This is a genomic window from Streptomyces sp. NPDC046261, from assembly GCF_040646235.1.
GTDB lineage: Bacteria > Actinomycetota > Actinomycetes > Streptomycetales > Streptomycetaceae > Streptomyces.
The window spans coordinates 55,383-113,053 of the sequence record NZ_JBEYZU010000016.1 but is presented as its reverse complement, the minus strand read 5'-3'; the positions used below and the strand labels follow the sequence as shown (position 1 = coordinate 113,053).

General features: G+C 72.1%; 44 protein-coding genes and 1 pseudogene (1 of these 45 only partly in view). 13 read left to right on the top strand and 32 right to left on the bottom strand.

Features of this window, described 5'->3' with window-relative positions; all coding sequences use genetic code 11:
- Both abc-f and ABZ956_RS24340 read left to right on the top strand, forming a co-directional pair.
- Positions 1-803 carry the end of a ribosomal protection-like ABC-F family protein gene (abc-f, locus tag ABZ956_RS24345; RefSeq protein ID WP_361897433.1) on the top strand. Its footprint begins 832 nt before the window's first position, so 803 of the gene's 1,635 nt are visible here — the last part of the coding sequence; its start codon lies off the left edge, out of view; it ends in the stop codon at positions 801-803.
- A gap of 110 nt (positions 804-913) precedes the next feature.
- Positions 914-1,474, top strand: a complete 561-nt coding sequence (locus ABZ956_RS24340) for a CGNR zinc finger domain-containing protein (RefSeq protein ID WP_361897430.1) — start codon at positions 914-916, stop codon at positions 1,472-1,474.
- Between the two features lie 55 nt (positions 1,475-1,529).
- Here the strand turns inward: ABZ956_RS24340 and ABZ956_RS24335 are convergent, their stop codons facing one another.
- The 8 genes and pseudogenes from ABZ956_RS24335 to ABZ956_RS24300 form a co-directional block, all read right to left on the bottom strand.
- On the bottom strand, positions 1,530-3,113 hold the full coding sequence (locus ABZ956_RS24335) for an alpha/beta hydrolase (protein ID WP_361897427.1): 1,584 nt from the start codon (positions 3,111-3,113) through the stop codon (positions 1,530-1,532).
- Positions 3,110-4,399, bottom strand: coding sequence for a serine hydrolase domain-containing protein (locus ABZ956_RS24330; RefSeq protein ID WP_361897425.1), 1,290 nt, complete (start codon positions 4,397-4,399; stop codon positions 3,110-3,112). The genes ABZ956_RS24335 and ABZ956_RS24330 overlap by 4 nt, the downstream gene beginning before the upstream one ends.
- A gap of 111 nt (positions 4,400-4,510) precedes the next feature.
- Positions 4,511-6,049: an alkaline phosphatase D family protein gene (locus ABZ956_RS24325; RefSeq protein WP_361897422.1), complete on the bottom strand. Its 1,539-nt coding sequence runs from the start codon at positions 6,047-6,049 to the stop codon at positions 4,511-4,513.
- Between the two features lie 300 nt (positions 6,050-6,349).
- Positions 6,350-7,636: a HEAT repeat domain-containing protein gene (locus ABZ956_RS24320; protein WP_361897419.1), complete on the bottom strand. Its 1,287-nt coding sequence runs from the start codon at positions 7,634-7,636 to the stop codon at positions 6,350-6,352.
- Positions 7,637-7,889: 253 nt separating this feature from the next.
- Positions 7,890-8,833, bottom strand: a pseudogene (locus ABZ956_RS24315) (barstar family protein).
- A gap of 70 nt (positions 8,834-8,903) precedes the next feature.
- Entirely contained in the window at positions 8,904-10,415 is a 1,512-nt protein-coding gene (locus tag ABZ956_RS24310) for a glycoside hydrolase family 6 protein (RefSeq protein WP_361897416.1), read from the bottom strand.
- 636 nt (positions 10,416-11,051) lie between these two features.
- A complete protein-coding gene (locus tag ABZ956_RS24305) occupies positions 11,052-12,599 on the bottom strand; it encodes an FAD-binding oxidoreductase (protein ID WP_361897502.1) in 1,548 nt (515 codons plus the stop codon).
- Between the two features lie 393 nt (positions 12,600-12,992).
- Complete coding sequence (locus ABZ956_RS24300) at positions 12,993-14,033, bottom strand: vWA domain-containing protein (RefSeq protein WP_361897413.1); 1,041 nt, start codon at positions 14,031-14,033, stop codon at positions 12,993-12,995.
- 266 nt (positions 14,034-14,299) lie between these two features.
- Here ABZ956_RS24300 and ABZ956_RS24295 point away from each other — a divergent pair, with 266 nt between their 5' ends.
- From ABZ956_RS24295 to ABZ956_RS24280, 4 genes are all read left to right on the top strand, one after another.
- Entirely contained in the window at positions 14,300-14,683 is a 384-nt protein-coding gene (locus tag ABZ956_RS24295; RefSeq protein WP_361897410.1) for a VOC family protein, read from the top strand.
- A gap of 346 nt (positions 14,684-15,029) precedes the next feature.
- The gene (locus ABZ956_RS24290) at positions 15,030-15,479 is read left to right on the top strand and encodes a spore-associated protein A (RefSeq protein ID WP_361897407.1); all 450 of its coding nucleotides are present in this window, start codon (positions 15,030-15,032) and stop codon (positions 15,477-15,479) included.
- Positions 15,480-16,270: 791 nt separating this feature from the next.
- Positions 16,271-16,948, top strand: a complete 678-nt coding sequence (locus ABZ956_RS24285; RefSeq protein WP_361897404.1) for a hypothetical protein — start codon at positions 16,271-16,273, stop codon at positions 16,946-16,948.
- Positions 16,945-18,129 (top strand): glutamate dehydrogenase, encoded by a 1,185-nt coding sequence (locus ABZ956_RS24280; RefSeq protein ID WP_361897402.1) that lies wholly within the window; start codon positions 16,945-16,947, stop codon positions 18,127-18,129. Before ABZ956_RS24285 ends, ABZ956_RS24280 begins: the two co-directional genes overlap by 4 nt.
- Positions 18,130-18,143: 14 nt before the next feature.
- On the opposite strand, the gene ABZ956_RS24275 is transcribed toward ABZ956_RS24280, so the two are convergent.
- Entirely contained in the window at positions 18,144-19,490 is a 1,347-nt protein-coding gene (locus tag ABZ956_RS24275; RefSeq protein WP_361897400.1) for a cytochrome P450, read from the bottom strand.
- 223 nt (positions 19,491-19,713) lie between these two features.
- Between ABZ956_RS24275 and ABZ956_RS24270 the strand changes: the two genes are divergently transcribed.
- Both ABZ956_RS24270 and ABZ956_RS24265 read left to right on the top strand, forming a co-directional pair.
- Positions 19,714-20,319 carry a GNAT family N-acetyltransferase gene (locus tag ABZ956_RS24270; protein WP_361897397.1) on the top strand — a complete coding sequence of 202 codons (606 nt, stop codon included), beginning with the start codon at positions 19,714-19,716 and terminating at the stop codon, positions 20,317-20,319.
- A gap of 192 nt (positions 20,320-20,511) precedes the next feature.
- Entirely contained in the window at positions 20,512-21,381 is an 870-nt protein-coding gene (locus tag ABZ956_RS24265; protein ID WP_361897394.1) for a hypothetical protein, read from the top strand.
- 39 nt (positions 21,382-21,420) lie between these two features.
- Here ABZ956_RS24265 and ABZ956_RS24260 read toward each other — a convergent pair whose 3' ends face one another.
- Positions 21,421-21,873 carry a VOC family protein gene (locus ABZ956_RS24260; RefSeq protein ID WP_361897391.1) on the bottom strand — a complete coding sequence of 151 codons (453 nt, stop codon included), beginning with the start codon at positions 21,871-21,873 and terminating at the stop codon, positions 21,421-21,423.
- A 21-nt stretch (positions 21,874-21,894) separates the two neighbouring features.
- Between ABZ956_RS24260 and ABZ956_RS24255 the strand changes: the two genes are divergently transcribed.
- From ABZ956_RS24255 to ABZ956_RS24240, 4 genes are all read left to right on the top strand, one after another.
- Complete coding sequence (locus ABZ956_RS24255) at positions 21,895-22,497, top strand: CGNR zinc finger domain-containing protein (protein WP_361897388.1); 603 nt, start codon at positions 21,895-21,897, stop codon at positions 22,495-22,497.
- A 5-nt stretch (positions 22,498-22,502) separates the two neighbouring features.
- Complete coding sequence (locus ABZ956_RS24250; RefSeq protein ID WP_361897385.1) at positions 22,503-22,898, top strand: SRPBCC domain-containing protein; 396 nt, start codon at positions 22,503-22,505, stop codon at positions 22,896-22,898.
- A gap of 285 nt (positions 22,899-23,183) precedes the next feature.
- Positions 23,184-23,804 (top strand): hypothetical protein, encoded by a 621-nt coding sequence (locus ABZ956_RS24245; RefSeq protein WP_361897382.1) that lies wholly within the window; start codon positions 23,184-23,186, stop codon positions 23,802-23,804.
- Positions 23,805-24,015: 211 nt separating this feature from the next.
- Positions 24,016-25,512 (top strand): FAD-binding oxidoreductase, encoded by a 1,497-nt coding sequence (locus ABZ956_RS24240; RefSeq protein ID WP_361897380.1) that lies wholly within the window; start codon positions 24,016-24,018, stop codon positions 25,510-25,512.
- A 204-nt stretch (positions 25,513-25,716) separates the two neighbouring features.
- Here ABZ956_RS24240 and ABZ956_RS24235 read toward each other — a convergent pair whose 3' ends face one another.
- The 18 genes from ABZ956_RS24235 to ABZ956_RS24150 all read right to left on the bottom strand — a co-directional run bounded on the left by ABZ956_RS24235 (position 25,717) and on the right by ABZ956_RS24150 (position 49,492).
- Positions 25,717-26,988 carry a phosphatase PAP2 family protein gene (locus ABZ956_RS24235; protein WP_361897377.1) on the bottom strand — a complete coding sequence of 424 codons (1,272 nt, stop codon included), beginning with the start codon at positions 26,986-26,988 and terminating at the stop codon, positions 25,717-25,719.
- Between the two features lie 359 nt (positions 26,989-27,347).
- The gene (locus ABZ956_RS24230) at positions 27,348-28,178 is read right to left on the bottom strand and encodes a glycerophosphodiester phosphodiesterase family protein (RefSeq protein ID WP_361897374.1); all 831 of its coding nucleotides are present in this window, start codon (positions 28,176-28,178) and stop codon (positions 27,348-27,350) included.
- A gap of 237 nt (positions 28,179-28,415) precedes the next feature.
- Entirely contained in the window at positions 28,416-29,270 is an 855-nt protein-coding gene (locus ABZ956_RS24225; protein ID WP_361897371.1) for a hypothetical protein, read from the bottom strand.
- A gap of 11 nt (positions 29,271-29,281) precedes the next feature.
- Complete coding sequence (locus ABZ956_RS24220; RefSeq protein WP_361897368.1) at positions 29,282-29,854, bottom strand: papain-like cysteine protease family protein; 573 nt, start codon at positions 29,852-29,854, stop codon at positions 29,282-29,284.
- Between the two features lie 139 nt (positions 29,855-29,993).
- Complete coding sequence (locus tag ABZ956_RS24215; RefSeq protein WP_361897365.1) at positions 29,994-30,263, bottom strand: acyl carrier protein; 270 nt, start codon at positions 30,261-30,263, stop codon at positions 29,994-29,996.
- The gene (locus ABZ956_RS24210) at positions 30,260-31,258 is read right to left on the bottom strand and encodes a beta-ketoacyl synthase N-terminal-like domain-containing protein (RefSeq protein ID WP_361897362.1); all 999 of its coding nucleotides are present in this window, start codon (positions 31,256-31,258) and stop codon (positions 30,260-30,262) included. Before ABZ956_RS24210 ends, ABZ956_RS24215 begins: the two co-directional genes overlap by 4 nt.
- Positions 31,255-32,406, bottom strand: coding sequence for a beta-ketoacyl-[acyl-carrier-protein] synthase family protein (locus ABZ956_RS24205; RefSeq protein ID WP_361897359.1), 1,152 nt, complete (start codon positions 32,404-32,406; stop codon positions 31,255-31,257). The genes ABZ956_RS24210 and ABZ956_RS24205 overlap by 4 nt, the downstream gene beginning before the upstream one ends.
- Positions 32,403-33,413, bottom strand: a complete 1,011-nt coding sequence (locus tag ABZ956_RS24200; RefSeq protein ID WP_361897356.1) for a beta-ketoacyl synthase N-terminal-like domain-containing protein — start codon at positions 33,411-33,413, stop codon at positions 32,403-32,405. Before ABZ956_RS24200 ends, ABZ956_RS24205 begins: the two co-directional genes overlap by 4 nt.
- On the bottom strand, positions 33,410-34,549 hold the full coding sequence (locus ABZ956_RS24195; protein WP_361897353.1) for a beta-ketoacyl synthase N-terminal-like domain-containing protein: 1,140 nt from the start codon (positions 34,547-34,549) through the stop codon (positions 33,410-33,412). Before ABZ956_RS24195 ends, ABZ956_RS24200 begins: the two co-directional genes overlap by 4 nt.
- Complete coding sequence (locus ABZ956_RS24190) at positions 34,546-37,083, bottom strand: beta-ketoacyl synthase N-terminal-like domain-containing protein (RefSeq protein ID WP_361897350.1); 2,538 nt, start codon at positions 37,081-37,083, stop codon at positions 34,546-34,548. Before ABZ956_RS24190 ends, ABZ956_RS24195 begins: the two co-directional genes overlap by 4 nt.
- Complete coding sequence (locus tag ABZ956_RS24185) at positions 37,080-38,231, bottom strand: OzmP (protein ID WP_361897348.1); 1,152 nt, start codon at positions 38,229-38,231, stop codon at positions 37,080-37,082. The genes ABZ956_RS24190 and ABZ956_RS24185 overlap by 4 nt, the downstream gene beginning before the upstream one ends.
- A gap of 43 nt (positions 38,232-38,274) precedes the next feature.
- A complete protein-coding gene (locus ABZ956_RS24180; protein WP_361897346.1) occupies positions 38,275-41,757 on the bottom strand; it encodes an amino acid adenylation domain-containing protein in 3,483 nt (1,160 codons plus the stop codon).
- Positions 41,754-43,301, bottom strand: a complete 1,548-nt coding sequence (locus tag ABZ956_RS24175) for a succinic semialdehyde dehydrogenase (RefSeq protein ID WP_361897343.1) — start codon at positions 43,299-43,301, stop codon at positions 41,754-41,756. Before ABZ956_RS24175 ends, ABZ956_RS24180 begins: the two co-directional genes overlap by 4 nt.
- Positions 43,298-45,082, bottom strand: a complete 1,785-nt coding sequence (locus ABZ956_RS24170; protein WP_361897341.1) for an AMP-binding protein — start codon at positions 45,080-45,082, stop codon at positions 43,298-43,300. Before ABZ956_RS24170 ends, ABZ956_RS24175 begins: the two co-directional genes overlap by 4 nt.
- Positions 45,082-45,957: an SDR family NAD(P)-dependent oxidoreductase gene (locus ABZ956_RS24165; protein WP_361897338.1), complete on the bottom strand. Its 876-nt coding sequence runs from the start codon at positions 45,955-45,957 to the stop codon at positions 45,082-45,084. Before ABZ956_RS24165 ends, ABZ956_RS24170 begins: the two co-directional genes overlap by 1 nt.
- A complete protein-coding gene (locus tag ABZ956_RS24160) occupies positions 45,954-47,531 on the bottom strand; it encodes an aldehyde dehydrogenase (RefSeq protein WP_361897336.1) in 1,578 nt (525 codons plus the stop codon). The genes ABZ956_RS24165 and ABZ956_RS24160 overlap by 4 nt, the downstream gene beginning before the upstream one ends.
- Positions 47,532-47,536: 5 nt before the next feature.
- Positions 47,537-48,931 (bottom strand): TrpB-like pyridoxal phosphate-dependent enzyme, encoded by a 1,395-nt coding sequence (locus tag ABZ956_RS24155; protein ID WP_361897333.1) that lies wholly within the window; start codon positions 48,929-48,931, stop codon positions 47,537-47,539.
- Positions 48,932-48,970: 39 nt separating this feature from the next.
- Positions 48,971-49,492, bottom strand: a complete 522-nt coding sequence (locus tag ABZ956_RS24150) for a YiiD C-terminal domain-containing protein (RefSeq protein WP_361897330.1) — start codon at positions 49,490-49,492, stop codon at positions 48,971-48,973.
- Positions 49,493-49,802: 310 nt separating this feature from the next.
- Between ABZ956_RS24150 and ABZ956_RS24145 the strand changes: the two genes are divergently transcribed.
- Entirely contained in the window at positions 49,803-51,359 is a 1,557-nt protein-coding gene (locus tag ABZ956_RS24145; protein ID WP_361897328.1) for a DHA2 family efflux MFS transporter permease subunit, read from the top strand.
- Positions 51,360-51,376: 17 nt separating this feature from the next.
- Here ABZ956_RS24145 and ABZ956_RS24140 read toward each other — a convergent pair whose 3' ends face one another.
- The 4 genes from ABZ956_RS24140 to ABZ956_RS24125 form a co-directional block, all read right to left on the bottom strand.
- Positions 51,377-52,603, bottom strand: coding sequence for a cytochrome P450 (locus tag ABZ956_RS24140; protein WP_361897326.1), 1,227 nt, complete (start codon positions 52,601-52,603; stop codon positions 51,377-51,379).
- Positions 52,604-52,658: 55 nt separating this feature from the next.
- Positions 52,659-53,870 (bottom strand): cytochrome P450, encoded by a 1,212-nt coding sequence (locus tag ABZ956_RS24135; protein WP_361897323.1) that lies wholly within the window; start codon positions 53,868-53,870, stop codon positions 52,659-52,661.
- Positions 53,867-56,992, bottom strand: a complete 3,126-nt coding sequence (locus tag ABZ956_RS24130; protein ID WP_361897321.1) for an amino acid adenylation domain-containing protein — start codon at positions 56,990-56,992, stop codon at positions 53,867-53,869. Before ABZ956_RS24130 ends, ABZ956_RS24135 begins: the two co-directional genes overlap by 4 nt.
- Positions 56,993-57,131: 139 nt before the next feature.
- Positions 57,132-57,620 (bottom strand): pyridoxamine 5'-phosphate oxidase family protein, encoded by a 489-nt coding sequence (locus ABZ956_RS24125; RefSeq protein WP_361897319.1) that lies wholly within the window; start codon positions 57,618-57,620, stop codon positions 57,132-57,134.
- Between the last annotated feature and the right edge of the window lie 51 nt (positions 57,621-57,671).

Below are 57,671 nucleotides of genomic sequence, written 5' to 3'. Positions count from 1 at the left end.
TGCCGCGCATCTTCGCCGGGAACATGAAGCGCGGCGCCCAGGAATCCGCCGGCCGGGCGGGCCAGACGCACGCCACCCGCGTCCACGAGGCGCAGGCCCGGCTGGACGAGGCGGGACGCGCCCTGCGGGACGAGCAGCGGCTCACCCTGGAACTGCCCGACACCGACGTTCCCGCCGGACGCACCGTCTTCCTGGGCGAGCGGATGCGGGTCGGCCACGGCGAGCGAAACCTGTTCGCGGGGGACGGCGTCGACCTGACGATCCGCGGACCCGAACGCATCGCGCTCACCGGCCCCAACGGCGCGGGCAAGACCACTCTGCTTCGGCTGATCACCGGTGAACTCGCCCTGGACAGCGGAGACATCAAGCGTGCCGACGGGCGGATCACCTCCCTCTCGCAGCGCCTGGATCTGCTCGACCCCGACCGCACCGTGGCCGAGAACTTCGCGGTGTTCGCCCCGCACCGGCCGGAGGCGGAGCGGATGAACCTGCTCGCGCGCTTCCTGTTCCGCGGCCCCCGAGCGCACCTGCCCGTGCGCGTACTCTCCGGCGGCGAACGCCTGCGCGCCACCCTGGCCTGCGTCCTGTGCGCCGAACCGGCCCCGCAACTGCTGCTGCTGGACGAGCCGACGAACAACCTCGACCTGGTCGGCGCGGGCCAGCTGGAGAGCGCCCTGCAGTGCTACCGCGGCGCGTTCGTGGTGGTCAGCCACGACGAGCGCTTCCTCGAACGGATCGGCGTCGACCGGTGGCTGCGGGTCGCCGACGGCGAACTGACGGAGACGGGAGCACCGCACGCATGAGGCGCTGACGGGCCCCGGGCCGCGAGATCCGGCTGAGCGCCACGGAGGAGGGCCCCGCTTAGCGGCTGACGATCCTTGCGGGCGTCATGGTCACCCGTCAGGATGGTGACGTGAACATGGATCATGTCTTTGTGTGCGGAAACCCGGCGCTGGACTTCGCGGCCACGCTCCGGGCACGTCGCACGGCGCGATTCGAGATGTTCGCGACACCGGACCGCCTGGACGCGTGGTACGTGGAGTCCGGCATGGTCGACTCCGTCTCGCCCGCCCGGCAGGCCGACGTGGTGCGGGCGACGACCGTACGGGAGGCCGTCTACCAGCTGATCACGGCCCGGCGCCTCGGCGATGACTTCGACGACGAGGCGCTGGCCGTGCTCAACGACGCGGCCCGCAGGGCTCCCGCCGCACCCCAGCTGACCCACTCCGGCCGCTGGACGGCGGCCACACAGCGAGAAGCGCTGTCCACCGTCGCCCGGCACGCTGTGGAACTGCTGAGCAACCCGGACATACCCCCGCTCAAGGAGTGCGGCAACCCCGAGTGCACCCGCGTCTACATCGACCGCTCGCGCGCCGGACGGCGCCAGTGGTGCGGCATGGAGTCCTGCGGCAACAAGATCAAGGCCGCCGCGTACCGCGCCCGCAGGAGGACCGCCGTCACCTCGGCGGCGTGAGCGCGGTACCGGCCGTCATGCCTGCGGTCGGCCTCGGACAATCGCCGCGTTTCCCCTACCCGGCGGCCCGCTTCACGCAGGTCCGGTCGGTCGCCGGGAGCCGGCCCGTGGCCAGGTAGGCGTTGACCTGGTCGTCGACACAGGCGTTGCCGTACTCGCCGTAGATCCCGTGACGGTTGGCACCCTTGAGGGTGATGAGCTTGGAGCTGGGCAGCATCCCGTGCAGGGCGACGGTGCCCTCGTAATCGGTGCGCGGATCCCCGGTCGCGCCCACCATGAGGACGGGGGCGTCCTGCCGGACCCGGGTGGGTTCCTCGCTCGGCCGGTCCCAGAAGGCGCAGGGCGTGATGTTGTTGGTCACCGGGCCGAACAGCGGGTGCGCGGCGCGGCTGCGCTCGATGTCGCGCCAGTAGCGCTCGGGGCCGCGCGGCGCGCCTTTGTCCCCGCAGATGATCGCCATCTGCGCGCTGCCGTAGTGCGAGCCCTTGTCGGTCAGGAACAACCGCAGTCCCTCGACGGTCTTCGACGACAGCTCGGTCGCCCTGCCGTCCGCCGCCTTGGCCATCGCGGACACCAGCTCACCGAGTCCCGCCCGCGCCTCGTCGGTGTCGTCCGCGATCCCGGCGAAGATCAGGACCGGTATCCGGGTGTCGTCGACCCGGAAGGTGTCGGGGGCCGTGCCAAGGGTCAGCGTCCGGCGGGCCGACGCCGCCACGACGCGGTCGATGGTGGCGAGCACCTGTGCACGCGTGCGACCGAGACCGTAGGTGGCGTCGCGCTCCGCCGCCCAGGCGGCCCAGTCGCCGAGTGCCCGTTCGTTCTCCTCCTCGGTGCCCTGCAGCAGCCGGGGTCCGTAGCGGCGCGGATCGACCGCGCCGTCGAGCACCACCCGGTCGTAGCGTCCGGGGAACATCTGGGTGTAGACCGTGCCCAGGTAGGTGCCGTACGAGTAGCCCAGGTAGGAGATCTTCCGCTCGCCCAGGGCACCTCTGATGACGTCCATGTCGCGAGCGGTGTTGCGGGTGGTGACGTGCGGGAGCAGTGCGGCGTTCGTGGCACGGCACTTGGCGGCCAGATCCTTGTGGAGGGCGACCTGCCGGTCGAAGCCCGCCCGGCCCGTCCCGGACGACATGATGGCGGAGCCGACGGGCCAGCCGCAGTCGAGCGGGGTGCTGCGGCCGATGAAGCGCGGGTCCATGCCGATGACGTCGTAGCGGGCGCCGGTCTCCTTCATCGCCTCGCGGGTGTGCGGGGCGAAGTCGATGCCGGTTCCGCCGGGACCACCGGTGTTGAGCAGCATCGAGCCGATCCGGTGGCGCGTGTCGGTTGCCTTGATCCGGGATATCGCGACGGTGATGGTGCGGCCCGTGGGGGCGGCGTAGTCGAGCGGCACGGTCACGTCCGCGCACTGCGCGCCGGCCTTCTCCAGTGCGCGCCCCGTCTCGTCGTCCGGGCCCAGGACGCAGCTGCGCCAGTCGAGGCTCTGGTGGTAGTAGCGGTCGAGCCCGGTGCCGGGGACTGCCGCGGTGTCGTCGCGGCCCGGTGCGGCCGCGGCCGTGGCGGGGACCGCGGCGAGACAGGCGGTGAGGGCGATGCCCGCGGCCGAGGCGCGGCGCACGGTGGTGCCGAAGGGGTTCACGAGGTCTCCTTGGGGTGGCCGGTGCCGTGGTCCGCGCTGCACAGGGCGGTGCTCACGGCTGTGCGGAAGTCCTGCTCCGCGCGGTCGGTGGCGGGAACGGCGGTGAGGGCGAGGGCGACGCCGCGGCCGCCGGGGCCCACCGCGACCAGCGCCCGGTGCCCGCCAGGCACCGACCCCGCGTGCCCCCACCACCAACCGCCGCACTCCAGCGGGGAGGCGATCAGCCCGAGCCCGTACCGGGCACCGGGCCAGAGCCGGTCGGGGTCGGCGGGGACGGTGCGCCGCATCTCGGCGACGAAGCGCGGGGGCAGCAGTTCGCCGCCGAACAGCGCGCCGAGGAACCGGTTCAGGTCGGACGGCGTGGACACCAGCGCCCCGCCCGCGCCGCCGAAGGTCATGTTCCACTCGGTGCCGTCGCTCTGCGGGGGCGTGCCCTCCGGTGCGTCGGGGCCGGTGAAGTAGCTGCGCGAGTGCGGGCCCCGGATGCGGGTGCCGTCGCCGGGCCAGTAGGTGTCGCGCAGGCCGAGCGGCCGGAGGATCCGCCGGGTGACCTCCTCCTCGACGCCGCGTCCGGTGACCTTCTCGACGACGAGCCCGGCGACGAGCGTGTTGGTGGTCGAGTAGTGCCAGGGCTTGTCCGGCCGCGGCATCGCGAGCGCCGTCGCGATCAGTTCGCGGGGCTCGAAGTGCCGGTACCGCCAGGAATCCACGGGCAGACCGGCGACGGACTCCACGTGGTCGGGGAGCCCGCTGGTGTGCTGGAGGAGCTGCCGGACGGTGACCGTGCGGCCGTCATGGCCGCCGCCGCGCAGCAGCCCCGGCAGGTAGCGCTCGACGGGGGCGTCCAGCCCGATCCGGCCCTCCGCGGCGAGCTGCACGACGACGGTGGCGGTGAACGTCTTGCTCACGCTGCCGATCCGGAACCGGTCCTCCACGCGCATCGGCCGACGGTTCGTCAGGTCGGCGACGCCACGGGTGGCGCTCCACCGGCCGCGGCGCGGGTCGCTCACCTCGGCGGCCACGCCCGGGATGCCGTGCCGGGAGACGAGCGTGTCCAGGGCGCGGGTGAGCGCGGCGCGCGCCGCGTCGGAGCCGGGGAGTGCGGCCGGGACGGGCGCCCGGGACGGTGCCGGTCTCGGGGACGGTGCCGGGCGCGGTGCCGCGGCCGCCACGGGGGCGGCGGCGACCGCCAGCGCCGCCGAGACGAGGGCCAACGCCGCGGTGCGCCGCGTCGGTCGGGGACCGCCGGGAGCGGGTCCCTGCTCACGGTGCCGTAAGTGTGTCATGCGTCCGACGCTAGGGGCGCGACCGCTCCCGGATCACTGGGGCATGCCCCCCGATGGGCACGGGGGCCAACTCCACCTCGCCCTGCCCCCGGTGGTCACTGCCTCGGGCCTTTATGCCGGTGTGAATCCGGGGTGGCTGGCCGGGCAGATCAGGCTGGCGGTGGTGGTGATGGGTGCTCCCGGCCGTGTGACATAGGGCAGGGTGCGGAAGTCGGCCCGCGCCTCGGTCGGTGTGAGGGTGATGACGACATGGCCTCGGCGTTTGGCGTAGTACTTCATGTGCGGGTTGACGCGCAGCAGCGCTTCCCAGTCTTCCGGCTTCTCGAGCCCGTCGGCTCCGCTCGAGGTGGAGGTACCGAGGATTTCGACGCCTCGAGTGGCCGAGGCCGGATTGTCGAAGTCGTCCTTGATGTCCATGGCCAGATTGATGTGAGAATCGCCGGAGAGAACCATGAGGTTGGTGATCCCCGCGGTCCGGGCCGCCTGGAGAAGCCGAGTACGGTTCGCGGGATAGCCGTCCCAGGCGTCCATCGACAGAGGGGAGCCCTGAGCGGACAGCCGACGCCGGCAGAAGGCGACCTGCTGCGGAATGACGTTCCAGGTGGCGGTGGACGATCCGAAGCCCGCGTAGAGCCAGCCTTCCTGTTGGGCACCGAGCAGGGTGCGGGACGGGTTCTCGGACTCGGGGCCGGGCTGCCGCCAACCGTCGCCGTAAGCCTGGTCGTCCCGGTACTGCCGCGTGTCGAGGATGTCGAACTGGGCCAGACGGCCGAAGTGGAACCGCCGGTAGAGCGGCAGGGCGGAGCCGTTCGGGCGCCGGTCCGGGCGCAGGGGCATGTTCTCCCAGTACGCCTGGTAGGCGGCGGCACGGCGCTGCAGGAACTGCGCGGGCGGGACGGCGTCCTGCGAGACGGCTCCCGCGTAGTTGTTCTCGACCTCGTGGTCGTCCCAGGTGACATACCAGGGGTGAGCGGCGTGGGCGGCCTGGAGGTCGGGGTCGCTCTTGTGGAGCGCGTACCGCAGGCGGTAGTCGTCCAAGGTCACGCACTCGTGGCCGAAGACCTCGGGCAGCCGACGGTCGCCGGTATACACACGGCTGCCCGCCTGCGGACCGATCGCGTTCTCGTAGATGTAGTCGCCGACGAAGAAGACCGCGTCGAGGTCTTCGCCGGCCAGGTGCTGGTGGGCGGTGTAGTAGCCCTCGTCGTACTGCTGGCAGGAAGTGAGGCCCAGACGCATCCGCGCGACCGTCGCGGTCGTGGCGGGGGTGGTGCGAGTGCGGCCGGTGGGGCTGGTCCAGCCGCCCGTGCGGAAGCGGTACCAGTAGGTGCGGGCGGGACTGAGGCCCCTGGCATCGACATGGACGCTGTAGTTGTCGCGGGCGTCGGCCTGCACCGTACCCCGGCCGACGACGCGGCTGTACTTCTCGTCCTCGGCGACCTCCCAGTCGACCGGCACGGAGCCCGTCTGCGGGAGCCCCTGTCCGGGCTCGTAGGGCCGGGGAGCGAGGCGGGTCCACAGGACGACCGAGTCCGGCAGCGCGTCTCCGGACGCCACCCCAAGGGTGAAGGGGTTGTCCTTGATGTCCTCCGCCCGCCAGGGCCGTCCGGCGCGGGCACGAGCGGGATACGGAACCAACGCGACGACCATGGCAGCCGCGCCCACGGTGAGAAACCGGCGCCTGCCGGTACCGGCCCCTGGCAGGAACCGTCCCTGTACGCGCTGGTACTCCATTGCACCCCTATGTCCGGTAAGTGATGAGATGGGAAACGATGCTAGGGGCGCACCAGCCCGTTCGTCCCCGCCCGCCACCAGCGCGTCGGAGGGAAGCGGGAGGAGCCGGCGCACTTGAGTGCCTGATGGTGCATCATCAGGCGACTGCCGGCGCAAGGTCTGCGTGCGGCCAAGAGGGGGATGGGCCGGCACGGTCGGGGGCTGCGGGCGACGGGCTCAGCGACCTTCGCGGCGGCCTTCGCGGCGGCGGTCGCGGCAGCGGTCGCGGTGGCGCCGGGCCTCGTAGAACTGCCAGTAGTAGGGCGAGTCGGCGCCGACGGCACCGAGGGCATCGAGGGCGTCGATCAGTTCGTCGCCGCGCGGGTCGTCGCGCAGGACCAGCCGGGTGGCGGCCGTGACGCGGACGGCCTCCGCCTCGTCGTCCAGACACGCGGCGAGGGCGTCCGATGCGGCGGAGGAGTCCAGGGGCGGTTGGCTCAGGACCCAGCACGCCGATTCCCGGACGCCGGCGTCCGGGTCCTGGGTGCACGCGACGGCGGTGGCCAGGGCCTCGGCGTCGCCCCGCCGAAGCGGGGCGTCCAGGCCGGCGACCGCGCTGCGCCGGACCCTCCGGTCGGGGTGCCGGGTGAGCCCGACGAGCGGCTGCTCGGCCCGCGGGTCCAGGGCGTTGGTGAGGCCGACGGTGAGACCCCACGTCACGAGTGGGTTCTCCTCCTGTTCCAGCCAGGGGAGGAAGAGGTCCACGAGCGGCCCGTCGAAGGGCGAATCCTCTGACTCGTCGAGGAGATTGATGACGTAGAGCATGTCCGTGCCGAAGTACCGCGCCAAGGGGTCGGGCCGGTCCCGCAGGGCGGCGGCCTCGTCCCAGACGGCGTGCGGGTCGCGCTCCAGGAGCAGGGACCTCGACGCGCTCCACACCGCGTGCTCGATGTCCGGTGCGGCCAGGGCGCGGTCCAGCAACTCGGCGAAAGGCGCGGTGATTCCGTACACCGGCTCCAGCTGCGTGAGGATCGCGGTGTGGCAGTCACGGACGGTCAGGCCACCGAGTGACAGTTCCCGGCACGTGTTCGTGGCGATGTCCTGGGTGGTCCTGCTCCGGACCGGCTCCGCGGAACGAGTACGGCGCCGCAGCTCGGCCTCGGTGCCCGTGGCGTGCCAGTGCCGGGCCAGGGCGAGCGCGTCACGCCCGTCGGCGCCCTTGATCCGTGGATCCGCGCCGGCGCGCAGGAGGCGGGAGACGATGTCGCCGGCGCCGCGGTCGACGGCGCGCAGCAGCGGAGTCCGGCCGTCCTCGGCACCGATGCGGTCGATATCCCACCCGGTGGGCTCGGCCCATACGAGGAGTCCTTCGACGAGCGGCTCGTCGAAGGACTCCACGGCCAGGTCGAGAGCCGCCGTGAGCTGCGCGTGACCGTTGTCGGCAGCCTCGCTCAGCAACGCACGCTGCGCCGCGAGGTCCCCGTTCCGTACGGACCCGACCAAGGGATGCTCATGTTCCTGCATGTCAGCCATGATCTCAGCCACTTCCGGGCACAGTACGGCCGTTCCTGCGGCAGCAGGTCACGGGCAGCGACGGGTCCTCGTCGCGGACGAGTTGGGCGATGGCGTGGACACAAGGCTGCCCGGTACGGGCGGGGGCGCTCCCGCGCCGAGCTCGCCCGCCTGCTTCCGGCCCGCGCTTTCCCGTATCCGCCTGACCCCGCCCGTTCCGTACCCCGGCCGGAACCCGGCCCGAGGACCGCTCGCGGATTCAGGGTCATGTCGGGGTGACGCGCATCCCGCCTTCGGTCAGGACATCGAGGACCTCGGCGAACAGGTCGTACGGGCGGCCGTCGGGCGCGAGGACATGCGACAGATGCTTGCGCGCGACTTCCGTGTTCCACCAGAGGAGAGGCGCGGGGGCGGTGTACCCGAAGCCACCGCGCAGGCAGTCGGCGAGGGCGTCCAGGCAGCCGCCGAAGTAGCCGCCCGGTCCGTTGACGGCCTCGCCGAGTGCCAGGTAGAGGCCCGGTACGTCGGTGATGTGCCGGCCGTCGAGCTCGTACGCGTGACCGGCCGGCCGGTCCTCGTGCCCGCGCCGGCAGGCCCGCTCCCGGACGAGGCCGAGCCAGGCCCCGCGTCGCCGGGTGTCGAGGGCCGCCCAGGCGCCGGACGCGGCCGGGCGGCCGGCGAGCCACCGCTCCCAGACCGGCCGGGCGTATTCCGCGACGGGCGTGAGGAACCTCGCGTCGAGCTCCAGATCGATCAGCTCCGCCCCGAGAGCGGAAGGACGCGGGGCGCCACCCGCTCGAGCGGCAGCACGCGGGTGAACTCCCGGCAGGAGCCCAGCCACCGGTACTCGTCGTGCAGCCGGACAGAACCCCGATAGCCCTCTGGCGGACCCTCATAGTCGTCCAGGCCAGTGAGCACGAGACCGTCCGTCCCGGGGTGCCGAGCGAGACTCTCCGCGTCCTCCAGGAGCCAGGGCCCGAGAGCTTCCCCGTCCGGGATCAGCCACACCCGGCTGCCGGCCCAGCCGCTCGCCTCGGTTCCTTCCGGAAGCCAGTCGAACAGTTCGTACGTCCCGCGCCGGGGCTCCCCGAACAGTCCCTCCACCTCGGCGCAGACACCCCAGACCTGGTCGTCCTCTGTCCTGGTCAGCGTGTATCGCGCCCGCCCGCAGGGCTCCTCGTCCTTGCTCACCGGCCAATCATGGGCCATAGCCGGCACCGGCCGCCCACGCTGCCGCAACCCGGACGCGACGCTGGGGATCCGGGTAGGGCGGTGAGATTCAGCGGCCGTCTATCAGTGCCTCCGCCAGCGTCGGCGAGAACGTGCCCGCCGGGGGCGAGCCGGCCGGGCACTGGGCGGAGTCGCCGTCGGAGTCGCCCGGATTCTTGATCCACAGCAGGTACTCGGCGCCCGTGGTGCCCGCCCGGGAGGTGACGCCGAGCTTGCGCTTGGGAGGGTTGCAGAAGCCGACGTGACCGCTGGCCGGCGAGCCGGGGACGACGTAGGCGCCGTTGCCGTTGCGCGCGGTGTCGACCACCCACCGGGCGGTGACGCCGAAGTCGGCCTTCAGCTGGGCGGCCAGCCGGGTTCCGTAGTCGTCGGAGACGGCGGTGGCGTCGAAGTTGGAGACACCGATCGAGACCCCGCGGGCCGCCGCGACACCGGCACGCTCGAGCAGGCCGGCCATCCTCTTCAGGCCGATGCCCTGTGCTCCGCTGCCGTCCTGTCCGAGCGTCCAGGTGGCGTTGCCCGCGTCCAGGTAGGTCTGTACGAACCCGCCCTGCTGCTGGAGTTGCCGGGTGGCGTGGCGGAGCATGTCGAGGCGCTGTGGGGCACCGCCCTTCATGCAGGCGTCGTCGGCCGCCTGGGCCACGGCGTCCGGCTCCAGGACGACGACCGCCGGGCGGCCCGCCAGGCCCTGGGCGAACTTCGTGATCCACTCCTTGTACTTCTCCGGGGACCCGGCGCCGCCCGAGGAGGCGCCGCCGCAGTCGCGGCCGGGGATGTTGTAGGCGACCACGACCGGCAGGCGGCCCTTGGCGGCGGCCGCGCCGACGTAGTTGCCGACCTCGGCCTGGATGTCGGTCGCCGGGTTCCCGTCGGCGTCCCAGTCGCCGAACCATTTGACCGTATTGTGGTCGGCTATCGCCGACTTGATCCTCGCGGCGCGGGGGTCGCCAGGGTTGCCGTTCACCCACTTGGCCGCGGTGTTGGCCGGGTCGGTGTAGAAGCCCTCGCGAGCGGTGGAGGTGGTCAGGGAGACGTTGTCGATCACGATGTCGGTCGCGGCGCGCCGGCCGCCGAGCTGGAAGGTGACCTGACCGGTGGCCGTGTCCACGGTGGAGGTGAACGTCCAGGTGAAACGCTTGGACGTGGTGCCGAGGTCGATCGTCCTGTCCAGCGGCGCCGTGTAGGGCGCGGCGCCGAGCTGCGCGGTCGCCCGTATCTTCGCCGCCACCGACGACTTGGCGTCGAAGGAGAGCGTGTACGTGGCGTTCTTGCGCAGCCGGATGCCGTCCTGGCCGATCACCGCGTCCCACGGGTTGGCCGTCCCGGCGGCGACGGTGGCCTTGAGCGCACCGCCGGTCGCGGCTGCGGAGACGTTCGTTCCGGCCCACCAGCCGGTGGTGCCGGCGGCGAAGGTACCGTTCACGGCCAGCTCACCGTAGGTGGCGGGGGCGGGGTCGGCCGCGACAGGAGCCGCCCCCGCTGCCGGTACGGTCCCGGCCAGCAGCGCGGTGGCCAGGGCGGGAACGGCGGCGGCCCGGAGGAGCCGGGGTATCGCATTCACGGTTCAGAAGGTCCATTCCGTCGGTTCGCTCGAACTGGCCGAACACGGCGGAGGGGCATGCACAGTGATCCCCCTCCGTGCACCTGGTCGTCAGGCGCACGCACTCACCCTTGTGAGCTTCGAAAAGTTGTTCAAGGTGTGAATGTGAACGCGAGTTATGAGGTGTGCCACAAGCCATGGCAGCCCGACTGAAGCGGAATGAGTCATGCCGACCCGACGGCATGCCGTCATGCCGTCATGCCGTCGGGTCGGCCTGCGCCGGTCGGACGGGCGGCTGAGCGGCCTCGCGGGCGGTGACTACGCCTGTCCTGCCTGTCAGACTTCCCAACGGCCTTGTCAAGCCGTAGCCGTGGCGGGCCTTGCGTCTGGGCGCCAGGCCGGCGGAGGCCGCGAGCCCGCCCGCGCTGCCGAACAGCTCCACAGCGAGCGCCTGGACCAGCCCTGCGACAGCCTGCTCGCCGGGGACCGGTCTTCCACGTCGGGGCAGGGGTAGTTGGACCTACGCCCGGACTCACCGCTTAGGCCAAGTTCGCCGCCGGCACCACCCGGGCGGCCGGCACCCGCCCCTTCTCCCTCGCCGACGGATGGTTCACGCCATGACCAGCCGGACCGTGTGCTCCTCCCCGTCGCGAGGCGTCACAGCGCTTGGGGGAAGTCGAAGACGCGCCGGGGGTCGTACTGCCGCTTCAGTTTCGTCAGCCGTTCCGCCGCGTCCCCGTAGTACGCCGCGCGCCAGTCCTTCAGACCCGCATCCGTGTAGTTCTGGTACGCGGCGCCCGAGGCGTGGCGGCGCATCGCCGCATGCATCCCGTCGAGCCAGGTGGCCTGGGCCGTGCCCGCGCCGCCCGCCGCCCACGAGGTGAGGTACTGCGCCAGCACGCGCGAGCCCCGGTGCACGAAGGCCGTCGCCATCGGCTGTACGCGGTTGACCGCGCCGCCCAGGGCCGTCAGCTGCACCGAGGCGCCGCCGCCCTTGACCCCGCGACCGAAACGTTCCAGCTGGTCGAGCAGGGTCTGGGTGCCCGTGGCGTCGAGCGGGCGGTCGAAGAAGTCCGAGCGCGCCGCGTACGTCTCGCGTTGCAGCTTTCCGGAGGCATGGCGGCCGGGCGTGGCACCCGGCACGCGACACTCTTCGGTGGACTTGTCGCCGCAGCCGGCGTAGGCCCGGACGGTGTCGAGATAGGGGCGGCGCCGTAGCCGGACGGTCCCGATGCCGCCGCTTCCGCCGCTCGCCTTGGCCACCTTGCCGATCAGCTCGTCATAGGCGTTCTCCAGGTCCTGCTGCGAGCCGACAGAGAACGCGGCGACGGATATCCGGGGGGTGCCGCCCGCCGCGACCGACAGATCGCAGGCGGACCAGATCTCGTCCGGCCGGCTCGGCCCCCATTCCTGCCACGCCCGCACGACGGCCGCGGCCTTGGACCAGGGGAACGAGACGTACCCGGTCACCCCTTCACCCACGGCGCGGGTACGGAAGCGGAGTTCGGTGACGACGCCGAAGTTGCCGTTGCCGGCTCCGCGCAGGGCCCAGAACAGGTCAGCGTTGCGGGTGGCGTCGCAGTCGACGGCCTTGCCGTCGGCGGTGACGAGGGTCGCGCCGGTGAGGCTGTCGCAGGTGAGGCCGTAGGCACGGGAGAGGACACCGTGCCCGCCGCCCAGGGTGAGGCCGGAGACGCCGACGGTGGGGCAGGAGCCCGCCGGGATGGTCACACCATGCGCGGCCAGACTGGTGTAGACGTCGATGAGCTTGGCGCCGGCGCCTATGACCGCGGTGGACGCGGACGGCGTGCGGATCGTCTTCAGCCGTGAGACGTCGATGACGAGCCGGTCGTTGCCGCTGGACCAGCCGGCATAGCTGTGACCGCCGTTGCGTATGGACACGGGTATGGAGAAGCGGCGCGCGAAGGCCAGGGACGCGGCAATGTCCGGTGTACCGGCGACGTAGGCGATGGCGGCGGGGCGCAGCGCATCGAAACGCGTGTTGTAGAGCTGCCGGGCGGCGGTGTAATCGGCGTCGTCGGGACGCACGAGACCGCCGGCGAGCCCCTTGCCGAGGGCCACCCAGTCACTCTTGCCGGCCTTCTGGACGGTTGCCCCCGCCGTGCCCGTCCCCACCGCGCTGCCCCAGGCAGCGGTCGCCGCCAGTCCGGTGCCGCCCGCTGCCAGTAGTGTGCGCCTGCTGATGGCCATGCAGATCCCTGCCCCCTTGGTGCCCTTGCGGTGTGCGCTGGTGCGCTGGTGCGCCTTGCCGAATCCCCGTTGATCACACAGATGACTCGGCGGAGTGGGAGGTTCCAGTGTCAGTTCGTTGGACTGGCGGGATTGTGAGTGCGGAGGGGGAGCGGTGGACGGGGATGGCTACCGGGCCGGCGGCCCTACCAACCAGGCCCCCTGGGGGCCTGGCCCTGGCGTCACGCCAGCAAACCGTCATCCGACCGTTCGTCATAGCTGCCTGGTTCGAGGACACGGCACGGTCGACGACCCGCTACGGCCAACGAAGCACGAAGTCGTGAGGCGGTTGTTGAATACGAACAGGGAGCCCCGCCAGTCGGGCGGGCGGGGCTCGGCTCCAAGGCGTCAGTTCATGAGGAGCAGCCGCGTGTTCGGTACCAGCTTCCGGTTCACGCTGGTGCTCTGAACGAAGATCGTGAAGTCGTCGTTGTGGTCCGGCTTGACGCGGACTTCCATGTCCGGCAGGCCGAGCAGGGCCCGGGCCTGGGGCCCCGTGTACACCCGGTCCGTTTTCTTCTCCAGCACCGCGATCTGCTTCTTCGCCTGGATCTTCTCCGACTTACTCAACTGATAGAACGCACAGCCCGTACGGTAGGTGTATCCGCATTCGATGACCCAGTCCCGGATGGCCGCTGCGCGGGCCACCGGGATCAGCTGGTATTCCGACGGATTCGCCGGGGTGAGACCGGCTGCCTTGATGGTGTCCTTGTTGACCGCCTCAGCAGTCGTGGAGAACACCGCCCGCGATCCTCGAATGCCCTGGGCGCGGCCCACCATGAATTTCTCGGTGGCCTGCTGGATGACCTGCCCTGCTTCCTCCAGACCCTGTGTGCTCGTGGCGTCCCAGACGGCGATGTTGTCCTTCGGGAAACCGCACTGCATGGCCTCGCGCTTGCCCATCTGGTCCGGCACAAGGACGGCCAGCGTCCAGTTGTCCTCCTGCGTTTCGATCACCTTGGCCACGGCCTGCACCAGTTCACGCGGATCCTTGGCAGGGGCATCCGGGCAGCGATGACTCGCGTTCTCCTGTCCGTCGGTCAGTACGAACGTCAGGAAGCTATGGTCGCCGTACAGTTGAGCTGTCTGCGCCAACTCGCGCTGCGACTTCAGCGTGGCCGCCAGTAGAGCCGTCATTCCACCGACCCTGTACATCTGCTTCAGGGACGGCATCCGCAGCACGTCCTTGTCGTAAATGACGCACTCCACCTTGTTCGAGAAGACGTAGACCGTGACGCGGGTTTCCTGGTCCAGTTCCTGCGACCGGCGGGCCAGATAGGCAATCTGCTGGTCGGCGACTTCGACGACCTTGTTGCTCAGGCGTGACATGGACGAACTGGCATCCAACACAAGAGCAACGTGGTTGATGTAGTTCTGGTTTCCGGACATGGCCGCTCCCCCTTTTCCGACTTGATGCTCCGATCCTCTCACCCACCACTGACAATCGATCTTGGATCCAGGCGGGATGCGGACCGTGGAGAGCCCTGACCCGCGACGCGGCGCGGGGCGGCCATTGTGGCGCTCTCAGACATATCGATCCAAGAGGGCGGACTTCGGTCGCCCGGGCGGACCGCTTCTCGTGGGCGTGTGTCCGCGACGTTGCCCTCCGGCGCGCGGACGACTATCAACTGTCGGGTCTACGTACACTCACGGGCATGGCATGCCGCATCAGTGAGCTGGTCATCGACGCCGCCGACCCCGACCGGCTCGCCGCGTTCTGGAGCGAGGTCCTCGGCTACGTCGAACTCGGCCGGGAGGACGACGGAAGCATCGAGATCGGGCCGCCCGACGCCGGCTTCGGCGGCCCACAGCCCACCCTCATCCTCAGCCCCAGCAGCGACCCGCGGCCCGCGAAGCTCCGACTGCACATCGACGTCAACCCCACCGACCGCGACCAGGACGCCGAGCTGGAGCGGCTGCTCGCTCTCGGCGCCAGGCCCGTCGACGTCGGCCAGACCGGCACCGAGAACTGGCACGTCCTGGCCGACCCGGAAGGCAACGAATTCTGCCTCCTGCACAACCGGCTCCAGCCCCTTTGACCACGTGCGTTCCTGGCGCCAAGCCGCTCGACCGGTCGAGTGCGGGGGAGGGGGCGTCGGTATCCCGGGCGGGCCGAGCGTGCCCAAGGGTCGCGCAGCGGCGCTCGGGGACCATGCATGATCCCGCGGACAGTGTGAATTCACACGGTCGGCGGCACTCGGCTGAAAACGCGGGGACAGTGGGGCACGCGTTGCCGTGTGCCGTGTGGCCGGTTCTGCATTGTGGGGGTGAGGGGGCGTACAACCTCTTTGGGGTGTGGAGTGTCTGTGTGGGCACGGAGACGGCCGTCCCGCGTACGTCCATCAACCAAGCACCATGCGCCTTGCGACTCCTACGGAGGACACAGTGAAGTGTGCTGTAAGTGCCCGCGTTGCGGGAGCCACGCTGCTCGCCGCCGCCACGACCGTCACCGCGCTGGTGGCGGGCGCCGGGACGTCCGTCGCCGCTCCGGCCGACGCCGCCGCCACGTACAACCGTGAGTGCGGTACCGGGTACGCGCAGGTCAACCAGATCCCGATCCCGGGCCGCGGGACGGTCTTCCTGGCCTACAACTCCGCCACCGGCAAGAACTGCGTGGTCACCAAGCGGAACAGTTCGACCGGCTCACGGCTGTGGGTGGGCTCCTGGATCCAGCGCGACAAGGATCTGAAGTCGAAGCAGGAACAGTACGGCTTCTACACCTCGTACGCGGGGCCGGTCTACCTGGACGCCAAGGGCAAGTGCGTCGACTGGGGCGGCGAGATCGACGGCTATGTCGTGGCCCGCTACAAGACAAACTGCGGCACTCTGGCCTAGACCGGGCCGCAGGCCCGCTGACCCTGGAGCGAGGCGGTGAGCGGAGCGGCGTGGGCGGCGGGACGTACAGCGCCGCCTGCCGCTCCGCTCACCGCCGCCTGCGCATGGCCCTGGGGGAAGTGGTCCAACGGGTTGCCGCCCTTGCGAAGGGAGCGGCGGCCGCGGGTACGGAGGTGACGCCCCATCAGCGGCGGAAGTCGACGAGTGGGTGGAGCACGCGCGGAATCTGCGGACCCGGTCCGGCGCCGCACCCGCCAACAAGCGCGAGCCCGAGCCCGGGAACTGCTGACCGTTGCCCTGGCCGACCCGGAAAATGTCGGTGCGTTGGGGGTACGGATCCGGCCTGACATGCGGCCAACGGATACGCCGCTGTTCGGAGCGGGCAATGAGGACGCGGCCGGGTAGGGGCGAGGGCGTTGCGGCCCACCTCACCCGTGAGCTGTCGGAACTCGCACCGCAGCGCCTCGGGACCGCATGCTCCACTCGACGACGTGCCCGGGCGCGACATCCAGTTCTTCGATCGGGCTCCCCTGCCATCTGGGGGGATGGCTACCCAATATGGCCTAACGCCACAGGACGGCGCGCTGTGTTCACCCGCTCCAGTCCGGCAGGCCGCTCAACCTCGCCTCGGTGTTCCTGTTCACCCGGCCGGCCCGCCTGGGGTAGTCCCCGGTCCGGCGGCGTGGTCGCGTGGAGGAGGGCCGGCCCGTGCAGGACGGAGGGCCGGAGTCGGTGGAGTCGATGTGCCGGCACTCCATGTGTACGTCATGTGTACGTCGACAGGAGTCGTCATGTCCTTGTACCGGAGCCGTGTCGTGGCCCTGGGCTGTGCGGTCGCCGCTGTGGGCTGGGCTCTGTCCTGGGTCGGGGCGGCTACGGGGGTCACTCCTAGCGTGCTGCCCGCTCCACAGGTGAAGGTCGGCAAGGCGGAGACGGATCTGTGTCCTACGGCAGCCGTCGCCAAGGCGCTGGCCGACCAGGGGGTGACGCTCGGCGCCAGGAGCCCGGCGGTGATGGCCTACGTCGGCGGTCGCCCGTGCGTGCGCCTGCCGATAACGCGGGGCCAGTTCGCGCTGGACATCAGCGCGGGATCGGTACCGGCCGACGGCGGCGTCACCTTCACGAAGTCCACGGGCCGGACCCTGTCCTTCACGGAACTGGTGTTTGACTTCGGCACGCGTAAGACCGTCGGAAGGGCCACCATCGAGGGCCCCAGGGCCGGCGGGGCGCGGCAGCAGCCGGTCGAACTGTTCACCCTGGACTTTCAGCTGGACAAGACCAAGGTCGACCTCGTCAACGGCACGGCGGAGGGCGCTGCGGCCCTGGGCCTGAGCCCGGGCGGGGACAACGCGCTCAAGGACGCCTTCGGTACCAGCCCGCTGCCTGCCCAGGGCACGGTGTTCGACGCCACCGCCGGCGGTGACGTGACCCAGGTGGCGCAGGCGCTGTCCCTAGCCCTGCTGTCATGACCGGCATGGGTGGCGGCGTCCTGGCCCCGGCGGTCGGCGGCATCCCGCAAGGGCCCGTCGTGGACGGCATCCGTGTGGAGATCCCGCCGCGGTACTGTCCACTGCCCTCCGCCGAGCACCCGGACGCCGACCGGCTGAACGCGCGGGCGGCGGCCTGGGTCAACGGGTACGGACTGTGCCGGGGCGGGGCGCAACGCGTGCGGATGACCGGCAACGACTGTGCGGGCTTCTACGGGCGGATCATGCCCCGGGCGCCGGCCGGTCGGCTCCAGGTCGCCGTGGACTGGTGCGTGCTGATGTTCGCCTTCGACGACCTGCACTGCGACGAGGGACCCGCGAGCGTGCGTGCCGGCGACTTCAGCGGCTTCGCCACGCGTCTGCTGCGCGTGCTGGAAGCACCGGGAACGGCGCCGGGAATGGCACCGGGTACGGCACCGGGTACGGCACCGGGCGGATCCGTGGCCCCGTTCCTCGCCGCAACGGGCGACCTGGCGGCGCGCTGCCGCGCGGAGGGCACGCCGGTGCAGGTCCGACGCGTGGTGGAGGGGCACCGCGCCTGGTTCCTCGGCGTGTTGTGGGAGTTCGGCTGCCGCCTGCGGGACCGTACGCCGTCGCTCGACGACTACGCCCACATGCGGCAGCACAGCGCGGCCGGCACCGCGACCACCAGTTGGATGGAGATCATCGACAGGGCGGAGATCCCCGGCTGGGTGATGGACTCGCCCGCGGTGCGCGCCCTGGACGAGCTGGCCCTCACCATCGCTGCCTTCGACGACGACCTGTTCTCCTACGGCAAGGAACGCTGGCTGGCCGCCCGCGACCCGCGGCCCTCGCGGTGCCGGCTGAACCTCATCGACGTCCTGGCCGCCGAACGCGGCCTCGGCTTCGAAGAGGCCATGGCCGAGGCTGTGGACCTGTGCAACCGCCTGACCCTGCGCTTCGTCCGGCTGCGGGACCAGGTGCTGTCCCGGGCTTGTGAGCCGCTGCGGTTGCACCTCGATCATCTCTCCCACCTGATCCGGGGGAACATCGAATGGGGGTTGCGAGCCGGCCGCTACACCAATCCTGACGGCCGGCACGCCGGAGCGGTCGTCACCACCGGCTCCTTCACCGAGGACGCACCAGACGCCGACACACCACCACCGATCCCCTCGGTGGCCTGGTGGTGGGACCGGTTCTGACGGCGTCGGCGTTGTCATCGGCGCGGTGTGAGCACCAGGTCGACCCGGTCCCGGGGCCGCAGTGCGACCGCCGCCCTGGGCACGGCTCGGCCCGGCACGGCGAACCGCAGACGACTCAGCATCGTGGCCACGACCAGCGCCGCCTCCTGAAGGAAGAACGACTGGCCGACGCACTGGTGGGGACCGTCGCCGAAGGGCAGGTATGCCAGCGGATGCCGGTCGCGTACGCGCTCCTCGGTGAACCGGTCGGGGTCGAACCGCAGCGGCTGTTCCCAGAATTCGGGCAGCCGGTGGGTCAGGTAGGGGGAGAGGACCAGCGTGGCCCCGGCCGGGACGCTCACCCCGTCGATGACGTCATCGGCGGCGGCGGTCCGTGGCACCGCCCACGCCACCGCGTGCAGGCGGCAGACCTCGGCCAGAACGCGCCGGGTGAGTACCAGTTCCCGTACGTGTTCGCGCCGGGGCGGTCCGCCACGCAGCACCTCGTCGGCCTCTCGGCGGAGCTCCGCCACGATCCCGGGTTCGGACTCCAGCGCGACCCAGAGCCAGGTCAGGGTCAGCGCGCTGGACTCCGAACCCGCCACGAACAGGGCCACGATGTCCTGGGCGATGTGCTCGTCGCTCAGCGGCCGGCCGTCCGTGCGCCCGCCCTCGAGCAGCAGGCTCATCAGGTCCGGACCGCTTCGGGGAGTGTGCCGTGCCCGGCGGATCAGCGGCAGCAGGATCTCGTCGACCGTACGGGTGGCGCGCCCGAACGCGCGGTCACCCGGCAGCGGCACCGCGAGCGGTACGAAGGGCAGCGCCATCCGCCACAACAGCGAGCCGAAGGCGACGGTGACCGCCGCGGCGAGCCGGTCGCACTGCGCCTGGGGGATGCGCGAGCCGAAGAACACCGGGTTGATGATCCGCAGCACGATGCGGGTCATCTCGACCAGCGCGTCCACTGTCGCGCCGGCCGCCACGCGCTTCTCCAGATCCGCCACAGCACCGGCGATCGAGGGGGCCGTCGTGTCGGCGGCAGTGTGTGCGGAACGGCCCGACAGCGCCTTGCACCAGAGGCGACGGCTCGCCTGCCACTGGGGTCCCTCGCCGGCGATGCCCAGCCCCGTCAGCCGGCTCATCGGCTTCCACATCATCGCGCCCCGCCGGTAGTTCTCGCCGCGGTCGCGCAGTACGTGCCGCAGATGGTCGGGATGGATGACCAGGAAGGGTCGGAAGGCACCCAGGTCCACTCGGGTCAGCGTGCCCTGCGCCTGCCGGCCGGTACGTTCCATCAGCCCCAGCGGACCGCCCTCGCGCAGTCCGCCGAGAACCCTCCACAGGGAAACGGTGTGCAGCCGACTGTCGGCACGAATCGGCATGGCATCGCTCTTTCACGTCGTGGCGTGGCGTGGCGTGGCCTGGCGTGGGGTAACACGGCCACCTCAAGGGCCAGACAGTGAGCCTATGTACCTTCATGGTCTTTGTTCGGCCCGACACCCTGACGACGTCGCAGCCGGCGGCCGGTCGTCCGGCTCAACGCCGTCCGGGGAATCGGCAGAACGACCGATGGGCCGGAAGGATCTTGGATCTTACGTTGGGCGCATGCAGTCACCGAACACACCCATGCCGATCGAGATCGGCGACACTCCTGAGGTCACACGCCTCCTCGCCCGCGCCTTCGGGGACGATCCGATGATGCTGTGGCTCTTCCCCGACGAGGACGGGCGTGAGGACCGACTCGGCCAGTGGTTCGAGGTCATGCTCGCGCACAAGTACGGCCCGCTTGGTCACTGTGAACGCACCGACGGGGCAGCGGCCTTCTGGACACCGCCCGGCACGGCCGAGCAGCACCCGGACGAGGGGACGCTGGCCCGCATCAACGGGCTGCTGGGCGAGCACGCGGCCCGGCTGGGAGAAATGCTGGAACTGGTCGGCGGGGCAGCCCCTCAGGAACCGCACTGGTACCTGGCGGTGCTCGGCGCCGACCCGGCGGCCCAGGGCAACGGCCACGGCGCTGCCCTGCTGCGTTCGGGCCTGGCCAAGGCGGACGCGGCCGGACTGCCGACGCACCTCGAATCGTCGAAGCAGGCCAACATCGGTTTCTACGAGCGATTCGGGTTCACCGTCCGGGGCGAGATCCACGTACCCGGGGGCGGCCCGACCCTCTGGTCGATGTGGCGGGAGGCGCGCGGAGACGTTCGCCGGTAGGACCGGACCTGGCCGTGCGCGGGCGCGTAGTCGCCTCGTACGGGGCTGGACAGACCCGCGCCCGTAGCCGCTGGCCCGGGCCGGGGCCGGCCCTGGGGCCTGTAGGCGCGCGTCACAGTTGGCGTGTTTTGGGGACGCCACGTGCGGTTCGTCTCCCCCACCATGGGGCCCTTCCGATACTTGGGGTGGGCCATGACAGCGCACCAGTCGATATCCCGTCGTACGGCGCTCAAGAGAGCCGCCGGCGCCGCGCTCGCCGCCGGGGTGGCGTCGACGGTAGGCGGGGCAGTCACACCCGCCGCAGCCGCGGGCACGCTCCGGCTCCAGGACGTACGGGCGTATCACGGCACGTGGCTGGGGTCGTACGACGGCCGGCATGCCAAGCTGGAGATCGTGGTCCAGCAACAACCGCCCAGCAGCTACTACACGCTGTTCCTCAAGTTCAGCGAGCTGGAACGGAACGAGACCTATTCGGGGTACATCCAGAACGTTCCCCTGGGCGCACACGAGATCCGCCACATCACGCTCACCGGCCCCAGCACTCTCAGCTGGTCGAGCCTGCTCCTGCACACATGGAACTCCGACTACCTCTCCGGCACGAGCACGTGGAACGGTACGGGCTTCCCGATGTCCTTCTCCCGTTCCACCGTCGCGCCGCCCTTCGCGGCGGGCCGGCCGTTCCGGGGCTACGGGGACTGGTACTCGCCGCCCTACGGCCACTCCGAGTACGCGGGCAACATCGACGGCCGACGGGCGAAACTGGAAGTCTCGAAGTACTGGGTCAACGGCAAACCCCAGACCCAGTTCACCCTGACCGACCTGGACCGCAACACGGCCTACGCGACCACGTTCCTGGACGTGGACTTCGGCAGCTGGAGCATGGACCGCCAGCGCAATCCGCTCGCCGGGGTCACGATGAAGCCGGCCTTCCCCGGCCCCGAACCGAAAGTCATCGAGTCCCTGTACTGGCACTCCTGGAACCCCATGTACGTGAGCGGCGCGGACATCTGGCAGGGCGGCCGGTACGGCATGTCCTTCCTCCGCCAGACACCCCTGCCATAGCGCTCGTTCGCCCAAAATCCGCGACCCGTCGGACAGGCCCTAGGCCGCGCAGAACTCGTTGCCTTCGGGATCCCGCATGACCCACCAGTGCCCGGCCGGCCCTTTGTCGACCTCGCGGACGCGGGTCGCCCCCAGGTCTTCCAGGCGGGTCACCAGCTCGTCGAGGCCGCCGGGCTCGCTGTGGACGTCCAGGTGCAGACGGTTCTTGCCCGCCTTGGCCTCGGGTACGTCCTGGAAGAGCAGCCGTCGGCCGCGGCCGACGCCGCTGGTCTCGTCGAACGGGTCCTCGGGGTGGCGGATCGCGGCATAGCCGCGGAAGGTCTTGCGGCCGTGATGCTCGGTGACCGCCGCCTCGTCGATGTGGCCGGCGGCCAGCAGCTGCTCGATGAGAGCGCTGGGGTCCTCCACCTCGTACTCCAGGGCCGCCGCCCAGAAGTCCGCGAGGGCGGGGGCGTTCGTGCTGTCGATGACCAGCTTCCAACTCAGTGCCATGTAACCAGTTATATTGGTTACATGGACTCCTCCGCAAGCAAGGGACTGACGCTGCACTCGCACACCGGAGTCGCCTACCGGTTCGACCCCGGCTCGCTGTGCCTGGAACTGCTGACCACCGGCGGTCCCGGCCCCTACCGCAGGTACGAGGTCCTGCACGAGCCCGCCGACCTGGCCGCCTGGGCGGACAGATCGCGACTGACCCCGACGCCCGCGCTGGAGATCTCCGAAGCCGACGTGGCCGACATGCGGAGGCTGCGCGACGCCCTGTTCCGGGTCGTCATCGCCCACACGCGCGGCGAGCCGCACCCGCCCGGCGACCTGGACACCGTCAACGAGACAGCCGCCCGTCCGCCCCTGGCGCCCGCCATCACGCCGACCGGCCAGCGGCAGTGGGCCGGAACCCCCAGCGGTACGCAGCTGGCGGCCACTGTGGCGCGGGACGCCGTCGAGCTGCTGACCGGGCCCTTCGCGCACCGCATCCGCACCTGCGCCGCCGAGGACTGCCACCTCGTCTACGTCGACACCTCACGCCCCGGCCGCCGCCGCTGGTGCTCCATGGAGCACTGCGGCAACCGCCACAAGGTCCGGGCGCTGCGCGCCCGCCACTCCGAGGAAGGATGACCGCCGTGCCCACAGGACTCACCAAGGACGCCGGCTGGCAGATCGGCGTGTCCCGTACGCTGCCCCACCCCGCGCCCGTCGTCTGGGACTTCATCAGCAGCCCCGAAGGGCTCGCCCTCTGGCTCGGCCCCGGCGCGGTCCTCACCCCGGAACGCGGTGCCCCTTACCGGACGGCCGCGGGAGTGGCGGGCGAGGTGCGCGGCTACCGCCCGGCGGACCGCATCCGCGTCACCCACGGCACCACCACGGTCCAGGTCGCCCTCACCCCCGCCGCCGACGGGGCCCGGACGACGCTCCGCTTCCACCAGGAGCACCTGGCGAGCGCCGAAGAGCGCGAGAAGCAGCGGACGTACTGGAAGCGCGTCATGGACCAGGTCGCTGCCGCCCTCGACCGGCGGTGACGGTGGCGCGCGATTTCCGCCCCCTTGCGGAGCCGCTGCCGGTGGATGACAACTCGGAGTGTGCGCGTCCGCAGGTCATCACGTCGTGACGCCGACATGGCGGCCATTAACGATCGTGCGGTCACGGCGCCATCGAACTCGACGCGCGTGACGGGAACCCGCCAATCACGGCATTCCGGCGGTGGGGCCGGGCGGTGGCGAGCACGGTGTCCTTCTCCGTACCCGCAGGCATCACGCACGGACCGGGTCGGCTGGAGCAGCGTACGCATCGGTGAGGACGGCACGGTGCTGCTCAGCGCCTCCCACACCTACATACCCGGTGGTCACCCGCGCACGGTCACCGCGTCCTACCGCTGGACGCCCGGCACGGGGTTCCAGCGGCTGGCCCGGGCGGACGAGGGCTCCGGCGCCGTCGGCCTCAACGACGAGGGGCTGATCGTCGGGCACATCGGGAACAACCCGGTCGCCTGGCACCCCGACGGCCGCCAGGACACCTATGCCAAGTACCCGGAGCTCACCGGCCGGGCCTGGGCGCGCGGCGTCAACAACGCTGAGGTGCTCGTCGGCTGGCAGGAGAGCGCCGACCACCGGATCAGCGCACCCACCAGGTGGAACGCCCCCGACGACCCGCAGACCCTCCCCGACCTGGGATTCGGCGGGCGCGCCGGGGCGATCAACGACCGTGGCTGGATCGTCGGCGAGGTGTGGACATCGGCAGGCGAAACCCGGTCCGTGCCCGTGGTGTGGGATCCGCGCGGTGAGGTGCACCGGCTGGATGAGGTACTCGACCTGCCGAGCGGCCTGACGCTGGAGTCGGCCGAACAGATCAACGACCGCCGTCAGCTGGTGGTGCGGACCCGTAACGCCGCCAACGCCCCGGTGATCCTGGTGGCCCAGCTCGCCTGAAGGCCGCCACTGGTCAACTATCAGCAATGTTGTGCAGCGGGGAGCGTGGACCGCCCGTTCCTCGTCGGCCGGGCGCCGATCGGGTGAGGCACTGCCCGGTGGCAGGGGGACGCGCTCCGTGGGAGGGAGCATCACCATGCGACGGCGGACCGGCCACGCAGCCTGGTGAGGGTGGACCGGCCGAAGGAACGACTCCGGTGAAGGAGGACGCGTGGCCGCTGTGCCGAGCGCCGATGTGGCGGTGGTGGGCAATGGGGCGCTGGGGTTGTCGGTGGCGGTGGAGGTCGCACGGAGGGCGCCATCGCTTCGCGTCGTGGTGATCGGGCCACCCGGCCGGCCCGACGGGGCCAGCGCAGCGGCGGGGGCGATGCTCAACTGCTTCGCGGAGGTGACCGCCGCGACGGCCGGGCACGCGGCTCGGCAGGCGAAGTTCTCTCTGGCTCGCCGTGCACTGTTGGCCTGGCCTGCCTGGCGGGACATGCTCGCCGACACGGCCGGCCCCACCGCGGGCAATTCCCTGCTCGGTTCGGTCACCGAAGGCACGGTCGTCGTGCTCGGCGGAGCATCCGGCCGGATCGCCGACGACAACTTCGCCGCCATCGGTGCCGCACTGGCCCAATACGGCGAACCGCACGAGGAGGTCGACCCCGGCAGCGTGCCGGGGCTGAACCCGCGAGTCTCGGCGCGTCCGCTGCGGGCGATGTATCTGCCGCAGGAGGGGGCGGTGGACGCCCGAAGCGTACTGGCGGCGCTGGAGGCCGCGGCCGGCGCTCATGGGGTGCGGCTGATGCCGCAGGCCGCCCAGGCTTTGCGGGCCGGCGCCGGCGCGGTCAGCGGGGTGCGGCTGGCCGACGGTGAGGTGCTGGCAACGGGGACGGTAGTGCTGGCGGCGGGCAGTTCCAGCGGCGACCTGGTCAGAACCGTGCTGCCGCCAGGCGCGGTTCCACCCTTGCTGCATGCCACCGGTCTGGCCGTAGTGACCCGGCGCGTCCTGCCCGGCGGCGCACCTCAGGTCATCCGTACCCCGAACCGGGCTGCCTCCTGCGGACTGCACGTAGTACCGCTGCCGGAGGGACGCCAGTATGTGGGAGCCACCAGCGTCCTTTCCGTCGAACCCCCGGTGGGCCCGGAGCTGGGTATGGTCGCGGACCTGCTGCGAGCAGCGTGTGAGCAGGTCGATCAGGGGCTCGCCGCCTCGCATGTGGAGACCTGGTTGTGCGGTCGGCGCCCGGTGCCGCTGGACGGCTTTCCTCTGCTGGGCCCCTCTGCCTCGCTCGAGGGCCTGCTGTGGGCCGGCGGCACCTATCGCGACGGATTCCACTGTTCCCCGTTGATCGCCCGCCACCTGGCCGATGTCCTTCTCGGCACAGCCGACGACGACAAGGACTTCGCCTGGTTCCTGCCGGAGCGCCTGCCCCTGCAGACCACGACCGTGCCCGAGGCGATCCACGATGCCGTCGCCCATGGCGTCGACGCCATGCAGGAGCATGACCTGCGCCTGCCCTGCGCCTTGGGTGACGCCCCGGTCGCGGAGTTCCTACGGCAGCGTGCTGAGCGGCTGTACGCCCGTCTGGACCACGCGGTCGCGCTCCCACCGGAGATCATTCTGTCGCCGCTGATCCTGGACTACCGCGATGCGTCCGGTCTCCGGCTGGAGGAGTGGCTGCAGGACTACCTGCGCGCGGCCCATGCCCACCACGCGCTCTAGCCCTGGACCCGTCCGCGGTTCCACTCCTACGCCGTCGGCCTTGGCCGATCGGCAGCCGGGGCGACCGCCGGCCGGTGACGTGCGCCCCTCGCAAGCTGGCGGAAGTGGAGACAAGAGGAAACGGGCGGTGGTCGCCAGGGGCGTCAGCGGCGGGAGGCCGGCCGCATCGGCCCCTGGCGGGGCGCAAGGCTGAAGGCAGCCTGCTCAGATGAGTTCGGGTTGCGCTTTCGGTCGCCGCGTCGGGGCGGCCTTCGCCGTCTGCGGTTCCCAGCGTTTGGTGGTCCGTATGTATCCGTAGATCACTGAGATCATCGCCAGAATCAGCAGCGGTCCGCATATCCACGGACGTGCGGCCATTTCCATCGACAGATAGCGATATGACACCAAGAGCGCGGTGAAGACCGTTGCGCCGTAAGCGACCAGCTGTATTCCTGACCGGTCCCAGCCACGGTCGACCGAGCGCAGAGCCGCCTCGATGGTGAGCGTGAACACGACGCCGGCAATGAGGTCCGCGCCGTAGTGGTAGCCGAATCCCAGCGTCGCGCCGAGCGTGGCTATCAGCCAGAACGTTCCCGCGAATCGCAGAACGCGGGGGGCCTTGCGGGAATGGATGAAGATCGCCGTGGCCCACGCTGTGTGCAGGCTGGGCATGCAGTTACGAGGGGTGATCCCGTCGTACAGCATCTGCTGCGGGGTGCTGATCGGCGGCGGCGTGTTCGGCCACAGGTCGGCCACCGCCCAGTGCTCGCCGCCGGTGCCGAAGGCCCCGGTGCCGTAGGCGAAGATCGGTCCGACCACCGGGAAGATCATGTAGATGCCCGGCCCGAGGAGGCCGATCACCAGGAACGTGCGCACCAGATGGTGGCCCGGGAAGCGGCGCTCGGCCGCCACGTGACGCAGCTGGTACAGCGCGACGACGACCGCTGCCACCGCGAGCTGGATGTAGACGTAGTCGAGGACATGGGCGCCGATCGGACCGGTGGCCTTGACGATCCGGCCCGCCAGCCACGACGGGTTGCCCAGCGCGTGATCGGCGGTCGCCACGTACTGGTCGAGCACCGCCGGGCGGGTCTTCGACGTGATGAGCAGCCAGGTGTCGCCGGTCTTGCGGCCGGCCACCAGCAGCAGGCCCAGGCCGACGCCCTTCAGCAGCAGGACGCGTTCCCGGCCGGTGCGGCGCGTGACAGCGATGACCGCACAGCCCAGAATCACCCACAACGCGCCGTTGCCGAACATCATCTTGGCGTCGACGGCCCACCGCACAAGAAAGAAGACGACGTCGATTCCGACCGCGACACCGGCCGCGACGAACCGTTGCCGCCAGGTGAGCACCACCATCATCAACGCCATACTGGCGTACAACAGCGGACCCGATTTGGGGGCGAATATCACCTCTCGCGCCTGGTTGGTCATCGGGCCCGGCAGACCGTAATGACGTGCGGCGATCTCCAGCGCGACGAGGAATCCGAGGGTCACCGTACCCGCCGTGGCCCACAGGAGCGCCCGTGGTGTACGCCCCGCGGCGAACGTGGTTCGGCAATTTATTCGCGAAAATGCCCGCGATGCTATGGATATCAATTGTTTGGTCGATTTGTTAGATGTTGATGGAATGGATTACTCATCGTGCTGAATGGCATGTTCTTCCGGTGAGGGACGGGTGATGAGGGCGATCGCTGTGAGTTCCGAACATGCTAGCGGAGTGGTGTGGGTGGGTTTCGCTGTGTTCCAGGGATCGGCTGAGCCGCGGTGGCCCGCAACGGCATGTGCCGCGCCGGGCACGAACTGCCCGGCACGGCACACCTGATGGAGGTTGACGGTGAGGTGGGGAGAAACGCTCAGGCGCACTTGCCCTTCAGCCAGTTCGTGTAGTCCTTGGTCCACGAGGTGGCGACGCGCCGGGGTGCCCGGTCGAGAGTGCTGCGCCACCGGTCGTGGTTGCCGGCGGCCGCCGGCGGCGGCTCCTGCCAGCGGACGCCGTCGACCCAGGCGGGGTGACGGGTCCGGGTGGCGGCGAGTCCCGCGGCGTCGAGGCGGCGGGCCAGCTCGGGCTTGAGGGCCGCGTTCCGCGTGTAGATCATGATTTCTTGGCCGGCTATCCGCTCCTTGACCGGGGCGATGACCTCGCGCCAGGCGCGTTCCCGGACGGTGGCGTCACCGTTGAGCAGTGACTGCCCGGCCTCCCCCTTGAGTTCCACCAGGGGAATGAGACTCTTCGCCCTCGCCGCGTCCAGCCAGTCCCGGAAGGTGTGGACGGTCTGGCCGGCATACGGGCCCCGAGTGATCGTCCGGCCCTTGAGCCGGTCGGCGCCGGTGTCCCACCGGACATCGGTGACAGCCCTGCGCGTACCGGTGAGTCCGTTCGTCGTGGCGTTGTGCCACATGACGCCCTTGGTGCCGTCCTTGGTCAGTTGCAGATCGGCCTCGACGCCGTCCGCGCCCCAGCTCTTCTGCTGGGCCAGGGCCCTGGGATTGTTGGGCTGACGGATCCGGTCCCGCTGCCAGGGGGCAGCGCCGGTCGGATAGCCCCCGTGCCCGAAGACCTGGGGACAGGCGGGCAGTGCGGCAACAGCGCCCGGCGGCGTGGACGCGACGGCGGCCGGCGCCACCGGGACGCCGAGCACCAGCGTCATGAGCGCGGCACCCGCACCCGCCTTGCTGAGTCTCATCAGATGCTTCCCCTATCTCTCCGGTATCTCTCCGGGTTCCTCCGGGCTTTCACCGGGCCGGTTGGGGAGACCTGAGCACGAAGTATCCCCACCGCCCAGTAAGTTACGAATGGGCATGAGATCAGTCCATTACACCTTCGAGCGGTTTGAGGGAGGAACGGCGCCCCTGCGCCATGGCTTCGCCCCCGGGGCAGGGGTAGCGACCGGAGCCCGGGGGCGAAGGGGGGGGGCGGTGGGTCAGGCGGACCTGGCCCGCCTGCGGCGGTGGAGCAGGACGGCGCCGCCGGCCAGGGCCAGCGCGGCGCTCGGCCCGCCCACGAGCAGCGGTGCCGAGTACGGCGACGACTGCTTCGGGATGTCCGTCGTGAAGCCGCTGGAGTATCCCTTCGTGTCGTAGTCCGAGCCCGGCTGCTTGTCGGCGTAACGGGCCTTGACCAGCTTCTGGTAGTCCGCGAGCGAGACCGAGGGCTGGCCGCCGAGGCCCTGCCGGGCGGCGTCGTTGAGCGGTTCGACGGTGGTCAGCCTCAGCTGGTAGAAGCCGCGGATCTGCGGCTCGGAGAACACCGTCGTCGTCACGTCGCCCTTGCTCGCGTAGGCGGCCTCGGTGTCGCCCTCGCGGACGGCGGCCAGGTGCCAGCCGGTCGTACCGGTCGGGGCGAGCATGACGGTGGCGGTGCGCCCGCCGGTGACGCTCACCCCGGCCACCGCGTAACCGAGCTTGATCGCTTCGGCGGCGAGGGGTTGTGCCGTCCCGGCGGCGAACGCCGGTGTGATCTCGTTCAGCGCCACGGGGTCCTTGACGGTGAACGAGGGCAGGCCGTCGCACGGGGTGGCCTTGTCGGGGATCTTCACCGGACCCTTCGTCGAGCCGTCGGGAACCGGCGCGCCCAGGAAGCGGCAGACCGCGTCCCGGGTGGCGGCCGACCTCAGGGTGTCGAGGGCCGCCTGGAGGTTGGGCAGGTCGCCCGGGCCCTTGGCCGCGGCGGCCGGCCCGACCCCCGGGAGCATCGCGGACGCGCCGAGGGCCAGGGTGACGGTCAGGCGGGAGAAGCGAGCGGCCCGCCGCACGGTGGACGTTCTTTGGTCGCGCATGGTCGCCTGCCTTAACCGGAGATGCCGATGCGGGAGTGGGTCCACTTGAACGAGCTGTTGCTCACGTAGTCGTTGTAGTTCCACCACGTGTACGTGTTGGTGTCCGGCCACGGGTCCGCCACACCGATGGTGTTGTTCGACGTGTCGTAGCCGTAGACCACGTTCATGTGGCCGCCGCCGGAGTTCCAGCCGATGCGCGCCCCGAGGGGCCGGGCGGCGTTGACGTCCGTGTGCACCTCGCTGAAGGACGCCGCGCGGGACAGGCCCGTACCGGTGTGGCTCATGCCCAGGTCGCCCCAGGCGTAGGCCATGTCCTGGAGGGTGGCGGGCTGGTTGTCGCAGCTCAGGTACGGGTCGTGTTTGGCGGCCCGGTTGCAGAAGTCGGTCTGCGTGGAGCCGTAGCCCTGGTACTTGGCGATGGTCAGCCCGGAGGCGGCCCAGCACCACTGCGACTTCTCCTGCTTGTACATGGTGATGTCGTCGTAGGCGGACTCCGCCTGTGCCGTTCCGGCGGCCGCTGTGAAGACCCCGGAAACAGCCAGTGTCAGGGTCGATGCGATGGTCGCGAACGTGAATCTGCCCATGGTCTTGCCTTCCCTTGACGGGGGCGACGAGCGGGTGTCCGGATCATCCGGTCATCCGCGATGGACAGTGATATGACACCATGACGCATATCCGGCATGTGCAGATCATGTAGAAATTGACCCGTACAGCGCCATGTTCCTATGAACGCCCTTTTCGGGAAGCGGTCTTCCGGATCAGCATCGTGTGCGCGGCACGCAGGGTCGTGGCGGCGCGCAGGTCCTCCTCGGTGACGCGGACGCCGTACTGCTCCTCGAGGGCGATCTGCATCTCCAGGGCGAGGAGGGAGTCGGCGCCCAGGTCATCGACGAAGTGGGCGTCGTCGGTGACCTCCTCCGGGTCGAGTTCGAGGGTCTCGGCGATGGTCAGGCGCAGCTTCTCCAGGTCGATGACGACGCTGTCAGGGTTCATCGTTCCTCCTGGGCGTGGTGGGTCGTGGGGTGCGGGCGCACCAGCGTCAGTGCGCAGGTGCCCTCCGGACTGGTGGTGGCCACGAGGCGGGGTGGCCCCTGGCCGGTGAGCGCGTGGATGACGTGCAGCAAGGGCAGGAGCGTGCCGCCTCCTGCCGGGACGGCGCGGGTGCGGGCGCCCAGGTGGCGCAGGTGCGCGGCCAGGGCGGTGCCCACCGGGCAGGGGTCGGTGATCAGCCGGACGGGCGGGGGACCGTCGTGGCCGTCGGGTGCGAGGAGCCGGGTGAGGGCATCGTCGACGGTGCGCCGGGCGAGGGCCCCGGACGCGTCGCCGGGGAGGAAGAAGGAGAGGGTGCGACAGGTGCCGTAGCCGGCGGCGCCGCGCGCGGCGGCCTGCGTGGAGGGTTCGAGCGCCAGCACGGCCGCGCCCGCCTCGCACGCGCCGTGGCCGGGGGCACGCCGGGGCGGCGGGGCCTCGGTGGATCCGGCCAGGAGCAGGTCGGAGCGGCCGGCGGCGACCGCTCGTGCTCCCGCGCCGAGTGCTTCGAGGGAGGCCGTGCGGGGGGAGGTCAGGGTGAGGTTCCAGCCCTTGATCCCGTGGTCCATGGCGACCCGGCCGGCGAGGGTGTTGATGGAGAAGTACGGGGCGGTCGCCGGGCCGAGCCGGGCGGCACCGGGGCCGGTGATCGTCTCGTCCATCGTGTCGATGAGAGTGGCGATGCCGTTGTTGGTGCCGACGGCCATGCCACGCCGCGCCTCGGGCACCCGGTGCCAGAGGTCCCCGGCGTCGGCCAGGGCCCTGCGGGTGGCGGCGAGCAGGTAACGGCACGAGGGCGGCACGTACTTGTAGCCGCGGGGCCCGAGCTCGGCCGCGACGTCGAACCAGGAGTCGGTGGGGTCGTGCGGCCGGTCGCCGTCCAGGTCGAGCCGGGACGGGTCGTGGCCCCAGGGACCGACGACCCCGATGCCGGTCACGACCAGCGCGTCGGCGCTCATGCCGGGCGTCCTTCCAGGACCAGTGACACGTTGTTGCCCCCGAACGCGAACGCGTTGACCATGACGTGCCGGCCGGTCAGCGCTGCCGCGTCGCCCTGCGGCAGTCTGACCGGGCACTGCGGATCCTGGCCGGCGCCGAGCGGCGGATTGGGCGGTACGGTGCGGTGGTCGAGGATGAGCGCAGCGGCGAGGGCCCCCAGTGCTCCGGCCGCCCCTGCGGTGTGGCCGATGAGAGCCTTGAGGCTGTAGAGAGGCGGCTGGTCCGGGCCGTCGCCGAAGACGGCGTCGAGAGCCCGGCTCTCCACCACGTCGTTGAGGCGGGTTCCGGTGCCGTGCGGTACGACGCAGCCCACCGATGACGCGGGGGCGCCGGCGTCGAGGAGCGCGTCGGTCATGGCCCGCCGGATCTGGGCACCCTGCGGGTCGGGCGCGGTGAGGTGGTGGGCGTCGCAGCTCCAGCCGGAGCCGGCCAGCGCGGCGTAGTGGCGTACCGCGCCGCGGGCGCGGGCGTGTTCGGCTGATTCCAGGACGAGGACGGCGGCGCCCTCACCGAAGACCGTGCCGGCGCGGTCGCGGTGGAAGGGACGGCAGGCGTACGGGTCGACGGCGCCCATGCGGTTGAAGCAGCCGAGCGCGACCCGGCTGTACGCCTCGGCACCGCCGGCCACCACGACGTCGGCCTCCCCGCAGCGGATCATGTCCGCGGCGATGCCCAGGGCGAAGCCGCCGGCGGCGCAGGCGTTGCTGACGCTCGTCGCGGCACCGCTCGCGCCGATCGCGGTGCTGACCGCGGCGGCGGCCGTGAAGGGAGGCGTGCAGGCGCGGGCGGGGTCCAGTGGCCGCTCCCACTCGTCGGCGTTGCCACCGCCGGTACCGATGACCACGTGAGCGCGGGCCAGCTGCCGGGAGTTCAGCCGCGCGTCGGCGACCGCCTCCCGGGTCGCGGCCAGCGCCAGGCGGGTGGTTCTGCCGTCGGGCCCGGGTTCGGCGGGGGCCCTGTGGATCAGCGGCAGCGGCATGCGGGCACCGGGGTCGTCGGCGCGTACCGGAAGGCTGTCCGGGGCGGCGCACAGCGCGCCCCACATGGCCGTCACCCCCGCACCGAGGCAGGAGACGGCTCCCGCTCCGGTGATCAGGACCTGCGTCATCCGTCTCCTTGTGCTGCGTCGTCATACGGTGCGGTGGTCAGCAGGACGGCGGCCGCGGCGTCGTCCACGGGCCCGCCGCCGGCCGCGGCGAGGGCGGTGTCAGGGGGAGTGGCCGTGGCGGCGAGCCAGGCGGTCGCCGCGACGCACTGGAACGCGCCGAAAGCGCCGGAGGCCGGCGGGAGGGTGCGGCCGAGGTCGAGGACGGCGGCCGCCGGCAGGCCCGGTGGCCCGCTGTCACCTCGCGTACCGCGACCGCCGGCTTCCTCTTCCGGCGGCAGCCACAGCCCGACCTTGTCGTCGCGGGCCGTCCTGGGCGTCGCCGCCGCGACGGCCCCCGCCACGTCCCGCCGCCGTGCGTACCCCGCGACCGCCGGACCGGCGCGGCGGCCGCGCCCGGCCGCGGCAGCCCGGGTCTCCAGGACGAGCGCCGCCGCGCCGTCCAGGGGCACAGGCCCCCGCGCCAGCCGCCGTACCACCGGGTCGGCGGGTTCCACGCCGATGACGAGGACGTGCCGGGCCCGCCCTGCGGCCAGGGCGAGGGCGGCCCAGCCGACCGCGTCGAGCCCGGACGTGGCGCCGTTGCACAGCATGAGGTTCACCCCGCGCAGCCCGAAGCGAATGGCCACACTGGAGGCGGTGGCGTTGCTGCAGGCGTTGGGCAGGTCCATGGTGCGCAGGCCGGCGGGCCCCTCACGGTCGAGTGTCCCGGCCACCCGGCAGACCGTCTCCAGGGTCCCCAGGTTGGAGCTGACGACGGTGCCCACCGCCGTCCCCGGCACCGTGAGGCGGCCGTCGCCGAGCAGTCCCGCGTCGGTCAGCGCGGCCGCGCCCGCCAGCAGGGCGAGCCGGGTCGCGCGGTCCTTGAAGCGTGACTGCCGTTCGTGGGGCGGCCAGGGTCCGGTTTCCGGGAAGGGATCAGGAACGGGCGCCAACAGGTCCCCGGCGCACCGTGCCCCGCGGAGCGCGACGCCGGTGCCGGTCACGACCGGGTCCGTCGGGCGGGTCATGCCGCCTTCCCCAGGATCGCCACGGCGTGGACCCCGCCGAAGCCGAAGGAGTTCACCTGCGCCACCGGCCCTTCTCCTTCGTCTCCTTCGTCTCCTCCGTCCATCCGGGATCCGGTGCTGAACCGCAACCCCGCGGCCGCCTCGATGGGCTCGCGCAGGCCCACCACGGGTGGCACCCGCGCGGTGCGCAGGCACTCGGTGGCGAGCACGGTGGACAACAGCCCCGAACAGCCGGAGGTGTGACCGGTCATCCCCTCGACCGCGGCGATCAGCGGGCCGCCGTCCCGCCCGAACACCCGGGCCAGGGCCTGCGCCTCGGCCCGGTCGTTGAGGGGCGCCCCCGTGCCCTGGGCGTGGACGAGGCCGATCCCGGCGGGCGTGACGCCGGCGCGCTCGTGAGCCTGCCGCTGCGCGCTGACGAGCCCGTCCGGATCCGGCGCGGTGACGTGGCCCGCGTCGCAGTGCAGGCCGACGGAGCGCAGTACCGCCCGGGCCGGACCGGCCCCGGGGCGGCGCAGGACCACGGCGGCGGCGCCGTCGCCGAGCAACTGGCCGGCACTGTGACGGTCGAAGGGGCGGACTTCGCGGGGAGCGCCGGGCTGCACCCGGTCGAGGAGGGCGTACATGCCGGCGGTGATGGTGTCGGCGCCCGCCACCACCACCGTCTCCGCCCGGTCGGTGGCGAGCAGGTCGGTGGCCAGGGCCAGCGCGTACAGGGAGGCGGAGCAGGCGCCGGCGAAGGTGTGGGTGTCACAGGCCCCGAAACGGTCGCGCAGCGCACGGCCGAAGTGCGGATCGACCGGGCTGGGGCGGCCGGTCAGCCAGGTGCGTTCCACAGCACGCAGGTCGCGCAGTCCGGTGCCGACCAGGACCGGGATCCCGGAGAGGTCCTCCGGCAGCGAGGCTCGTGCGAGGGCCTCCGCGACGGCCCGGCACAGCCAGTCCGCGGGCTGCTGCGGAGGGTCGGTGATCTCGAAGGCGTGCCGGGTGCGCAGCCGGGTGGTGTCGAAGGCCCGCACCCCGGCGGGTGCGCCGCGGCCCGCGCACAGCGCCTCGAAGACTTCGCGGGTGCCGGCGCCGACGCTGGTCACCAGCCCGGTTCCGGTGATCGGCCAGCCCGGCACGGTCGTCTTCATGGCGCCCGCCAGGAGGCGGCCACGTGGTCGGCCAGGTCGCGCAGGGTCGGCGGGTCGCCGAACGCGTAGGTCAGGGAGCGGCCGAGCGCGGTGCCCAGGGTGGCGACGATGTCGATGAGGATCAGGGAGTCGGCGCCGAGCTGGAAGAGGTTGTCGTCCACGCCGGGCAGCCGGCCGTCCTCCGGTTCGAGCAGGCGGGCGGCCTGGTGGCGCAGGAACTCCTGAAGGATCGCAGCGCGTTCGGCCGGGTCCGCCTCCTCGACGCGGCGGCGCAGGTCGTCGGCGCGGGCGGCGGGACCGGTGCGCCGGGAGGGTGGCTCGATCCAGTGGCGTCGCCGCTCGTAGGGGTAGGTGGGAAGGGACACCCGGCGCCGGCGGCCGGGCCCGTACCAGTGCTCCCAGCGGACGTCGGCGCCGTGCGTCCAGGCGCGGGCCAGGGCGTCGAGCAGGACTTCGGTGGCCGTCCGGCCACCGCTGCCGGACACCTCGAACGGGAGGGTGGTCAGCGCGGCTTCCTTCAGCAGGGCCTCGGTCGCCTGCTGGTCGCCCCGCGCCGCGCTCGGCCGCGTCCAGGTGCCCGGGGCACTCGCCCGGTGCGCCGGCAGCCAGCCCTCCCCGAGGCTGACCGGGAGGCCCGGTTCGACGCACGGCACGGCGGTGGCCCTGCCGGTGACGAGTGCCAGGGCGTCGCCCGGCCCGAACACCCCGGCCAGGCACCCGGCGACGGCCCGCCCGCTCCCTCGCCCCACGACCGCCCGCGGGCGCACACCCCACTCCTGGCACACCCGGGCCAGCGCGTACGGCACCACGAAGGCCGCCGTGCCGCGGTCCGCGAGCAGGGCCGCGGCGTCCGTGCGCAGCTCCCTGGCGCAGGCGTCGACCACGTCGCGGAACGCCGTCGTCTCCCCGTACAGCTCGGTGGCGTCCGGTACGTCCGTGACGTCGGGCAGGACGAACGCGAACCGTGCCGGGCTCTCGTCGGCCTGCCCGGTCCGTACCCGTTCGGGGTCCAGGATGGCCAGGCCGAGCGCGGCGTCGCCGGTGTCGGTGCACACCACGGCCCGCCGGTGGGTGTGGTGACGGCGGCCCGCCGCCAGGGTGTGCGCGACCGCGTCGAGGCCGAGGCCCGGACGACGCCGCAGGTGACGGGCCAGGTCGCCGGTGGCCCGGGCCAGCGCCTCGGGGGTGCGGGCGGAGAGCAGCAGCGGCTCGGCCGTCCGTGCCGCGGGAGCGGGCCGGGGGAGGGGCGGCTCCTGAAGGACGACATGGGCGTTGGTGCCGCCGACGCCGAACGAGCTGACACCTGCCCGCCGTGGCCCGTCCCCCTCCGGCCAGGGCGCGGTGGTGGTGCCGACGCGGAAGGGGCCCGCGGCGAAGTCGATGTCCGGGTTGGGGGTACGGAAGTGGAGGCTGGGCACGAAGGTGCGGTGCCGCAGCATCAGCACCGTCTTGATCAGGCCCGCCATGCCGGCGGCAGCGTCGAGGTGGCCCACGTTGGTCTTGACCGAGCCCAGCACGGTGCGACCGGCTCCGGTCGGGCCGAACGCCCGGTTGAGGGCGCACACTTCGACGGGGTCGCCCAGCGGGGTGCCGGTGCCGTGCGCCTCGACGTAGCCGATGGTCTCCGGCGGGCAGCCGGCGACGCGCTGGGCCTCGCGGACGGTCGTGGCCTGCCGTTCGACGCTCGGGGCGGTGAACCCGGCCTTGGCCGAGCCGTCGTTGGTCACCGCCGTCCCCTTGATCACGGCATGCACGGTGTCGCCGTCCGCCAGGGCGTCGGCCAGTGGCTTGAGGACGACGACACCCACGCCGCTGCCGAGGACCGTGCCGCGGGCGTCGGCGTCGAAGGCGCGACAGTGCCCGTCCGGCGAGAAGATCATCCCCTCCTGGTGCGGATGCCCCTCGTCCTGCGGCATCCGCAGATGGACCGCACCGGCCAGGGCCGTCCCGCATTCACCGGACAGCAGACTCAGACAGGCCAGGTGCACGGCGACCAGGGAGGTGGAGCAGGCCGTGCCGACGCTGACGCCCGGCCCGCGCAGGTCGAGCTTGTAGCAGACGCGCGTGGCCAGGTAATCCTTGTCGTTGGCGAGCATGAGCCGGTAGCGGCCGAGCGAGGACCCGGCGGCGTACCGGTCGGCAAGGTTGCCCGGCAGGTAGGTGTTCATGCCGGCGCCGGCGAAGACACCGATCTCACCGGGGTGGGTGCCCGGGTCGTACCCGGCGTCTTCCAGAGCGGCCAGCGCGCACTGAAGGAAGTGCCGGTGCTGCGGGTCGAGCAATTCCGCCTCGTCCTCCGGGATCCCGAAATGGGCGGCGTCGAACAGCTCGATGCCCTCGATGCCCTGCACCGCCCGGACGAAGCCGGGGCGCGTGACCTCGGCCGGATCGGCCCCGGCGGCCAGCAGCTCCTCCTCGGTGGGAAAGCGCACCGCCTCCCGGCCCTCCCGAAGCAGGTCCCAGAACGCCTCCACAGTGGAGGCCCCGGGGAACCCGCACGCCATTCCGATGATCGCGACGTCGCAGTCCGTCATGTCCCCGTCCCGTCGCTCCGCAGGGTGATGCCCAGCTCCGCCGCCGTCTCGCGCATGCTGAGGAACCCCTGGGCCACGAAGCGCGCCGCTTCCTCGGAGGCGTCCAACCGCGTGAAGACATCGATGAGTTCGCGCTCCTGCGCCACCGGGTCACCGCGGTCGCCCGCGATGTCGAGCACGACCCGCTTCAGCCGCTCCTCGATCGACGGCAGATCGGCGGCGCGCGGGAAGGCGATGCTGAAGGTGGAACGGTGGTGGTGCGCGTCCCGCCGCACCGAACGCCGGTGGCTGGCCGCGTTGAGCTTGTAGAACATGCAGTCCCAGTTCACATACGAGTAGTAGTTCAGCAGCGGGAAGAGGGTGCAGTGCGTCTCCATCGGCGACGAGGTGTACAGCCCCTTCGCCTTGAGCTCGGCCACGATGCGGTCCGGGTCGTAGGCGTAGCGCATGGCGATGAACGGGAAGACGATCCGCGGCAGCTCCTCCTCGTCGGCGAAGAGCACCTCCTCCAGCTCGCCGCGGAACAACTCACCGGTCAGCCGCCGCCCGAAGGTCCGGTAGAAGCCGCGCACCACCTCACGGGTGTCCGACTCCATGGTCAGGATCTGTTGCGGGTCGGCGCACAGCACGATGTACGGGATGCGGCGCCGGAAGGCGTGGAGGATTGCCCGGATGACGAAGAAGGAGCGGCAGGAGACGCACGGCAGCTTCTCGTCCAGATACGCGCCGGGCCTGGCGGGGGTGCGGTTGAAGACCTCCCGCATCATCGCCTTGATGTTGTCGTCGTCGGAGTCCAGGACGAACGTCGCGGGGATCCGCTCCCTGGCCAGCCGGATGTTCTCGGCCGTGTGCGCGCTCTCGAAGGGCACGTCGAAGGTGTAGGCGAGCACCCGTTTGCCGTATTCGTTGACGAACTTGTCCAGCATGTAGGTGCTGTCCTTGCCGCCGCTGTACATGAACAGGCAGTCATGGTCGGCGTGCGGGTCGGGACTGCTGCGGGTGAACTCCTCGAAGGTCCGCCGGGTGTAGGCGAAGTTCTCCATCAGCTCCCCGGCGATGTCGAGCTTGCACAGGCTGCACACTCCGTCATCGCCGAGAGCGACCCCGGGATGGCTGTCCTTCAGGGCGCAGACGGTGCATATGGGCATGCGCTTCTCCTCTTCCGTTTCCTGCGCGGTCGGCCGGGGCGGCTCAGCCACGGCGGCGGCTGCGGAGCTCGCCCAGCGCGCCCCGCCCCCGCGCCGCCCTGGCGGGCGCGACCGGGGGCGGGGGTTCCAGGCGGCGGGCCAGTGAGCGGATCGTCGGGTACGTGAACATCTCCACCCGGGTCAGCGGGAGCCGGGCCCGGGTGCGCAGCCGGGCCATGACACGCATCAGCAGCAGCGAATCGCCGCCCACCTCGAAGAAGTTGTCGTCCACGCCCACCTGGTCGAGCCGGAGGACCTCGCGCCAGATCCCCGCGATGGCCTGCTCGGTGCTGCCGGCCGCCTCGGCCGCCTCGGCCGCCTCGGCCGCCTCTGCGGACCGCGGCGCCCGGGGTGACGGAAGGGCGCTCCGGTCGGTCTTGCCGTTGGCGGTGCGCGGGACGCGCTCGAGCGTCACGAAGAGGGAAGGGATCATGTAGCCGGGAAGTACGGCGCCCAGGTGGTCCCGTAGCCGGCCCGGTGCGGCGGGGGTTCCGCACGGCACCACGTACCCCACGAGCCGGTCCTCGCGCACGGTGACCACCGCGTCGGCGACCGACGGATGGGTGCGCAGTGCCGCCTCGATCTCGCCGGGCTCGATGCGATAGCCGTGCAGCTTGATCTGGCCGTCGGTCCGGCCCAGGTACTCCAGGCATCCGTCCGGCAACTGGCGGACCACGTCGCCCGTACGGTAGGCGCGTTCCCCGGAGTCCGGTTCCCTGGTGTCCGGTTCCCCGGCGTCCGGGACGGTCACGAAGCGCTCGGCCGTGAGATCCGGCCTGTTGAGGTATCCGGAGGAGACCCCTTCTCCGCTGATGTGGAGCTCGCCCGGGATGCCGGGCGGCAGAGGACGCCCGCGCGCGTCCCGCACATGGAACCGGGTATGGGCGATGGGCCGGCCGATCACGGGAGGCCGGTCCGGCAGCACCTCGGCGACGGCCGACCAGATGGTGGTCTCGGTGGGCCCGTACATGTTCCACAGCCGGCCACCGCGGCGCAGCAGACCGGCCGCGAGGTCGGGCGGCAGCACCTCCCCTCCGCACAGCATCCGCAGCGGCGCACCGCTCGGCTGTCCCCGCCAGCCCGCCTCGAGCAGCATCCGCCACGTGGCCGGGGTGGCCTGCATGACGGTGGGGAGGCGGCGCTCCAGCAGCCGGCGCAGGCGGAGGCCGTCGGCCGCGACCTCGGCCGGGGCGAGTTCGACCTGCCCTCCGACAGCCAGCGGCACGTACAGCTCCAGGCCGGCGATGTCGAAGCAGACGGTGGTGACGGCCAGCAGCCGGTCCCGGTCGGTGAACCCGGGGTCCCGAGCCATCGCGCACACGAAGTTGGTCAGGGAACGGTGGCTGATTTGGACGCCCTTGGGCCGTCCGGTGGAGCCCGAGGTGTAGACGACGTAGACGTCGGCGTCGTCCGGGACGTCGCTTCCGTGCACGGGATCGGCCGCCTCGATCGCCGGCCGGTCCCGGTCCAGCAGGACGGTGCCGGTGCCGGTGCGCGGCAGTGTGCCGGCGAGGCCGGAGGAGGTGACGACCAGCGCCACGGCGGCATCGGCGATCATGCCGGCGATGCGGCCGGGAGGGTAAAGGGGATCCAACGGCACGTAGGCGGCCCCGGACTTCATGACGCCCAGCAACGCCACCACCAGGTCGGCCGAACGTTCCAGGAAGACCCCCACCCTGTGCCCCGGTCCCACCCCCTGGGCGCGCAGGTGCCCGGCCAGGGCCGAGGAGCGGCGGTCCAGTGCGCCGTGGCTCGTCGTCCCCCGCTCGTCCACCACCGCCGGGCCGTCGGGGCACCGCCGGGCGTGACGGCCGATGAGCCGGTGGACGGGGGTGGCGAGCGGGAAGTCGGCCGCGGTGTCGTTCCAGGCGGCCAGGGCGCGCCGGTCCTCGTCGGTGCCCAGCGGGACGCGGGCCGGGTCGGCGTCCGGTGCCTGGGCGAGGGCACGCAGGTACGCGGCCGCGCATCCGGCGGGCGGCCCGTCGGCGGTGGTCGCCCACCGGCAGTCACCCTTCCCGCGGGGGATCCCGATCCACAGGGCGGTGCCGGGCGGCGGCTCCGCCGGCTCGTCGCCGTGGGTGAACTGCACGGTGATCGGCAGGCCGCCGTCGGCACGCCGGCCCCGCAGCCGCGGGTAGCGGCTCCACACGTCCCAGGAGAAGCGGGCACGCCCGGTCGCCTCCCGCAACCTCCGGGTCACCTCGGCGCGCAGTTCCGCGAACCCGCGCCCGTCCAGGGGCGGTACGCGCAGCGGCCCCCAGTCCGCGAAGAGCGCGTCGACCACCGGATGGCCGCGGTCCGGCACCGGCAGCCGCAGCCGCACGTCCGTGCCGGGCGCCACCCCTGCGCGCACCAGGAAGGCCAGGAACGCCGCCAGCAGCCACTCCGCCCCCTCGGCCCCTTCGGGGACCGGTATGCGGGAGGGGGCCGGGACGGGCCGGGTGCCCGACCGGTACGGCAGGTCCGCCGGTGTCAGATCCGCCAGCCGCCGTACCCAGAACGCCTCACTCCGCAGGGCCTGAGCCTCGGCCCGGTGCGCGGCGTCGAGCAGCGCCGGCCCGGGCAGGGCGAGCCGGGCCCGTGGCCGTACCCCGCGCTCCGCGAGTTCCCGGGCGCCGAGCGGTGTGCCCTGCGGTGTCGTCAGGCGGGAGAGGCGTACGTCCTGTTCCGCCGTGGTGACCACGACGGAGCCGTCCTCCCCGACGGCCAGCACGGTGCCCGCGGGACGTGCCGTGCTGCCGGGCAGCACGTCCAGCCGGCGTACGATCGCGGGCCGGCCGCCGATGACGGTCCTGGCGGTGCCGAAGGCGTTGGGGTGCGGGCCGAAGTCGGTGGCCCGCACGGCGGCCGCCAGCTCCTCGGCGGGACGGTCCCAGCGCAGGAAGCCTCCTCCCGGCGGGCGTTCGAAGCGGCCGTGGGAGCCGCGCCGGGCCAGGTCCTGAGGCTGCCGGCGGATCCGGTCCCCTTCCAGGGCGTCGAGCAGTTCCACGAAGGAGTCGACCCCCGCCTGGAGGCACTTGATGTTGAGCGTCTCGCTGGTCTCCTCCCGCTCCACCGGAACGGACCGGCTCATCAACACGTCCCCGGCGTCGGCCTGTTCGGTCATCACGTGCCAGGTGACGCCGTGCGTGCGCTCGCGGGCGAGCACCGCCCAGGTGGTGGCGTACAGTCCGGCACGGCCTGGCAGCGGCCCGTCGTGGAAATTGACGGGCAGCTCCCGCGGCAGGTCGAGCACCTGCCCGGGCAGCATGCGCAGGTTGGCGACGCTGAAGAGATAGTCGAACGGCTCGGCAGCGAGGAACGCCACCAGGTCCGGCCCGAATCCGGTGGCCGGCAGGCCGGCACTCTGCGCCCAGGTACGGATGCCGGTGTCGGGCGAGACCACGCCGAGCACGTGGTGCCCTCGCTCCAGCAGCAGTTCCGCGCAGGAGACCACCATGGAGTTCTCGCCGACCAGATGGCAGCGCAAGCGTCGCCCTGTGGTCATCCCAGCCCCAGCCTGGCCATCGCCTTGCGCAGGGCGGTCAGCCGTGCGGCATGACGTTCGGCGCTCGTCCCCGGCCGGGGATCGAAGAGGTTCACCCGGGCGCGGGCCACCACTTGGAGGTCCGTGTACTGCAACAGGCCCTCGGCACCGTGCCGGTAGCCGGTCCCGGAGTCCTTCCGGCCGCCCATGGGCGCGTCGTAGCAGGTATGGGCCGTGCGGAAGCCCTCATTGACGCTGACGGCGCCGGCATGCAGGCGGGCGGCGACCCTCGTGGCGTGGGCGGCGTCGCGGCTCCACACGCTGGCCGTCAGCCCGTACATCCCGTCGTTGGCGAGGGCGACCGCTTCCTCGTCGTCGCGGAACGGGCCGACCGAGACCACGGGGCCGAAGGTCTCCTCGTCGTGCACGGCCATTCCGGCGGTCACGTCCGCCAGTACGGTCGGCTCGTGGAACAGCGGCCCGATGTCCGGGCGCGGGCGCCCGCCGCACAGCACCCGGGCGCCCTTGGCCGTGGCCTCGTCGATGTGCGCGGTGACCCGTTCGAGCTGGGAGCGGGTGGTGAGCGAGCCCATGCCGGCGCTGAAGTCGAAGGCGGGCGAGAGGCGCAGCGCCGTGGTGCGGTCGACGAAGCGGCTCAGGAACCGGTCGTACAGCGCCTCGTGGACCAGGACCCGTTCGGCGGACATGCACAGCTGCCCCGCGCTGGTGAAGCAGGCCCGCACCGCTCCGGCGGCGGCCCGTTCGACGTCGGCGTCGGCGAGCACCAGCAGCGGGTTCTTGCCGCCGAGCTCCAGCATGCCGGCGATGAGCCGGCCGCCCGCCATGCGGCCCAGCGTGCGCCCGGACGCGGTGGAACCGGTGAAGGCCAGGTGATCGGCCCGCTCCAGCAGGGCCGGGCCGATGTCCGCGGGGTCGCCCACGACGATCTGCCACACCTCCCGCGGAAGCCCCGCCTCCACGCACAGCTCCCGCGCCCACAGCGCGGTGCACGCGGCCTGCGTGTCCGCCTTGTGCACCACCGCGTTGCCCGCCAGCAGGGCGGGGACGACGTCGGACAGGACCAGGCTGAGCGGATAGTTCCAGGGAGTGATGACCGCCACGACGCCCTTGGGGTGGCGCAGCGCGCGGACCGTGGTCAGCAGGGGCAGCGCGCCGGCCCGGCGGTGCGGGGCGAGCAGGGCGGGGGCGCGCCGCGCGTAGTAGTGGCAGACCCCGGCCGCGTCGGCCACCTCCTCGAAGGCATGGACGCGGGCCTTGCCGGTCTCCCACTGGACGAGGTCGAGGGCTTCGCCCTGCCGGTCGAGCAGCAGAGCGTGCAGCCGGCCCAGGATGCGGGCCCGGGCGCGGGGCTCCCGCGCGGCCCAGGCGCGCTGCGCCGCGCGGGCCCGGTCGTGGGCGAGGGACACGTCGCCGGGCGTGGAGGCGGGCAGGCGGGCGATGACGTCGAGGGTGAACGGTGCCCGTGGAGTGAGGGCGGGTCCGGTTCCGGCCAGTGTCGAGGCCAGGCGCCTTGTGGTGGTGGGCAGGGATGGCGCGGCTGTCATGGGTCAGTCCTCGCGGGGGTCGGGCCGCCGTCGGCGTAGAGGGTGTCGATGAGCTCCCGGTAGTGGTGCTCGATGCGCCGGCGGCGCATTTTCAGCGTGGGGGTCACCAGGCCCGTCCGGGGTGTCCAGCTGTGGTCGAGGACGGCGAACCGCCGGACCCGCTCCGGCCGGGACAGCCGCCGGTTCGCGCGGGCGACGGCCTCCCGGACACACGCGGTGCCCTGGGGGCCGGCGTCGCCGTTGAGGGTGATGAGGGCGACGTTGTACGGGCGGCCGTCGCCGATCACACAGACCTGGTCGATCAGCGGTTCGCCGGCGCCGATGTGCTCCTCGATCCTGGTGGGTGCCATGTTCTTGCCGTACGCGCTGACGATCAGGTCCTTCTTGCGTCCGGTGACGCGCAGTGAGCCGTCGGCGTCGATCGCGCCGAGGTCTCCGGTGCGCAGCCAGCCCTCGTCGTCGAGGACGGCGGCGGTCTGCCGCGGCCTGCCCCGGTAACCGCGCATCGTCAGGGGCCCGCGGACGAGGATCTCGCCGTCGGCCTCGGTCCGCAGTTCCACGCCGGGCAGCGGCGGCCCGATCCAGCCGGGCCGGTACCGCCCCGGCACGGTCACGCAAGCGGCGGCGCACAGCTCGGTCATGCCCCAGATCTCGCCCGCCGGCAGCCCCAGCGCGTGCAGGAAGCGCATGGTCTCCGCGCGCACGGGAGCGGCCCCGACGTGCACGAACCGGGCCGCGTCCAGCCCGAGCAGGGCACGGATGGGGGCGAGGTGGGTGCGGTCCAGCCGGTCGTACTCGGCGCGCGCCGCCGGTGTGCCGAGGCCGCCGTCGGCGAGAGCGCCGCCCAGTTCCAGCGCCCGCAGGGCACCTCGGCGGAAGTCCGCGGGGGCCCGGCCGAGTTCGTCGAGCAGCCGGGTGCGCAGCTTCTCCCAGACGCGGGGCACCGAGAACAGCCAGTGCGGCTGGACGGCCGGCAGAACGGTGAAGATCCGCTCCGGCTCCGGGCAGCAGGTGACGTCGGCGCCCAGGGCCATGGGCAGGTAGTGGGAGCAGCAGCGTTCGGCGATGTGGGCCATGGGCAGGTACGACACCAGCCGGCTGCCGGCCTTCAGCGGCACGCGGTCCAGGAAGGCCCGTCCGGTGGCGCGCAGCGCGGCGTGGGTGAGCTCGACGCCCTTGGGCCGCCCGGTGGTGCCCGCGGTGTAGACGAGGGTGAGGACGTCGTCCGGCCGGGTGGGGCGGCCGGCGGTGTCCGCTGCCGGGGCCGTGGCGTCCAGCAGTTCGGTGAGCGGGCGTACCCCGGCGTCCGGGCTCTTCGTGGCGTCGACGACGACCAGGTGCCGCAGCCCCGTACAGGCGGCCAGCAGGGCGGTGGCCCGCGCGCGGCCCGGCTCGTCGCACACCAGGACGCTGATGCGCGAGTCGCCCACCAGGAAGCGCAGTTCCTCGTCGGCCGTGGTGGGGTAGAGCGAGCAGGTGGTCACACCGAGTGTCATGGCGGCGGCGTCCGCGATGTGGAACTCGGGCCGGTTGCCGAGCAGCAGGCCCAGTGTGTCGCCCGGCCTCATCCCCAGCCGGGCCAGTCCGGCGGCGCAGCGTCGCGCCGCGGCCCGGTAGCGCCCCCAGGTGTACGGCTCGTGGCCGGGCGCGCGCAGGGCCGGGCGGTCGGCGAAGGCCCGGGCGGTCAGGTCGAACGCGTCAGTGAGGGAGGGGGCGTCGAGCGCGTGCCGGACGTGGTCGGCGGGGATGCCGGCTGCGCCGGCGCAGGTCGTCTCACCCATCAGGTCAGGTCTCCTCGCGGAGGGGCCGCGGTGGCGGGCGTGGCGCTGGGGGATTCGGGCAGGTGGCGGTACTCCAGGGCGCCCAGGGCGAGCCGCAGGCGGGGAGCTGCGACGCCGAGCAGTTCCCCGGCGGTGCCGAGCCGTGTGGAGACCCGGGGGCGTCCGGTGACCAGCGCTTTGGCCACCATGCGCGCCGCCTGCCGGGGGTCGAGGGCGGGCAGGCGGGCGAAGGCCGTGGTGGGGGCGCTCATCGGGGTGCGTACCAGCGGCAGGTGGACCGTGCTGATGGCGATGCCCTCGCGTCTGAGCTCGGGGGCCAGGGACTGGCCGAAGGCTTCCAGGGCCGCTTTGGAGGGGTTGTAGGCGGTGAAGCGGGACATGCCCAGCTGCAGCCCGATGGTGGTGATGTTGACGATGTGGCCGTGGCCGCGCTCCCGCATGCCGGGGAGCAGACCCAGCGTCAGGTCCACCGCCCCGAAGTAGTTGACCGCCATGGTCCTGCGGTAGTCGTGCGGCCTGTTCGCGGCGTGCACGGTGCCGCGCCGGATGGACCGGCCGGCGTTGTTGACCAGGACGTCGGCCCCTCCCCGGTCGGCGATCAGCTTGTCCGTGAACGCCGTCACCTCCTCGTGAACGGTCAGATCGACGCGGAAGACGCTGACCGCGCCGGCACCGTCGCGGGCCTGCCGTGCCGTCTCGCGCAGGGCCTCCCGGTCGCGTCCCAGCAGGATCAGCTCCGCCCCGCAGGCGCCCAGGAGGATCGCGAGCTGCCGGCCGATGGCCCCGGAGGCGCCGGTGACCACCACCCGGCGGCCGCCGGTCCGCGCGGCCAGCCGGCGGGTCAGCCGGTCCCTGCGGTCCTTCCGCCACGTCACTCGGGAGCGCCCCGCACGCCGCTCCTGGCCACCGAGACACCTTGCAGGTGCGAGGTCCGCAGGATCGGATAATTGAGCTCGCCGAACGGCCCGCCGGTCCGGCCCGTGCCCCCGTGCGTGCCGAGGTAGGGGACGAAGCCGATGTGGGACTCGTTGACCTTCAGCAGTCCCGCGTTGGTCACCCGGCGGACGAAGGCGCTGATGACCTTCTCGTCCTCCGACCACAGCGAGTTGCGCAGCCCGTAGTCGTTGTCGTTGACGAACGCGATGACCGCGTCCAGCAGTTCACCGTTCTCGTCCCGTTCGTCGGGCACCACGACCGCCAGCAGCGGGAAGAACGTCTCCTCGCGCACGGCCCGCACGCGCCGCGCGTCACGCAGGCCGGCGACGCGGACGACGGTGGGCTCGAGGAACGGTCCGGTCAGCGACGCCTCCCCCGCCACGTCGACGCGCTGCCCGCCGCACAGGACTCGGCCGCCGTGCTGCCGGGCGTCGGCGAGGACCTCGTGGAAGCGGTCCATTTTCAGCACCGGGCTGAGCAGTACGTCCGGGTCGGCGGGGTAGCCGGGGCGCAGCCGGCGGCAGCGGGCGACGAGGCGCTCCAGCAGGGCGTCGGCGATGTCCGGGTGGACGACGGCGCACTTGGGCACCATGCAGATCTGCCCGGAGCCGTAGAAGCACTCGATCAGCGCCTCGGCGGCCCCGTCGAGGTCGGCGTCGTTCCACACCACCAGGGTGTCGTTGCCGGACAGCTCCAGCACCGGCTTCTTGCCGTGCGCCACGCACGCGTTGCCGAACTCCAGGCCGACGTCGCTGTCGCCGAAGAACATGATGTCGTTCACGTACGGGCTGGCCAGCCACTGGCGGAGCATGGGGCGGCTGGCGCCGGAGACCAGGTTCACGGTGCCGGGCGGTGCCCCGAGCTCGTCGAGGACCGGCACGACCAGCTCCCGGTAGATGAAGGCCACCCCCAGGGGAGCGGTGCGGGGCGCCTTGACCACGAGGGTGTTGCCCGCTCCGAGACTGGCCGTGCCCAGGAAGGAGTTGGAGGCGGCGGCGTTCTGCGGCGGGTTGAGGCACACCACCCCGTCGGGCTTGCGCAGCAGGGCCAGGGTGCGGTGGGGGGCCTCGAAGCGCTGCTCGAGCTGGCTGCGGTAGAAGGAGACGGTCTCCTCGCTGCTGCCCGTGAGCAGGCCGGCGATCTCCCATTCGGCCAGGCGGCGCGGGTGGCCCTCGGAGATCAGGATCGACAGCAGGTCGTCGTAGTGCTTCTTGAGGGCCGCGTGCAGCCGCGGCCCGAGCTGCATCCGGGTGTCCAGGTCGAAGGAGGACCACTCCGGCTGGGCCCGGTGCGCGGCCAGCAGCGCGTCCGCGACGTCGTCGGCGCCGCTGAGCCCGACCCGGCCCACGATCCCGGCGGTGTCGCCGTCGACGTCGCCGCCGGCCCGCTCCAGGCGGCGTTTGCGGGTGAAGGTGCCCCGGGGGTCGGTCAGGAAGGCGCCGGCGTCCAGGCAGTACGTCCAGCGCGTGCCGGGCCGGTCCTGCCCCGCGATGTACTGAGCGTAGGAGTACATCCGCTTCACCGCCCGCCCCGGCCCGCGAGCACGGGGTCGCCCGCGGCGAGAGCGCACTCGTACGGTTCCGCGTCCGCCATCTCCCCGGCGGTGAACGAGCCGTAGGCGCCCAGGTCGAGCAGGCCGTGGCCGCTGTAGCAGAAGACGATCACGGCGCGGCGCCGGGTGCGGCGGCACTCCTCGGCGACGTCCATGGTGGCCCGGATGGCGTGCGCGGTCTCGGGCGCGGGCAGCAGGCCGTGCAGGCGGGCGAAGAGCGAGCCCGCCTCGAAGACCTCCTTCTGCGCGTAGGCGCGGGAGTCCAGGATCCCTTCGTGGCGGGCGAGGCCGACGAGCGGGGCGGCGCCGTGGTAGCGCAGCCCGCCGGAGTGGATGGGCGGCGGGACGAATGCGTGCCCGAGGGTGTAGGTGCGGGCCAGGGGACCCAGGCCGCTGGCGTCCGCGAAGTCGTAGCGGTACTCGCCCGAGGTCAGCGTGGGGCAGGCGGCCGGTTCGGCGGCGAGGATGGACAGGTCCGCGCCTGCCAGCTTGTCGCCGACGAAGGGGAAGGCGAACCCTCCCATGTTGCTGCCGCAGCCCACGGAGGCGACCAGGAAGTCCGGCTGCTTGCCGATGTCCTCCAGCTGTTCGCGGGTCTCCAGGCCGACGACGGTCTGGTGGAGCAGGACGTGGTTGGCGAAGGCGCCCATCGAGAACCGGTCGCCCGGGTTCTGCCGCACGGTCTGCAGCGCCTCGGTCACCGCCGTGGCCTCGGAACCGGGATGGTCGGGGTCCTTCTCCAACAGGGAGCGGCCGTACGCGGTGTGGGGCCCCGGGCTGGGCAGCACCCGCTGGCCGAAGGTCTCCATGAAGTGCCGCCGGTAGGGCTTGGTCTCGAAACTGGCCCGGACCATGTAGACGAGGGCCCGCACGCCGAACAGGCTGCACGCCAGCGACAGGGCGCTGCCCCACTGGCCCGCGCCGGTGTCCGTGACGAGCCGGTCGACACCCTCCAGCCGGGCGTAGTAGGCCTGCGCCAGGGCGGAGTTCAGCTTGTGCGACCCCGACGGGCTGGTGCCTTCGTACTTGAAGTAGATCTCCGCCGGGGTGTCCAGATGGCGCTCCAGTGCGTGCGCCCGGAACAGCGGCGTCGGCCGCCACAGGCCGTACGCCGAGCGGACCTCCTCGGGGATGGTGATCCACCGCTCCGGGGACATCTCCTGAGCGATCAGCGCCTTCGGCAGCAGCCGTTCCATGAAATCCTGGCCGACCGGCTCCCTGGTCGCCGGATCGAGGTAGTCGTCCGGCACACGTGGCAGATCGGGCAGCACGTTGTACCAGCGCTTCGGGATCTTCGTGAGCGGAAGATCGTGGCGCTCCAGACAATGCACGGTGCCGTTCTTCCCTTCGTCGTCTCGCACGTCGCCGTCACGCGGCTTCAGGCCCCGGCCGCGCCCGGCTCATCCGGGCAGGGCCCTGCAGTGGTACGTGAATTCGGCTTCCGCCACGAAAGCGTCGTCGGCGTCGTGCAGACGCGACACCACGACCACCTCGAAGCGTTGACCGTCGGCGAGATCCGGATATCCCTCGGGCAGTGCGCCGGCCGGCACGTCCGCCATGGCGCGGATGTCCCCGCGAGCCTTCTTGCGGTAGTCGATCCGCGATTGCCGGAGAACGAAAACGCTGGTGGTGATCGTCTCCCGCAGCATTCCGGCCAGAGCCGCCCCGGCCGCCGCCTCGGCGAGCAGGAAGAGAGCCCCGGCGTGCGCGGTGCCCACGTGATTGCGGGTGTCACCGCATTCCGGAAGCACGGCCACGGCGCGATCGGCGCCGAGCTCGACCACTTCCACACCCACGGACTTCTGAAACGGAACCAGTTCATTGACGTACGCCCGGATCTCTTCCAGTGACGGAAGAGTCTGCGGGGTGGAGGGTAACGGCTGGGAATTCAGAGAAATCTCCCATCGGCCTGCGGGCGCCATGGAATGCCGTGCGGGAGACCTGGACCGACGCCTCCCGGCTGCGCACAACGGTCCCGGCATCGACGGGGCAGCGTCAAGAGCGCTCCGGGCGGACGTGAAAGTGAGATGAGAGGACAGGCATATGGTCCTACTTCTCATATTTATTGGGGTCGGGTTTACCGATCACCTGATCGGGGAGGTCAGAACTCTGCGCGCCGGAGAAGGCGAAGTCGGCCCGCGGGAACGACCCGAATGCGCCAGGACGATTTCCGGATCCCACTCAGCTACGCGACGTGGAGTTTCCTTGGAACGCCGAAAGAGCGAAGGTGCCGTGCCCACGGGACGGAAGACCACCCCCGCGGGACGGACGACCGGCGAAGAGACGGCTGAGCCGGCCTTCCCCCACCGCTGGCGGGTGCTCGGCTGTCTGGTCGTCAGTCTCGTCCTGGTCGTGCTCGACACGTCCATCGTCAGCGTCGCCCTGCGCACCCTCGCCCTGCCCGCGCCCGAGGGCCTCGGCGCCACCTCGGGAGAGCTGCAGTGGGCCGTCGACTCCTACACCCTCGTCTTCGCCACCCTGCTGGTCTCCGGAGGGCTCTTCGCCGACCGGTTCGGACGCAAACGCACCCTCCTGGCAGGGCTGCTGCTCTTCGGCGCGTTCTCCGCGGCGTCCGCCTACTCCGGCACCGCGGGCGAACTCATCGCCGCACGCGCGGCGATGGGTATCGGCGCCGCGCTCGTCGTCCCCGCCACCCTGGCCATCATCACCAACGTCTTCCCGCCCCGGGAACAGGCCAAGGCCATCGGCCTGTGGGCCGCCTCCGCCGGGCTGGCCGTCGCCGTCGGGCCCGTTACCGGCGGCCTGCTGCTCGAGCACTTCTGGTGGGGCTCCCTCTTCCTGATCAACGTCCCCCTCGTGCTCGTGGGCACCGCCGCCATCGCCCTGACCGTCCCCGAATCAGCCGACCCCGTCCGCCGGCCCTTCGACCCCGTCGGGGTCCTGCTGTGCATGGCGGGCCTGGGCACCCTCGTCCTCGGCATCGTCAAAGGCGGCGAGAACGGCGAGTGGACCACCCCTGGCGTCTGGGCGACCATACTCGCCGGTGCCGCCCTGCTGACCTGCTTCGTCCTGTGGGAACACCGCACCGCCCACCCCGCCCTGGACCTCCGCTGCTTCCGCGACGCCCGGTTCTCGGCCGCGGTGGGGGCCATCAGCGTGGTCTTCTTCGGGCTGCTGGGCTCCTCCTTCTACATGATCTTCTACCTCCAGAGCGTACGCGGCTACACCGCCCTCCAGGCCGGCTGCTGTCTCCTTCCCCTCGCCCTCGCCCAGATCGCCTTCTCCCCGCTCAGCACGGTCATGGCCCGAAACCTCGGCGCACGCCCCGTGTGCACGGCGGGGCTCGCGCTGACCGCCCTGACCTTCCTCGGCGTGAGCCTCCTCGACCAGAACTCACCGCTCTGGCAGTGCGAGGGCCTCTTCTTCGTCATGGGCGGCGCCATGGGACTCGTCATGCCCGCCGCCACCTCCTCCGCCATGGCCACCATGCCCCGCCACCGGGCCGGCACGGCCGCCGCCATGCTCAATTCCCTGCGCCAGGTCGGCGGAGCACTGGGCGTCGCCGTCCTCGGCTCCCTCCTCGCCGCCCGCTACCACGACCACCTCCAGCCACACGTCCAGCCCCTGCCCGCCGACCTGCGTCCGCTCGCGCAGGAGTCCGTCGCCGGCGCCCTCAGCGTCGCCGACCGCCTCGGCCCCGCCGGCGCCGGCCTGACCTCGCACGCCGTGGACGCCTTCATCTCGGCGATGCGCCTGACGTCACTGGTGGCGGCCGGAGTGATGCTCCTGGGCACGCTCGCCGTGTGCGCCGCACTGCGGGACCCTTGAGCCCCTCACCGCGAGACCTACCAGGTCACAGGGATTTCGGCCGGCATGATGGCCATGCGGTCGGGGTGCCAGGGAACCTCCGCCGGCGGCACGGCCAGACGGATGCCGGGGAGCCGGTCGAGGAGGACGCGGAAGGCCACGTCGGACTGGCGGCGGACCAGGTGGGCGCCGGGGCAGTGGTGACGGCCGTAGCCGAAACGCAGGTGCGGGTTGGGGGAACGGGCGGGGTCGAAGGTCTCCGGGTCGGCGAACGCGGCGGGGTCGAAGTTGACCGCGTCCAGGGAGAGCAGGATCATGTCGCCCTCCTTCACCTGGGCCGACCCGAGCTCCGCGTCCCGGGTGACGAAGCGGGGAATCGCGTTGCCGAGGACGACGCTGCAGCGCAGCAGCTCTTCGACGCACTGCGGCATCGTCTCCGGACGGGCGCGTACCGCGTCCATGACGTCGGGGCGCTGGAGCAGGTTGAAGGCGGCGACGCCCAGGAAGCTCGCGAAGTCCTCGTAGCCGCTGACGAAGAGGACGGCCACGATGTTCGACAGCTGCCGGTCCGTCAGCCCCTGGTGCTCGGCGTTGAGGTCGGCGAGGCGGTCCGCCAGGCCGCGCGGCTCGCCGGGGCGGCGAGCTGCCATGTGCTCGTGCATGTACACGCGGATCTCCTCCCAGTTGCGGGCGAGTTCCTCGTGCGTGGGCGTGACCATGGTCAGGTCCAGGTCGGCCCGTACGGCGAGCCAGGCCCGGTCCTCGAAGGGCAGGCCGAGGAGCCGGCACATGCACTGGGCGGCGACCCACTCGGCGAAGTGGTGCTGCAGGTCACCGGGGCCGCCCTCGCGGACCATCGCCTCCAGGCCCTCGCGGGTGACGGCCTCGACCCAGTCGGCGGGCAGCGCGGGCTGGTTGCGGCCGAGCGCCTTGAGCACTTCGTCGCGCAGCCCGGCCTGCTGCAGGTGGTTCATGGCGTCGAGCAGCTCGGGCGCCAGGATCGGGGCGTCCTGCGCCGGGCTGTCCGCCTCGGCCAGCACGGAGCGGGCGAAGGCACGGTCGCGCAGCACGTGCTGGGTCAGTTCGTAGCCGGTGACCAGCCATGCCTGTTCGCCGGAGTTGGTGCTGACGCGGGCCACGGGGCAGCGGCCGCGCAGCTCGGTGAGTTCGGGGGCGAGCCGGTCGCCCCGGGTGCTGAAGGGGTAGTGGGGGAGGGGCTCGTCGTACGGGGCTTCCTCGGACGCGGGCGCGTGGGGTGCGGTCACGGGGTGGGGGCCTCTTTCCTGGGGTCGTCTACGGTGTCTCGGCCGAGCAGGGGTGTCACCAGCGCACGGGCAGCCGGGCCGGCGCGCGCAGCGGGGTGGACTCGTCCCAGGGGATGGTCTCCGCCGGCACGGCGAGCTCGATGCCGGGGAGCCGCTCCAGCAGCACCTCGATGGTGATGGCGAGCTGCATACGGGTCAGGTGGCCCCCCGTGCACGCGTGCGGACCGTGTCCGAACGCGATGTGCGCGTTGGGGGTGCGGGTCAGGTCGAGGCGGTCGGGATCGGCGAACGCCTCCGGGTCACGGTTCGCGGACGCCGGCACCGGGATCACCGCGTCACCGGCGCGGATGTGCTGACCGCGCAGGGTGAGGTCCTCCGTCGCGACGAGGATGTTGATGGCGTTCATCAGCGGGACGTAGCGCAGCAGCTCCTCCACCGCGGCGCCGATCCCCTCGGGCGCCTCGCGCAGTCTCCGCAGCTGCTCGGGGTGGGTGAGCAGGACGAGCAGGGCGTTGGCGGTGTGCTGGATGTTGGTCTTGTAGCCGGCCATGAGCATGGTGACGACGAAGCTGACGACGTCGTCCCGGGTCAGCCGGCCCCCCGGACGGCGGGCCTCCGCCAGGAGCAGCCGGATGTAGTCCTCGCCCTCGCCGTCCTTCTCCTTGCGGGAGATGAGCTCGTCGGCGTAGTCCTGCAGCGCGTACAGCGCCGCGAGCACCTCCTCCATCGACAGCCCGGACGCGCCGAGGAGCGCGAGGGTGTGCGGCAGGTAGATCTCGCGGTCCTCGTGCGGCAGGCCGATGGTCTCGCACAGTACGCGCAGCGGCAGCGGGTCGGCGTAGGAGGCGACGAGATCCGCCGTGCCGTCCTCGGCCCCGGCCACCATCGCGTCGATGAGTTCCCCGGCCATCGCCCGGATCCGCGGCCGCATGAACTCCAGTCGCCGCCGGCCGAACATCGGCAGGACGGTGCGGCGTACGCGTTCGTGGTGCTCGCCGGTCATCTCCAGGAACGTCGGCAGGGCCGGCGGCGGGGCGTCGTCCCCTTCGCGGGGCGGCCAGGCCGACAGCAGCGGCCGGACGAGCCGGGGGTCGGCGAACGCGGCGCGCGCGTCGTCGTAGCGGCTGATCAACCAGCCCGTCTCGCCGTTGGGGAGCAGCGCCTTGACGACGGGCTCTTCGGCACGCAGGCGGGCGTAGGCGCACGGCGGCCCGGCGGTACCGGGTTCGACCTCCGGGACCGGGATGACGGTTTCGGGGTGGCTCATGCGGTGTGCTCCGATCCCGCCGTGGCGGCGCGCGGCGTGCTGTGGCCCTCGGCATGCGGGGGACGTGCGATGTAGCCGGAGGCGAAGAAGTGCTCCAGGTACCGGTCCAGCAGCGCGGAGTCCACCGGTGGGCAGTGCAGTCCGCTGCCCGCCAGCGCTTCCTCGGCGTTGCGCCGGCCCAGGACGGGGAAGGTGTCCTTGAGGTACATCTCCTTGACCGACATGTCGGCGTTGCGGCTGCGGTCGACGCACAGGGACACGAACGGCGCCGTGGCGCTCGTCGGGTTCTCGGCGACGTACCGCACCAGCTCGCCGACCCAGCGGTCGTACGGCAGCGTGCGCAGGGCGAAGCCCGCCGCGCGCATCCGGTCCAGGACGTCCGACAGCATCGCCGGGCGGGGGTTGGTGAGGTGGTAGACCCGGCCGTCGGCCGGCCGGTGCGTGGCGATGTGGACCACGGACTCGGCGAGGTGGTCGACGGGGACGAAGTCCATCGGCAGCTCGATGTCGGGGGCCAGCCCCGTCTCGGCGATCGTCTTGAACAGCGAGCAGATGGCCGTCTCGGTGTTGCACGCGCCGTGCACCCGTTCGCCCGTCACCTCGTACGGTCGGTACACCGCCACCGGCAGGCCCTGTTCGGCGGCCCGCCGCAGCACGCCTTCGGCGACCCACTTGCTCTCCGCGTAGCCCATGGTGAGCCCGTCCGCGTGGGCCAGTGGCAGGTCCTCGTCCACCTCGTGCACCCCGGCGGTGCCGAACCCGGCGACGACGGCGACGGTCGAGATGAAGTGCACCGGGACCCGGCGGGGCGCCGCGATCCGGATGATCTCCCGGGTTCCGTCGACGTTCGCCGGCCGTAACTGCTCGTAGGGGTAGAGGAAGTTGACCCGGGCGCCGTTGTGCACGACCAGGTCCAGCCGGCGGGCCAGTTCGGTGGCGTGTGCGGCCGGCAGCCCCAGTCCGGGCTGGGTGAGGTCCCCGGGGAAGCACACGACGCGCCCCCACTCGGCCTCGTCGAGGTGGAGCCCGTAGCGGGCGAGCGCGGTGCGTACCCGCTGCGCGGCGTGCGCCGGGCTCGTGGCCCGGACCGGGCAGTGGACGCGGGCGGCCGTCGAGCGCAGCAGACGGTGCAGCAGGAACACCCCGACGAAGCCCGAGGCGCCTGTGAGCAGGACGTCCCCCGGGTCGTGCGGGCGTGGTGCCGGGCCTTCGGCGGGCGGGAGGGCGAAGCCCAGCTCGCTCTCGCGCACGAAGTCGACGTGCGGTTCCCCGTCCGCCGCGCCGAAGCCGCCCCGGGCCTCGCGCACGGCCTCGCTGAAGCCCTCCAGGGTGGGCGCCGCCAGCAGGGCCCTGATGAGGGTGGAGCCCAGGCCGGCGTCGAGGCTGAGCACGGCGAGGGTGCGGGTGACGGCCTCCGAGGCGAGCAGGGAGTCGCCGCCGAGGAGGAAGAAGTCGTCCTGGGGCGTGGGGCGTACGCGCAGCACCCGCTGCCACACCTCGGTGAGGACGTCGAGCAGACCCTCGACCTTCGGCTCTTCGCCGGCGTCCTCCTCCCGCGCGGGCCGCGTACCCGCCGTCTGCGGCGGTGCCATGGACTTCAGGCGGGCGCGGTCGACCTTGCCGCCGCTGGTCACGGGGAAGTGGTCCATGGGCACCAGCACCGGGACGGCCTGCGGGGGCAACCACTGCGCGCAGTACGCGCGGAGAGCGGGCAGCGGCAGGGGGCGGCCGGGTACGGCAGCGGTGACGTAGGCGGTCAGGGCGCCGGACTCGACCTCGACGACGGCTTCGCCGACCTCGGCGTGGGCCCGTAATCGGGCTTCCACCTCGTCGAGCTCGACGCGCGCGCCGCGCAGCTTGACCTGGCGGTCCAGGCGCCCGCGGTACTCCAGCAGGCCGTCGGCGGTCCGTACGACCCGGTCGCCGGTCCGGTACAGCGTCCCGCCCGGTTCCACGGCGGGCAGCGGGACGAAGCGCTCGGCGGTCAGCCGCGGGTCGCCGAGGTAGCCCAGGGCCAGCCCGTCGCCGCCGACGTACAGTTCCCCCTCCTCGCCCGGACCGGCGACCGAGCCGTCGGCCCGCAGGACATGGCAGGTGGAGGCGCCGAAGGGGCGGCCCAGGGGGACGTGCGTGGCGTCCTCGGGCAGCGGGCCCAGCACATGGGCGGTGGAGACCACGGAGTTCTCGGTCGGGCCGTAGAAGTTGACCACCGTGGTGCCGGGGCAGGCCGCGAGGACGGCGTTCGCGAGGCGCGGGTCCATCGCCTCCCCGCCGGCGGAGACGAACCGCAGTGCGGCCAGCGCCTCGGGGCGCGTGCGGGCGACCAGGTGGAAGACGCTCGTCGTCAGGTAGGCCACGGTGACGTCCCGCTCGCGCAAGAGACGCTCCAGGGCGAGGGGCGAGAGCAGCTCTTCCCGGTCGGCGAGGACCAGGCAGGCGCCGGTGAGCAGCGCGCCCCAGATCTCTATCGTCGAGGCGTCGGAGGACAGACCGTAGGCGTGCAGCACCCCGTCTCCCGGTGCGGGCGGGGGCAGTTCCGGGTCGGACAGTACGAGGCGCACCACGCCCCGGTGGGGTATCGCGACGGGCTTGGGGCGGCCGGTCGTACCGGAGGTGAAGACCACATAGGCGCAGTCGGCGGCGGAGCCGGTACGGGAGCGGGCGCGGTCGGCGCTGACGGCGACCGCGTCGGCCACGGCGCCGGCGGGGTGGTCGAGGGAGGCGACCTCGACTGACGCGCGTAGACCGCGCACGGGACGCGTGCTGCCCGGCAGGGTGACGGCGGCGCTCAGCCCCGCGTCCTCGGCCATGGCCCGCAGGCGGGCCGGCGGAAGGTCGTCGTCGAGCGGTACGTACGCGCAGCCGGCCTTGAGGATGCCCAGCAGCGCCACCAGCGCCTCCAGCGAGCGACTGCCGCACACGCCGATGAGGTCACCGGGCCGGACGCCGCGTGCGAGCAGGCGCTCCGCCAGGGCGTCGGCATGGGCGTCGAGTTGCCCGTAGGTCACCGTGCGCTCCCCGTGCCGGGCCGCCGGCGCGTGCGGCCGCGCCGCGGCCTGCGCCTCGAACAGCTCGGGAATGAGGCTGTCCCGGGGATAGCCGGTCGCGGGCGCACCGGACACCGCCGGCGACGGGGCCGGTTCCGGGGAACGGGGTGATAACAGGCGTGACGAAACGTCGGTGTGGGTCATCAGGTCCTTCTTGCTTGAGCGGCTGTGGTGCTGTGCGCGCGGTACGGCGCTGCGGACGACATGCCGGCGCTCAGCCGGCGCTGTCCTCCTGGCCGGCACCCGATTCGGCGAAGTCCGCCGCGAAGGCGGCGAAGTCGGCGCTGCGCCAGTGCTGCGGCCGCATACGGAAGACGATGTCGTCCTTGAGCTGGTCGGCGGTCGCCGCCAGGTACCCCTCCGCCTCCTCGGGGTCCAGGTACCGATGGGCCAGTGCCTCGCGCAACGCCGGGTCGAGCGAGTCCTCGATCGCCGTGATCGGCCCCTCCACGCTGACGTAGCGGTACGGCCGGCCCTCGTCCTGCACGCAGAGGCTGAACCGGCCGGCGGCGCGCAGCAGCCGCGCCTTGATGGTCTCCCGGCCCGTCTCGACGACGACGTCGCCACCGGGCTCGTAGCCGTACCACACCGGCACGATCAGCGGCGCGCGGTCGCCGCCCCGGGAGTCGGCGACCCCCAGGACGCCGACGCGCGGTTCGGCGAGGAAGCGTTCGCGGTCGGGGCGGGGCATGGAGGGCAGCATGTGGTTCGGGCTCCTGTCCTGGTGGCTGGGACGTCGCGGCCGGAATGGTGC

Excerpts from the sequence above, each read along its gene's own strand:
- ABZ956_RS24330 (WP_361897425.1), bottom strand. The coding sequence starts at position 4,399 with ATGACACACTTACGGCACCGTGAGCAGGGACCCGCTCCCGGCGGTCCC.
- ABZ956_RS24325 (WP_361897422.1), bottom strand. The coding sequence starts at position 6,049 with ATGGTCGTCGCGTTGGTTCCGTATCCCGCTCGTGCCCGCGCCGGACGG.
- ABZ956_RS24320 (WP_361897419.1), bottom strand. The coding sequence starts at position 7,636 with ATGCAGGAACATGAGCATCCCTTGGTCGGGTCCGTACGGAACGGGGAC.
- ABZ956_RS24300 (WP_361897413.1), bottom strand. The coding sequence starts at position 14,033 with ATGTCCGGAAACCAGAACTACATCAACCACGTTGCTCTTGTGTTGGAT.
- ABZ956_RS24295 (WP_361897410.1), top strand. The coding sequence starts at position 14,300 with ATGGCATGCCGCATCAGTGAGCTGGTCATCGACGCCGCCGACCCCGAC.
- ABZ956_RS24285 (WP_361897404.1), top strand. The coding sequence starts at position 16,271 with ATGTCCTTGTACCGGAGCCGTGTCGTGGCCCTGGGCTGTGCGGTCGCC.
- ABZ956_RS24280 (WP_361897402.1), top strand. The coding sequence starts at position 16,945 with ATGACCGGCATGGGTGGCGGCGTCCTGGCCCCGGCGGTCGGCGGCATC.
- ABZ956_RS24275 (WP_361897400.1), bottom strand. The coding sequence starts at position 19,490 with ATGCCGATTCGTGCCGACAGTCGGCTGCACACCGTTTCCCTGTGGAGG.
- ABZ956_RS24270 (WP_361897397.1), top strand. The coding sequence starts at position 19,714 with ATGCAGTCACCGAACACACCCATGCCGATCGAGATCGGCGACACTCCT.
- ABZ956_RS24265 (WP_361897394.1), top strand. The coding sequence starts at position 20,512 with ATGACAGCGCACCAGTCGATATCCCGTCGTACGGCGCTCAAGAGAGCC.
- ABZ956_RS24260 (WP_361897391.1), bottom strand. The coding sequence starts at position 21,873 with ATGGCACTGAGTTGGAAGCTGGTCATCGACAGCACGAACGCCCCCGCC.
- ABZ956_RS24255 (WP_361897388.1), top strand. The coding sequence starts at position 21,895 with ATGGACTCCTCCGCAAGCAAGGGACTGACGCTGCACTCGCACACCGGA.
- ABZ956_RS24230 (WP_361897374.1), bottom strand. The coding sequence starts at position 28,178 with ATGAGACTCAGCAAGGCGGGTGCGGGTGCCGCGCTCATGACGCTGGTG.
- ABZ956_RS24225 (WP_361897371.1), bottom strand. The coding sequence starts at position 29,270 with ATGCGCGACCAAAGAACGTCCACCGTGCGGCGGGCCGCTCGCTTCTCC.
- ABZ956_RS24220 (WP_361897368.1), bottom strand. The coding sequence starts at position 29,854 with ATGGGCAGATTCACGTTCGCGACCATCGCATCGACCCTGACACTGGCT.
- ABZ956_RS24215 (WP_361897365.1), bottom strand. The coding sequence starts at position 30,263 with ATGAACCCTGACAGCGTCGTCATCGACCTGGAGAAGCTGCGCCTGACC.
- ABZ956_RS24210 (WP_361897362.1), bottom strand. The coding sequence starts at position 31,258 with ATGAGCGCCGACGCGCTGGTCGTGACCGGCATCGGGGTCGTCGGTCCC.
- ABZ956_RS24205 (WP_361897359.1), bottom strand. The coding sequence starts at position 32,406 with ATGACGCAGGTCCTGATCACCGGAGCGGGAGCCGTCTCCTGCCTCGGT.
- ABZ956_RS24200 (WP_361897356.1), bottom strand. The coding sequence starts at position 33,413 with ATGACCCGCCCGACGGACCCGGTCGTGACCGGCACCGGCGTCGCGCTC.
- ABZ956_RS24195 (WP_361897353.1), bottom strand. The coding sequence starts at position 34,549 with ATGAAGACGACCGTGCCGGGCTGGCCGATCACCGGAACCGGGCTGGTG.
- ABZ956_RS24190 (WP_361897350.1), bottom strand. The coding sequence starts at position 37,083 with ATGACGGACTGCGACGTCGCGATCATCGGAATGGCGTGCGGGTTCCCC.
- ABZ956_RS24185 (WP_361897348.1), bottom strand. The coding sequence starts at position 38,231 with ATGCCCATATGCACCGTCTGCGCCCTGAAGGACAGCCATCCCGGGGTC.
- ABZ956_RS24180 (WP_361897346.1), bottom strand. The coding sequence starts at position 41,757 with ATGACCACAGGGCGACGCTTGCGCTGCCATCTGGTCGGCGAGAACTCC.
- ABZ956_RS24175 (WP_361897343.1), bottom strand. The coding sequence starts at position 43,301 with ATGACAGCCGCGCCATCCCTGCCCACCACCACAAGGCGCCTGGCCTCG.
- ABZ956_RS24170 (WP_361897341.1), bottom strand. The coding sequence starts at position 45,082 with ATGGGTGAGACGACCTGCGCCGGCGCAGCCGGCATCCCCGCCGACCAC.
- ABZ956_RS24160 (WP_361897336.1), bottom strand. The coding sequence starts at position 47,531 with ATGTACTCCTACGCTCAGTACATCGCGGGGCAGGACCGGCCCGGCACG.
- ABZ956_RS24150 (WP_361897330.1), bottom strand. The coding sequence starts at position 49,492 with ATGGCGCCCGCAGGCCGATGGGAGATTTCTCTGAATTCCCAGCCGTTA.
- ABZ956_RS24135 (WP_361897323.1), bottom strand. The coding sequence starts at position 53,870 with ATGAGCCACCCCGAAACCGTCATCCCGGTCCCGGAGGTCGAACCCGGT.
- ABZ956_RS24125 (WP_361897319.1), bottom strand. The coding sequence starts at position 57,620 with ATGCTGCCCTCCATGCCCCGCCCCGACCGCGAACGCTTCCTCGCCGAA.